The organism is Clostridium guangxiense (assembly GCF_021043395.1).
GTDB lineage: Bacteria > Bacillota > Clostridia > Clostridiales > Clostridiaceae > Clostridium_S > Clostridium_S guangxiense.
The window spans coordinates 1-57,671 of record NZ_JAJNKE010000007.1 but is presented as its reverse complement, the minus strand read 5'-3'; the positions used below and the strand labels follow the sequence as shown (position 1 = coordinate 57,671).

Here is a 57,671-nt window from a genome sequence, read left to right as displayed (position 1 = left end):
AGTTGAAGTTACTCCTGAAAAATTGGTTATAAGTGATAGAGCACATCTTATAATGCCTTATCATAGAGCATTAGATGGTGCAAGTGAAAAGTTAAGAGGAAAAAAAGATATTGGAACTACAGGAAAGGGAATAGGACCTTGTTATACAGATAAGGCAGAGAGATCTGGTTTGAGAGTTTGTGATCTTATGCATCCTGAAGTATTCAAAGAAAAGTTAAAATCAAATCTGGAAATAAAAAATGCTATATTAACAAAAGTATATGGTATTGAAGGATTTGACTATGAAAAAATGTGTGAAGAGTATCTTGCTTATGGAGAAAGAATGAAATCATATGTTAAAGATACTTCTGTTATTGTTTATGATGAAATTAAAAAAGGTAAGAGTGTGCTTTTTGAAGGAGCACAAGGTAACCTTTTAGATATAGATTATGGAACTTATCCTTATGTTACATCATCAAATACTATAGGTGGAGGCGTATGTCCTGGAACTGGAATAGGACCTGGAATGATAGATAGTGCTGTTGGTATTGCAAAGGCTTATACAACTAGAGTTGGAAAAGGACCTTTCCCTACTGAATTATTTGATAAAATGGGAGATCATATAAGAGAAGCTGGACACGAGTATGGGGTTACAACAGGAAGAGCAAGAAGATGTGGATGGCTTGATGCAGTTATATTAAAACAGGCAGCAAGAGTTTCAGGTTTAACAAGTTTTGCTATAACTAAGATAGATACTTTGGCTGGAATTGATAAAGTAAAAGTATGCGTAGGATATGATTTCAATGGAGAAGTTATAGATTATATACCAGCAAGCTTAGAAGATTTAGCACTTTGCAAACCTGTATATGAAGAATTTGATGGCTGGGGCGAAGAAGTTGCAGAAGCTAGAAGTTATGATAAACTGCCTGAAAATGCAAAGAAATACTTAAAGAGAATAGAAGAACTTACTAAAACTAAAATATCAATTGTTTCCGTTGGAGCAAAAAGAGACCAGACAATAAAAATAAGTGATATATAAAAAGATAGCTAAACGTAGTAAAGGAAGCTTTGCTTTAAATAACTGTAAAAATTAACACTTATTTAAAGCAAAGCCATAAAATAAATTTTGACAACTTAAAAAACTTGGGTATAATATAATCATCAATAAAAGAAAAGAGGTAGATGTATCATGAAGTTAACTAAGGATATGACAATTGGCGAAGCTTTAAGAATATATCCAGATGCAGCTCGTATATTGATGAGTTTTGGAATGGGTTGTATTGCTTGTCCATCAGCTCAAGGAGAAACTATAGAAGAAGCTGCTATGGTTCATGGACTAGATGTAAATGAAATAATGCAAGAATTAAATAAAGAAACCGTATAGTAAATAAGCATTATCAATGCTATAATTAAAGATAAACTATATGAAACTTAAAGTTTATTTGTACCAAAATGTTATCTTTTGAATATTTTGGTGCAAATAAACTTTGCTGGTTGAAGTAATTTATCTAGAAGGCATTGATAATGCTTATTTTTTTATATTGGAGTGGTTGTATGGATAAAATTATTAGTAAAAAAGATTATAATATTCATTTTTATGAGGTCAATTATGATAAAAAAGCCGATATTACTTCTATAATGAGTTATTTGGGAGATTTGGCTACATATCAGAGCGAAGAACTTGGCGTAGGAATAGATTACTTAATGAGGAATAAAATGGCATGGGTAGTATACAAGTGGAATGTACATATGGACAAATATCCTGAATATAATGACACTATAACTGTAACAACAATTCCATATTCTATAAGAAAGTTTTATGCATATAGAAAGTTTGAGATTTTCAATAAAGGTGAGAAAATAGGGGAAGCTACTTCACTGTGGTTTCTAATCAATACGGAGAGAAGAAGGCCTTGTAGGGTGCCAGAGGACATCTATAGAGCTTATGGACTTAGGGTAGAAGATGACCAGCAGCTTGAATTTGAAAAGCTCTTATTACCTTCAGAAATAAGCAGTGAGAAAAGCTTTGATGTAAGATACAGTGATATAGATACCAATAAACATGTTAACAATGTAAAGTATGTGTCATGGGCGCTTGAAAACATACCACTTGATGTTGTTAAAAATTGCTCTGTTTCCAGCATAAGGGTTATTTATGAGAAAGAAACTTCTTATGGAGAAACTATAACTGTACAAACTCAAATGAAGGAAATAGAAGATAAATATATTTTTGATCATGTTATTAAAAATAGTGAAGGTGAAAAGCTTACTTTAATAAAGACCGAATTTTTAAAGGCCTAAAGGAGTAATAAGGATGAACAACCTAGAATCTAAAAATTCTAAATTCCAAGTTTATCCTAACAAACTGGAATTTGTCGAGCTGAGTGAAGGGTTTTAATTCGCCCTGCTCATTAAAAAACTAAATTTTTCACTTATGTGAAAAGTGAAGGGTTTGACATAGCTTTGCTTGTCAAAGGTGAAGGTTTTTGCCACGGCAAAAGGTTAAGGAATATTTTTCTCCGTTTCTCTACGAAAAATAAATAATTTAAATACGTTAAAGATTTTCCGTAGGGAAACGGAGGAAAATCAACCTTAGCTTTTTATTGAAGATAAAAAAGTTCATCTTTTACGTGCACAGCACCGTAAAACCCTTCACTATAGTGCTCGACAAATTCCAATTTAACTGGATGAATTTGATGGTACTAATTTTAAGCTTTCAGCTTGTTCATCTATAGCATATCGCAAAATACTGTCACTTCACTTGTCCTGCTAAAAATCCAGAACTCCATGCCCATTGAAGGTTAAATCCACCGCAATCTCCATCAACATCTAGTATTTCTCCGCAGAAGTATAAACCAGAAACAAGTTTTGATTGAAGAGTTTTTTCGTCGACTTCCCTAGTATTTATGCCTCCTGCGGTAACCTGTGAATTTTCAAATGAATTCGTTCCACTAACAACAAAATTCCATTTTTTAAGAAGGCTTACTATATTTGATTTTTCTTCCCACGTTAAATCACAGCACTGTTTGTGAATATTTGATATGTTGGCTTCTTTAAGAAGTATAGGTATAAGTTTTTTATGTATAACTCCTACAAGAGAGTCAAATACACTTCTATAGTAGAACATTCCCCAATGATTCTCAAAGAATTCCTGAATTTTATTTTCTTCTATGTTAGGTAAAATATCCACTTGTAAAACAACATTGTTGTTCTTTTCAATTCCGATAGATGCTATTCTGCTGAGCTGAAGTATAGCAGGACCAGATATTCCATAATCAGTGAATAGAATTTCACCAAATTCTGTTCTTTCTAATTCGTCGCTGACGAAAATTTTAGTGTTAGCATCAAATCTTATTCCAGATAAAGCTCTAAGACTATTATGCACTAATTTTAGTTGTACTATGGCAGGAAGAGGAGTTACTATGCTGTGACCCATATTTGTACCTAGTTTAAAGCCAAAGCCATCAGAACCGGTTTTAGGCGCAGATTTGCCACCACATGCAAGTATAACTTTATCACATTCATAAAGTTTATCGTTTGAATCGTATATTTTAAAAGTGTTCTTTGATTTCTCTATTTTAATTACTTTTGAATTCGTATGTACAGGGATATCCCTATCTTCAAGTGCAAGCCTTAGTATATCAAGAACAGATGAGGCTTGGAGAGACATTGGATACATCTTACCACTTTCTAAAGTTGTAAGTGGAAGCCCAAGCATACTGAAAAAATCTATAGTACTGTCTTTATTGAATTTATCTAGGGCATATTTAAAAAAGCCATTGTTTTGACTATGATATCTAGCTTCATTTATATTTTCGTTTGTTATGTTGCACCTGCCATTGCCTGTAATCAATATTTTTTTGCCTATTCTATCATTTCTTTCAATTATTGAAACATCATAGCCAGAATCCTTAGCAGAAATTGCTGCCGTTATTCCAGCTGCACCGCCGCCAATTACAATTACCTTCATTAAAATCTCTCCTCAAGATAAATTTAAATATATTAAAACTTCAATATATTTTACATCAGAATTAATATTAAAGCTAGATTATTTGTAAATTTTTATTGTTATGTATTTCACCTTTGAATTTAACAAATCAAAAACAAGATCCAGTTATAAATGTATTACTGCTTATTAGGATAATATTTTTGACAGAAACCAATGGATATTTCATTCATTATAACAGGATGTTGTGGCAATATAAACAGAAAGAAAGACAAATTGGTTACTTTATAGCAATATAGTTTATTGACTTTAAGTATTTATATATGGAAAAATGATATTGTAAATAAAAACAGAACATTATATAAAATTTAATAAATATTAAATGAATTTAAGAAAGGAGAAATTATGAAGAAAGAAGATTTTTTTAATCGTGATAATTCATGTTATTTTTTTGACGATGGGGATGCTATTGCAGAATATTGTATGGAGAATTGTAAAGAAGATATAAAACATATTATTCGAGTAGCTGATGAAGTTTGTAAGCACTATTTTGTTTTTGATCTTAAATGGGATATGGAGAGAACGTATGACCCAGTTACATTTGAAGGAACAATAGATTGGAGTTATATACCATATGGTGATCCGGAATTTGTATACCAATTTAATCGACATCGCTTTTTCATATGTCTTGGACAGGCATATTTGCTTACAGGTGATGAAAAATATGCAAAGGCATATGTAGAATTGACAGAAGATTGGATTGATAATGTTCCACTTACAGATGAATACAAAGCTGGTCCATGGCGTACTTTAGAGGTTGGATTACGTGGAGAAACATGGAATAAGGCATTACGCTACTTCAAAGATAGTCCTTATGTAACTGAAGAATTTTTAGATAAATTTTATAATTGTATGATACAGCATGCAGAATATTTAATTGAGAGTCATTCTAATTATTGTTATATAAGCAACTGGGGAGTTTTACAAAATCATGGTTTGTTTGAAATTGCAATATGTCTTCCACCACATAAACGAACAAATGAATATATAAAGATAGCATTAAAAAATTTAGAAATTGAAGCAAGAATGCAAATAATGAATGATGGTGTTCAGTGGGAACAATCACCAATGTATCATAATGAAGTATTCCATTGTTATCTTGATGTATTAATTCTAGCTTCAAGAAATAATGTTACAATCCCTGATAGTATTTATGAGAGGGTAAAAAAGATGGCATTGGCAAATGTTGCTTGGATGAAGCCAAATCATAATCAATTTATGATGGGGGACAGTGATGATACTGATATAAGAGATTTAGTAAGCACTGCAGCATATATTTATAATGATCCAGTACTTAAATTTGGAGGATATGAAAAATTTGATTTTGAAAGTATTTGGGACCTTGGCATAAAAGCGGAAAAAGAATATGAAAATATTCAGTCAAAAGAACCAGAGGTTACATCAATAATGCTAGGTGATAGTGGCAACACATATTTACGTTCAGACTGGTCGGAGAGGGCTAATCTTTTACATTTTCATGCAGGGACTTTAGGAGCAGGTCATGGACATTCTGATCAACTACACATAGATTTAGTAGTTAATGGTGAAGATGTGCTTATGGATAGTGGACGATATACATATGTGTATGGACCAAAAAGATTTGAATATAAAAATCCTGATGCACATAATACAATAACTGTTGATAATAAATATTTTACAGTATGCAAGGATTCATGGTTATGCTCTAAATTATCACAGCCAGTAAAACAGGGATATTCAAAAACGCAAAATTGTGAGTTTGTACAGGCTGGACATTTAGGATACATGGATATTCCTGGTGGAGTATATGTTAATAGAAAAATAATTAATATTGGTAAAGATATTTATATAATCGTTGATGAAATGTATACGAGTGAAAAGCATGAATATGAACAATTTTTTCATTTTAGTAATTATGGTAAAGTAAAATATACAAAAGACGAGAATAATAAAATCAATTATACAGGAAAAAATGCATGTGTAGATTTTTATTTTATGTCAGCAGATATTAAGGTAAATTTACAAGAGGGACATATTTCTAGAAATTATAATCAAGAAGAAAATAATATGATATGTAAAATTGTTAGACAGAATATAGGATTTACAAGTCTTATTACAGTTATCAATGCTGATGCAAAGCAAAAATTTACAGTTGATAAGATTGGAGTGAAATCAGCATTAAAGGGAAGTTATTATGACGATACTATGGCAGAAGGTCTTAAAATAATATGCAATGAAAAAACATATGTTATTATAATATGCCATCAAGAAGTGAATTCACCTACAGATTTGGTAGAAGCAGATGGTTGTATGGGATATGGCAATGTGATTGTATTTGATAAAGATAGAGATTACCTTGTAGGTGAAGTATTAAATTGGTGAATACTAATTACCTTGTCGCATACTACGATATGCTAATGGTGTCATTCCTGTTTTTTTGTGGAACTGACGATAGAAATGTACTTCATTTGAATAACTACAATGCTGAGAAATTTGTTCTATGGATAAATTTGTTGTTGTGATTAATTCCTTTGCATATTCGATTCGCATATTTATTAAGTCGGTCTGGAATGATATGCCGAAAAAATCTTTATATAAATGCTGAAAATAAGAAATGCTTATGCCTAAAGAATCAGCAGCTGCTGCTGGAGTACTTTTTTTATATGGTGCAGATAATAAAGACAGACGAAGTTTTTGCAGTTTTGTATGATAAGGATTGTATTGACGGACTCGGTCTTTTTCTTCGTATGCCAAGATTAGCTTGTTCATTAATATATGAAGAAGCATATCAATGTTAGCAGCTTTAAATCTAGGGGAGGTATAGTTTTGTTCCCACATAATCTGTTGTAGGTATGATGTTAAAATTGAAGGATTACTAATTGGATAAGCCTCATTAAATGCAATTCCAGAAGAACGAAACTCATACTCACATGTTGTGTCAAAATGAATCCAGTCATCAATGTAATAACCATTTGGATTTGAATATTCATATGGTGTATTACGATCAATTATAATTGCACTGTTTGGATTTACTGCAAAAGTTCTATTATCAACAGTAAATTGAGCGTTGACTTTTACAAGCAAAAAAAGATAGTGGTTTAATCCTCTTGGTCGTGACATAAAAAATGATGGAGGATGTTTTGCATTAGAACCACCCATTAGAACATAAAACATATTATAATATACCTCCTAAGAAAAAGTAACAGAAAAGGTTAGTAAATCACATTATAGGATATTAAAATTTATATGTCAAATGTTTATAATACAGAAAAAAGAAATGGATTGGAGAATTTCGTATGGATGAAAATGAATGGATAAAAAGTATTGCAAAAAAGATACAGAAGAAAATAGAAGTTGTAGCAAAAAGAAATCGTGATAAAATACCATATACAACGAACAATGGTGAATTTGATGATTTATCAGAAAGTGATATTTTCTGGTGGACAAATGGATTTTGGGGAGGCATTATGTGGCAGATGTATCATGCAACAGGTGATGATATTTACTGTGAAATAGCCAGATATAATGAAAGAAAACTTAAAAGGAACCTTATCGATTATAGAGGCATTGATCATGACAATGGGTTTAGATGGCTACTAACAGCAGTTGCAGATTATCGTTTAACCGGAAGCAAAGAGGCATTTAATCTTGCAATTGTTGCAGCTGGAAATTTAGCAGGTCGCCTAAATCCAGCAGGAAACTATCTTCGAGCTTGGAATGATAATGGAGATGGATGTAACGCAGGAATTGCAATCATCGACTGTATGATGAATTTACCACTATTATATTGGGCATACGAGGAAATTAACGATCCTAGATTTTTGCATATAGCAACAATACATGCTGATATGGCACAAAAGAAATTCGTAAGAGAAGATGGGTCTGTAAATCATATTGTTGTATTTAATCCATTAACAGGTGAGGTTATCCGCACAGATGGAGGTCAGGGATATAAAGAAGGATCATCATGGACAAGAGGACAGTCATGGGCACTTTATGGATTTATACTTAGTTATATTCATACAAAAAATAAAGAATATTTGGATACTGCAAAGAAAGTCGCAAATTACTTTATTTCGAATATACCAGAAGATGGTTTCATACCAGTGGATTTTCGTCAACCAAAGGACTGTGTGTGGGAAGATTCGTCAGTAGCTGCCATTGCAGCATGTGGTATGTTAGAAATAGAAAAATATATGGAGGAAAATGAAAAACATATATATCATAATGCAGCATTGAAGCTGCTGATGGCATTAAGTACTTATAGGTGCAACTGGAATGAAAATACAGACAATATTGTTGAAAAGTGTACTGTAACTTACCATGATAAAAGTCATGAGAATTCGCTTATTTATGGAGATTATTATTTCATAGAAGCAATTTGGAAATTAACAGGTCAAGAATCATTTATGTGGTAATAAGTAAAAAAGTCACGCATATTTATTATAATAGCATTTATCTGGAGTATAAAATATATGGTGAAAAGGGTGAAATCACCGCAGTCTCCATCTTGTGAGATAAAAAAAGCTTCCGCACAACTAAATTGTGCAGAAGCTTTTTTATCAGTACAGGTTATTATTAAGCTGCTTCTTCAGCAGTTTTCTTAGAAGCAAATTTTTCTGAAAGCTTTGTTCTAAGAGTTTGTATTAAGAAACCACCTATGAGGAATGTAAACATAAATGTTAAAAGTATTGAAATGTTTTGCATAAGTCCAGAGTGATCTATTCCACTAAGTATCATTCTCACTACTTTAACAGTATAAGTCATAGGTATGAACTTACTAACAACTCTATAGAATAATGGTGCTGTTTCTATAGGAAATGTACCTGCACAGGAAGATAATTGCAATATGAGTAACACAAAGGATATTGGTGTTGACATGATCCCGAATGCTGCTGATAGCCCGTACATTACGCTAAAGAAAACTAATGAAGTAAATATGTTATTTAAATATAAGTAAGTTGTATTTACGGCATCTAAGCCCAAACCAGCATTTAATGATAATGCTAATATTATAGCTTGTACAGATACTAAAGCTACTCCAGCTATAAACTTACCTATGAAACTATTAAGAAATTTATTCTCAGTTAATTTAAACTTATCTACCAAGGTTAAGATGATGTTTACAAACATAGCGCCAAGCCATAAGGAAAGTGAAATGAAGTATGGTGCAAGTCCTTCACCGTATTTTTTTACATCATTTATAGATTGATCACTTAACTTAACTGGGTCAGAAACAAACTTTGACATATCATTAGAAGTAAATTTTAAGTTGTCATTGAGTTTGCTATATCCATCATTTAATCCAGTTTTTAATTTAGTAGTTCCATCATTTAAAGTTCCTAAGCCTGAATTTAAAGTTTTTGCTCCATCGCTTAACTGACCTAAACCGCTTGCTAAGGTACCAGTACTTGAAGTTGCCGTATTTAATCCACTTGTAAGTTGACCTGCTCCGTTACTTGCAGCTCCAAGACCTGTCATAAGATTCTTTGAACCATTGCTTAATTGTGATAAACCATTTGTAAAATCACTTGTCTTTGAAGCTGCAGCGTTTAAATTAGTATAAATAGTTGAGCTTCCATCTTGAAGAGGTTTAATTCCGCCTATAAATTTGTCTATAGTGCCAGAGGTTTTAGCTTGGGCTTTTAAAGTACCGGCATATATTCCTGCGTTGTATTGCTTTAAGCCAGCTGCAGCAGTTGAAAGATTGTCACTAACAACATTTTTACTAGCTCTTAGGCGCTCAGAGATTTGAGGAGTGATTTGTTTAAGAGCAGCTGTAGTATTTTTTGCTTTTTCCATGTCTTCCTTTGCTTGTGATGGATCTGTTGAAAGCTCATCCATTGCTCTTTGCAAAAGCTGATCAACTGAATCTATATTTTGATTGACATTATCAACTCCACTAGCAGCATCTTCGAGATTGGTTGAAACTGCGTCATTAAGATTTTTTACTCCAGTATTAAGCCCATCAGCTATATTGCTTGCTGATTTAGAACTGTTAATTAAAGTATCCATGTCTCCGCCAGGTACATTAATGGTTGTTTTAAATTGAGTTAAGTTATTACTTAAATCATTTAAGCCACCAACTACTCTTTTTTGACCTTCGGCAAGTGCGCTTAATCCGCTGAGAGCCGTCGAACCACTATAAGCAGAATTTAAACCATTGTTAAGAGTTATACTTCCGTTGAATAGTTGGTCTAATCCGCTTTTTAAAGTACTTGAAGCAGTTACTGCACTGTCTAACCCTGTTTTAAGTTTATTTGATCCATCAAAAGCAGTAACTAAGTTTGTGGCAAGAGTACCACTTCCGTCAAGTAACTTTTGTGTTCCATCTTGAATCTTATTTTGTGCATCACTAGCATCTTTTAATGAAGCTTTAACCTCATATAATTTATCAACTAAAACTTTAGAGGTTTCTTTTGAAATATTACTTGATATTTGATTTTGAATGCTCTCCGCACCTTTTAATGAAAGTTGAGAGAATATAAAGTTTCTTCCTTTATTAGCTCTATATATTATTTGCGGCTTTTGAAAATCACCACTTGTTGAATTTGCTAATTTTTTAGAAAAGTCTTTAGGAACTACTATCATAGCATAATAAGATGCACCATCTACACCTTTCTTAGCTTTATTGTAGCTTATAAATTCCCATTTAAAGGAATCATTATCTTTAAGCTTTTTTTCTAAATCTTTTCCATAAGTATAATCTTTGCCATCTTTCATATAAGGTTCATCAAGATTAACAAATGCTACAGGAACGTCTTTTAAACTTCCGTAAGGGTCCCAAAATGCACCTAAATAAAAAAGTGAATACATCATAGGAATAAACATAATTGCGAAAGTAACTATGGCTATAATTTTCCACAAGAAACTTTTATTGAATTTTGATTGTTTTGACTCCATAATTTTCCTCCTCTCTTGTTTTTGTACTTACTGGTCAGTATAAAAATAGCATAACTTTTTGATTTTTGCACTAGGCGGCAATTTCCAGGAAAACGTTTATAAATCTTAAAAGTTAGTATTTAAGCCATTAAGTTTATTTTTAAAATTTTTGTATACTTTTTGATTCAGAGTACAGAGTAGAGTGAATGTGGATTTACCTTTCGTTTTACTCAGGTGAATATTGGAAATTATATAATGTCAGCTGCACTGAACACCATATGTGGTGAGATTGCGTAAGCATTAAGTTTTCAGATTTTTCTCATCCTCCTATAGATGTGACATAGCATTTTACTGAAAAGAAATAGAGAAGTGATGGAATATATAAAAATCTATCTTTAAAATAAAGTTTTGATGAGATTAAATTAATAATGTAGAATTAAATGGGTGTATAATACTATCATGGGAATATAAGTATTAGTTTCTACCGTATTTTAGTTCAAAAATAGCTTTTTATAAATTTAAATAAAAAAATTTAAAAAATATGTTGACACATGATGATTTTTTTTGTATTATATTACTTGTCGGGTCGCGAGGCCGGATTAAATGAATAACATATGGCCCGTTGGTCAAGCGGTTAAGACACCACCCTTTCACGGTGGTATCATGGGTTCGAATCCCGTACGGGTCACCATTTTAAAATATTGTGGGCGCTTAGCTCAGCTGGGAGAGCATCTGCCTTACAAGCAGAGGGTCACAGGTTCGAGCCCTGTAGTGCCCACCACAATATTGCGGCTTGGTAGCTCAGCTGGTTAGAGTGCTGGCCTGTCACGCCAGAGGTCGAGGGTTCGATCCCCTTCCAAGTCGCCAATTTAAAATGAAATAATGTATAAGCTGGCATAGCTCAATTGGTAGAGCAACTGACTTGTAATCAGTAGGTTGAGGGTTCAATTCCTTCTGCCAGCACCAAGTATATGGCCCGTTGGTCAAGCGGTTAAGACACCACCCTTTCACGGTGGTATCATGGGTTCGAATCCCGTACGGGTCACCATTTAAAAAATATTGTGGGCGCTTAGCTCAGCTGGGAGAGCATCTGCCTTACAAGCAGAGGGTCACAGGTTCGAGCCCTGTAGTGCCCACCACAATATTGCGGCTTGGTAGCTCAGCTGGTTAGAGTGCTGGCCTGTCACGCCAGAGGTCGAGGGTTCGATCCCCTTCCAAGTCGCCAATTTAAAATGAAATAGTACATAAGCTGGCATAGCTCAATTGGTAGAGCAACTGACTTGTAATCAGTAGGTTGAGGGTTCAATTCCTTCTGCCAGCACCAAAACTCTAGAAAGTAATTTCTAGAGTTTTTTGTTTTATACGTAAGTTTCAAATTGCTTAAATATTGCTGCAATCCACATTGAATTATTGATATTCTTAAATTTTTCTTGATTTTTCGGTCAAGTGAACGAATGGTATTTTGGGACGATTTAAATAAAAGCCAATAAATCCTAGAATTTTAATATTTTTATTCTTAGATTTATGGCTTTTATTTAATGTCTTGAAATACTATTCGTTTACTCTTTCATCCTATTTAGATTTTTTTTCACTCTTATATCGTCTCCGTAAAATTTACAAAGAGTAAAATCACCAAATAACCTTGAGGTAATTCTTTCGGAATATATTCTAGATAATCCTTCTAAAGTATGGTTAGAAGATATAACCATTTTCTTTCCAGCTAGAAGCTTTCTATTTATTAAATTAAAAACTTCCGTTTTGGAAAAGTCATTTATTTGCTCTGTACCAAGGTCATCTATAATAAGAAGATCACAGTTTACAATTAAATCTTCTAGCTCAGAGTTGTTTTCGAATCTTATTTTCTTTAGAATATTAAGCAAATCATCAGAGGTTTTGTATATTACAAGATGTCCTTTATCGAGTAAGTCCTTTGCAATACACTGACATAAGAAAGTTTTACCTGTGCCAGAATTCCCATAAAAAAGCAGGTTTTCTTTAGAAGTATCAAAAGTGTTTACAAAGTTCAGTGCTCTAGTAAATATTTTTTCTATATTTTTTCTTGGACTCTCTAACTCATTTTGGGTTTTTCGTGTAGAATAAAAATTTATATCAAAGTTATCAAAATTATTTATAGATAATAATGAGTTTAATTCAGAATCTTTATAGTACAATTTTACGAGGTATTTTTTATAGCAGGAACATTTTTTAGTTTCTATATAGCCTGTATCTTTACATTTTGGACATCTATATTTAATATTTAAATAATCTATAGGATATCCATGTGAGGAAAGTATCTCAGATTTTTTTATTCTTAAGTCTGTAATTTCATCTTTTAAATTTTTGATATAGGTATTTCTATCGACTTTTAAATCCTTAAACATGCTTACTGATAATTGTATAAAAAGTTTTCCTATCTTATTATCTATGTTAATAACTTCAGGAAGTTTTAATGCTATTTCTTCTTTTCTTTTTTTTAGTTCAAATGCTTCTTTCTCACGTATTTTAGAATATATTTTTTCTATTTCTTCAGCATAGCCCTTAATCATTGTTATCCCATCCTAATAATTTTTTCTCTAAATCATCAAAATCGTAATTTCTCTGTTCATAATTATTAAAGTTTCCTTTTGAAGTACTGCTAGGCTTAGACTGTTTAAAGGAACCTTTTTTTGAATCTTTAAGGTCTACATCGGAAACAGTTTTGATTCCTGATTTAAACCAGTTGGTTAAAATTGCATCTATGTATTTAAAATCGGCTTTGTTTATTCTTTCAAAACAAATATCACAGGCTCTTAGTATAACATCTGTAGAAAAGTTATAGGTGGTTATCCATTTATCAAGGATTTTTTCCTGTGGTTTCATTACTTCAGGATCTTTTATTCCAAGATAATTCAATATTTTGCGTATTTTAATCCATTTGTCCTCATGCTTTTTTATATATGTTTGGGCATCTTCTACGGATTTTATATTAGAATCATGCCAAGATATAGCTAGTTTTTCTATATATCTATAATCTGTTTTGCCTTTTGAAACACAGTATTGTATAAGCAGCAATATTAACTCTGGAGAAAAATTAAAGTCATTTTGCCATCCTATATAAACCGTCATTTCCTTTGGCGAAAGAGTTCTTCCAAGCAATTTTTCTATATCTTGAAGCATACCTTTTATGGAGTCCTTATTAAGTTCACTCAGCAAATTGACATTTTCGTCTTTTTCTTCAAAATTGTCTACTAAATTTAAAAACTGAATATTAAAGTTACCCTTATTATCTAAAGGAATTAATTTGATTACATTTTCGTCATTCCAATAATTCCATGCATTTATTACATCTGTTTCAAGCAAATGAAGAATTGAAGCCATCATTGATGAATTAATACCTGGCTCACCACAAACGCAATACTTAAGCCCTAACAGATATACTTTAACATACTCTCCACGTGCATTTGGCATATATTTTTCTATAAATATATTGCTTACAGGTGTGATATTATTGGAATTAGCCTTAAACATGAAAGTGCTCATAGTATCGCAACCTTTCTTAAAAAATATTCTACATATATTATAATATAAAAAGTAAATATAACAACTATAAGTATTTAAATGTATAATTATAGTTAGATAACTTGGAAGATTGAGATGACTAATACAAAATTCATTCAGGCAAACTGGAATTTAACAAGGTGATATTGATTTGGGATATTAAATAAAGCTAATAAATCTAAGACGATAAATCCTAAAAATCTAAGAGAATTTAATAACTCGCATACGCTCAAACAGATTAAATTCTCTAAGACTTTTACGATTTATCATCTAAGATTTATAAAGCTTTATTTAAACCATCCCAAGTCAACATCACTTCACTTAGATCGAAAAAGCAAGGAATATACACATATACGAGGTTTGGGCTTTGCCCATTATCCTTCTTAAACGAAATATTATGTACATTCTATAATCCGATTCTCTACGAAAAATACACTGTTAGCAAAATTTAACAATGAAAATGATTATAAATTGCTTAAATAACGTATTACAAAGATTTATGCTAAAATTCCGTAGGTACGGAGGAATTTTTTCCTTGTACTACTGTGGGAGTGAAGTAACAATGCTGAAGGAATGATTTAAAAAAATTCTAATAAATCTTGGTTTAAAAATTGTAAAATACTTAGATATTTCAATCTGTCTGAGCAATAGCGAGTTATTGAAATATATTAGTATTTTATGATTTTTGAACCTTAGATTTATAGGATTTTTTTAACGAGACGAAGCATTGCTACTTCACAGATTCCAGTTTAACAGGATAAATTTGGTGCTAGGGATTTCAACATTTAATGTTATTTATCTATATAGGAGGCGAATTAAAAGTGAAAGCTGAAATATTATGTGTAGGAACGGAAATTTTACTTGGAGATATTTTAAATACAAATGCTCAATTTTTGTCTAAGGAATTAGCTAACATGGGTTTTTCAATTTATCATCAAGCAGTTGTAGGAGATAATGTTGATAGGCTTAAAAAAGAGTTTGAATTTGCCATTCAAAGAGCTGATATAGTCATAACTACAGGAGGGCTTGGACCTACTAAGGACGATTTAACAAAGGAAACTGCAGCTGAGTACTTTGGAAAAAAACTTATTTTTGATGAAGAATCATATGATTTGATTGCTAAATATTTTAATAAATTAGGGGTAGAGATAAGCGAAAATAATAAAAAGCAGGCTTATTTCCCAGAGGGATGTACAATACTTAAGAATGATTATGGTACTGCTCCTGGATGTATAATCAATGAAAATAATAAAATTGTAATACTGCTTCCTGGTCCACCAAGAGAAGTTGAGCCTATGTTTAAAAACTATGTTGTCCCATATCTTAAAAGGTATCAGGAATCCATAATTGTTTCAAAGGTTTTAAGAGTAACTGGAATAGGAGAGGGAAATGCAGCTGAAAGAATTCAAGATATAATGGATAAACAAACTAATCCTACAATAGCTCCTTATGCAAAAGACAATGAAGTTACTTTTAGAATAACAGCTAGTGCTAAAACTGAGAAGGAAGCATTAAGGCTAATAGAGCCTATGGAAAGAGAGGTTCGTGATAGACTAGCAGATAATGTATATGGAGTTGATAATACCTCCCTTGAAGAGGTGGTCGGAAAGCTCCTAATAGAAAATAAAATTACAATATCAACAGCAGAATCATGTACGGGAGGATTTCTTGCTGGAAGATTTGTAAATTACCCGGGTATTTCAGAGGTTTTTATGGAAGGTGCTGTAACATATAGTAATGAAGCAAAGATGAATAGGCTTGGAGTAAAGAAGGAGACTTTAGATAAGTTTGGAGCGGTAAGTAGTGAAACAGCAGCAGAAATGGCAGAAGGTATAGCTAAAACCTCACATACAAATATAGGTGTGTCGACTACGGGAATAGCAGGCCCTGGCGGTGGAACTGAAGAAAAGCCTGTAGGACTTGTATATATTGGATTATATATAAATGGAAAAGTTAAAACTAGAAAGCTTAATATTCCTGGAGATAGGCAAAAGGTTAGAAATAGAGTCGTAAATATTGTACTTGATTGGATCAGGAGGGAACTAATTCAGAGTAAAGAGTAAGAGGGTGTCGCATTAGCATAAAAAAATATGCTAATGCAGCACCATCTTTTTTTATTTCTATTGACAATAACAATGTATCAGTGTACTATATTAATAGTACACTACTTTTTTATTATTACAAAAGTGTAATGTAAATGTAATATAAAACAATATGTAATGGTATTATAATTAATTAAAATAATAGGTGAAACATAAGCGTTAAGGAGATGATAACATATGAGGAAAATATGTATTTTTTTAATAACTCTTTTGTTTTTAAATACGTCAATTCATTACATGTATGAAAAGAATAATTCTAAGTATGTTATGAATGATAATTTAATAAATCAAATTTCAGCAAGAGTACCAAACTACACAACTATAGACAATATGCCAAATAATTTAAAAAATGCAGTTGTGGCCGTTGAAGATAGAAGGTTTTATGAACACGATGGGTTTGATTTCATATCAATTGGACGAGCTTTGTATATGGATATAAGAGAAGGTAAGTTTAAAGAAGGCGGAAGTACAATTAGTCAGCAATTAGCCAAAAATTTATTTTTGTCCAATGATAAGACGATAAAAAGAAAATTTAAAGAGATATTTTTTACTATTGAACTGGAAAGTAGATATACGAAAAAGCAAATATTAGAAATGTATCTAAATGTAATATACTATGGGTCAAACACTTATGGTATAGAGAATGCAAGTAAAAAGTATTTTAATAAAGATTTAAAAAAATTATCACTAGCAGAGTGTGCAATGCTTGCAGGAATACCTCAATCCCCCAATAATTATAATCCTGAAAAGCATATAGATGTAGCTAAAAAAAGACAGAAAATGGTACTAAATGCAATGGTTGCAAGAGGTTTTGTTAATAAAAAAACTCGAGAAATGGCTTGGAATGAACTGCTAATTATAAATTAAGCTTATTTATCTAATAAATATTTTTAAGTATTGACATATTCAATATTCTAGTGTACTATATGTATAGTACACTAGAATATTGGTTTTAGGAGGGATAGGGTGAATATAAAATTTAGTAATGAGATACCAATATACATTCAAATAATGGACTATTTAAAGAAGGAGATTATTCTAGGAAAAATAAATAAGGGATCAAAGCTTCCTTCTATAAGGGAACTCTCAAACCAGTTTAAAGTTAATCCTAATACCATACAAAGGGTTTATAAAGAAATGGAAAGAGAAGGCATAGTATATGTTCAAAGAGGTATGGGAACTTTTATTGAAAATGATGCAGCTATTATAATGAGTTTAAAAAGAGAAACAGCAGAAAAAATAATAGATGAATTTATAGATAAGATGAAAAATATAGGATTTAATAATGATGAAATAATAACTAAGATTAATAAGAAAATAGACAGTATTTAAAACAAAGTCTAAAAATAAATTGTGGAGGGTTAATTATGATAGAAGTAAAAAACGTATCAAAAGTTTATAAAATGGGAAAGGAAAGGGTTACCGCATTAAATAATGTAAGTTTAAAAATAAATGATGGTGAATTTGTAGCCATAGTTGGCCCTTCTGGTTCGGGAAAATCAACACTTATGCATCTTGTAGGAGGATTAGATACTCCAACCTCTGGAAGCATTTATATTGATAATAAGGATATAAGTAAATTAAAAGATAAAGAAATGTCTAAGTATAGAAATGAGACTATAGGCTTTGTATTTCAAGCTTTTAATCTTGAAAATACTCAAACAGCACTTGAAAATGTAATGATGCCGCTTATATTTGCAGGAATAGGTGGGAAAGAAAGAAAAGAAAAGGCAAAGAATGCACTTGAAGCAGTTGGACTTGGAGATAAGATAAAGCATAAGCCAACTGAAATGTCAGGAGGACAAAGACAAAGAGTTAGCATTGCAAGAGCGCTTGTAAATGAACCTCAAATAATATTTGCAGATGAACCTACAGGAAATCTTGATTCTAAAAACGGAGAACTTATAATGAAGCTTTTGAATGATTTAAATTCAAGAGGATATACAATAATAATGGTAACACACAATATGGAAGAAGCTAAAAAATCAAAAAGAGTAATAAAAATAAAAGATGGAGAGGTTCAGGAGGTGTCAAAGGATGAAATTTAGAGATGGAATAAAGTTGGCATCAAGAGACCTAGGTAGAAGAAAAGGACGAACCTTCTTGACAGCTTTAGCCGTTGCAGTTGGTACTATGCTTATAGTTACGCTAGTTAGCCTTGGAACCTCAGGGGAAAGTCTTATTTTGGATAAAGTACAAGATAGTCCATCCTTAAAGGAAATCCAAGTAATGAATATGAAATATTTTGACATTAATAATACGGATTATAGGGATATAGATCCAAGTGAGATGTTCAAAAAAATAGATGATAAAGCTATGAAGAAATTTTCAAATATAAAAGGTGTAAATGATGTTCAAGCTAATATTTCAGTTAATGTAAATAGCATTAAAATAGATGATAAAGAAAATAAAAATGAAACCCCAATCTTAGCATTATACAATAATAACAGTGCATTTAGTAAAGATAGCCTTGCATCAGTAAGAAAAAACAACAAAAACGATAAGCTTCAACCAATAGCTTTTGGAAGAAATTTAACTAGCGCAGATAAAGATGGTGTGCTTATATCTGAAGATTATCTTAAGGCTATGGGAATAAAGAATTATAAAAGTGTAATAGGGAAAGAAGTAACTATTACAGAAACTAAAACAGAAAATCAAAATATTACATTGCAGCCATATTCCATAAAAGGAAAAGTGGTTGGAGTAATAAATAATAAGTTCGTAAATGGAAATCATGTGATAGTAGCTATAAATATTGCAGATAAATTAAAAAGCTACTATTCTCTTCAAGATAATTATTTAAAAAATCAAGGCTATGATGGTGTAATCATACATGCTAAAAGTATTGATGATGTCTCAAGCATAACTAATTCAATAAAAAGAATTAATTATGCTAGCAGTAGCTACTATGAAGCTGTGCAGCAGGTGAAAAATGCGTTTAAAATTATAAAAGTTATACTTGCAGTACTTGGATTAATAGTATTATTTGTTGCAGCTGTTGGTACAGTAAATACTATGACAATGGTTATATATGAAAGAACTAAATCAATAGGAATAATGAAATCTATTGGAGCAAATAGAAGTAATATTCACGGTGTATTTTTAGCCCAAGCAGGGATAATTGGCCTTATTGGTGGAATAATGGGACTAATATTTAGCAGTGCAAACGTAGGTATAATTAACTTTGCGCTTAAAGTATATCTTAAAAGTAAGAAAATAACTCAAACTGTTAATATTACAATGCCCTTATGGTTAATACTTGGAACTTTGGCATTTTCAATTGTAATTTGCATAATTGCAGGAATATATCCATCAAGAAAAGCATCAAAAATGGATCCTGTAGAAGCATTAAATTCATAGGGGGCGAATTAGATGAAATTAAATGATAATGTTAAAATGGCTTTTAGCGATCTTAATAAAAGAAAGCTGCGTACAGCATTAACCTCTTTTGGTATAGCAATAGGAGCAACGCTTGTAATAGTAATGGCTGGACTTGGACAAGGAATTCAAACAATAACAAATAATCAGATGAAGAACATGGACAGATTTAGAGAAATAACTGTAAAACCTCAGCAAGATTTAGGAAAAGGTAATACGAAGGATAAGAAGATTGATCAAGATATGCTTAATAAATTCAAAGCTATAAACGGTGTATCAGGTGTTTCAGCATCAATTGATACTACAGCTACTGAAGTTAAAATAGACAATAAAGTAGGCAAAAAAGTTAATATCCAGGGTAATAATTTGAATTTTAACATAGTTATGGATGCAGAAAAAAATCAGCTTAAAGGAAATAAGGATAAGGTTAAAAAATATGGCGATAAATTTGTAATTGCAGGAAATAGCTTAAAGCAGGGATATAATGATTTTGTTCTTGTAGGACAAGGATACCTAAATAAAATAGGATTAAAAGACTATAAGAGTGCAGTAGGAAAAGATATAGAAATAAAGGTTTCATTTCCTAAAATGCAAGGAATGCCAGAAAAACAGCCGCTTGTAATAAAAGCAAAAGTAGCTGGAGCAGTAAACAGAGCATACAATTCTGGTAGAAATGTAATTATTACATCAGATGAAACATCAGCAAAAATTCAAGAATATTACATGGAAACAAAGAATTACTTACAAACTAAGGGGTATGATAGTGTAACTGTTGAAGCAAAGACAATGGAAGATGTTTCGAAGGTAAATAGTAAAATAAAGAAGTTAGGATATGTGACAATAGCATCAGAAAGTTATGCAACTCAAATGAATTCTATGCTTGTAATATTTAAAGTGCTTTTAACAGCAGCAGGAATTATAGTACTTTTAGTTGCATCAATAGGAGTTATAAATACAATGTCTATGGCAGTGCATGAAAAGACAAAATCTATAGGAATAATGAAGGCACAGGGAGCTTCAAGAAAAAATATAAGATCTATGTTTGTGGTTCAATCTGGCAGTCTCGGACTTGTTGGATCAGTAGCAGGAACTGTAATTGCATTAGTTGGTTCAGCAATTGCAAATAAGATTATAGTTGCGAATAAAATAGGTGGGATTGAAGAAGGAATGACTTTAATTGACATTAGAGTTTCTACAGTAATATTTACAATAATATTTACAGTTGTTGTAGCTATGGTAGCAGGACTCGTTCCAGCAGGAAAAGCTGCAAAATTAAATCCTGTTGAATCTTTAAGATTTGAATAAAGAATTACCAAGGTAAAACTTAGTTTATGCATGTTTGAAAATGGCAATCTTCAAGGTATTATGGTATATGTATAAATTAATAGTTGAACTGGTAATTCTATAAAATAACTTTTAATAAGGACAGTAGATAGTTTTGTTTTGTACAAGGCTATCTGCTGTTTTTTTGTAAACTTTTTAAAGCATTATTTTTTGTGTATTTAGTTAAAACTATATATAGTTTCAGAAACAATAGTACAAGGAATGGTTATATTTAAATAATTAATTATGTAGACTATTAATCAATCTTCGTATATCATAAAGATAGTGCAACATCACGTTCTAGAAGCATAAGATATGGAGTGGAATATTTATGGGATATAATATTATAGATATAGTAGATAAGGCTATAGAAATTTTAACTAAAAGAATAAAAGAATATGAAAAAATAGAAAAAGAAAATGAAAATGTACCATATGTAAAAGTAATATCTAAAGTTGTTATAAAAGCAGCACATAAAACTATGAGGCATTATGAACAATCAAAAGAAATAATAAAAAACAAGGATGCTGAGGAAATTGATGTTAGAACGTATGATAAAATATCGTTTTTGGTGAATCAGTTTAATCAAAGAATTTATTCTTTAGAATTTACCAATGCTAAGGATTACTTTAGAAATTTACTTGATTTTCAGAGAGATGTTCGCACATTATTTATAGATATTCAAGGTAGGCTTGTGAAAAGTGAAGATGATGTTAATAAAATAACATATGAAGTATTAGCAAATATGATTAACTATAAAACAGAACAAATTAGAAAGCTTGAAGAGGTGTTAAAAAGCAAATGGTAGATTTTAACTTGCTGCTAATTCAAGCATAAACGGAAATTAATTCGTGCAAATTTTCGTAAAATGTAGTATAAAAGGATTAGGGGTTTTTATAGATAGACAACGTGAAGCTTGAAAATCCCAAGTTTATCCTTTCAAGTTGTTCGTCTATAAGAATAAAAAAACAATTACTGGAGGCTATTTTAATGAACTTAAAATTTGAAAAGAAACTACCAAATCCACAAGAGGTGAGGGAAAGTATTCCGCTCTCTAAAGAAGCAGCAGAAATTAGAAAAGTTAAGATTGATGAACTAAAAAGCGTTTTTGAAGGAAAAAATGATAAATTTGTATTGATTATAGGACCTTGTTCTGCAGATAATGAGGATTCTGTTTGTGAATATATAGGAAGATTAGCAAAAGTTCAAGAAAAGGTTAATGATAAAATTATAATTGTACCAAGAATTTATACAAATAAACCAAGAACTACAGGTGAAGGGTATAAAGGCATGATGTCACAACCTGATCCAAATAAAGCGCCGGATTTATCAGAAGGAATTACAGCTATAAGAAATCTGCATATAAAAGCACTTACAGATTTTCATATGCCAGCAGCAGATGAAATGTTGTACCCTGAAAATCATGCATATTTATCTGATGTGTTAGGTTATGTGGCAGTAGGTGCCCGTTCTGTGGAAAATCAGCAGCATAGACTTACAGCTAGTGGGGTTGATATACCCGTTGGAATGAAAAATCCAACTTGTGGAGATATTTCGGTAATGCTTAATTCAATTAAAGCAGCCCAATTAAGCCATGATTTTATATATAACAACTGGGAAGTTAAAAGTACTGGAAATCCACTTGCACATGCAATATTAAGAGGAGCAGTGGATTCTGATGGGGGGAGCATTCCAAATTATCATTATGAGAATTTAGTGCAGCTTGCAAATAGCTATCAGGAAATGAAGCTTACTAATCCAGCAATAATTGTAGATTGTAACCATGCAAATTCTATGAAGAAACATATGGAGCAGCCTAGAATTGCTAGGGAAGTTTTGATGAGTAGAAAATACAACCCTACTTTAAAAAACATGGTTAAAGGCCTTATGATTGAAAGCTATATCGAGAGTGGAAGACAGGAAATAGGAGAAAATGTATTTGGAAAATCAATAACAGATCCATGTATTGGCTGGGAAGACAGCGAAAAGCTAATATATTTCATTGCAGAAAACTTATAGTAAAATAGAGTACAAAGTACAGAGAACAGAGTACAGTGAAGGTTAACTTTCTGTTTTTACAGAAAATTTTAGAACTTAAAGTGTGACGCCTAATTTGTTCAGTTTAGCTGAACATCATTATATTTTATAAGTTTAAAAATTTATCTGACGTGAGGAGAATAAATCATCCTTCATTGTACTTTGTACTCTGTCATCTATACTCTGGAATGGGGATGGTTAGATTGATTAAAAACATAATTTTTGATATTGGAAATGTTCTTTTGAAATTTACACCAATGGAATTTCTTAAAAACAATTTTAAAGATGAAAAATTAGTAAATTCTTTATATAAAAATATTTTTCTAAGTAAAGAATGGATTGAACTTGATAGGGGAACAATTACGGATGAAGAGGCAATTGATAGATTTTGCAGCAGAGATCCTAAACACGAAAATGAGATAAAAGAAGTTATGGCAACTTGGTGTGAGATGCACTTACCTGTTGAAGGAACTTCAGAATTTTTAAAAAGCATGAAGAAAAAAGGATATAAGATATATTTACTTTCTAATTATCATTTAAAGGCATTTGAACTTATAAGCAGCAAATATGATTTTATAAGAAATGTAGATGGAGAGATTATATCTTATAGAGTTAAGCTATTAAAACCAGAACCTGCAATATATAAGGCTTTAATGGATAAGTATAATTTAAAGCCAGATGAAAGTGTATTTATAGATGATACGCTGCAAAATATTGAGGCGGCAAAAAAACTTGGACTTCATGGAGTTGTGTTTAAAGGGTTTGAAACTATGGAGAGAGAGTTAGAAGAAATAGGAGTGGTGGTCTAGGAATTAAAGTGACTTGGTTAAAAGTTACATATTATTAATATATTTTGAAAAGGATATTAGTTGACACTAATATTCTTTTTGTATATACTTTGATTATCAAAATATCTGAATATCAATATAAAATATAGAGTTGCCGACTCAACTTTTAATTTATACATGTCTCATAATGCCTTGGATATATCATTTTGAAACATGTATAAATTAAGTTTCAATACAGTGACTCTTTAAAAGGGAGAGATTAGAATGAAATTACCTCCTTTACTAATTGGAGAATTAAAAGCCGAGGTGCCAATAGTGCAGGGCGGAATGGGAGTTGGTATATCACGTTCAGGACTAGCAGGAGCAGTAGCAAACTGCGGAGGAGTAGGAACTATATCAGGAGTTCAAATTGGATTTGATGAGCCTGATTTTGAGGTGAATACATTAGATGCAAATATAAGAGCATTAAAAAAACATATAAAAAAAGCAAGAGAAATTAGTCCAAAAGGAATAATTGCTGTAAATCTTATGGTGGCTTTAAATCATTATGATGACCTTGTAAAGGCCGCTGTAGATGCAGGTATAGATATGATTGTATCTGGAGCAGGACTTCCAACCAGCTTACCTAAACTTGTCGAAGGAAGTAATGTGAAAATAGCTCCTATAGCATCATCTGGTAAAGCAGCATCAGTAATATGCAAACTTTGGGATAAGCATCATAAAAGAATACCAGACTTGGTTGTAGTTGAAGGACCGGAAGCAGGTGGACATCTAGGATTTAAGCCAGAGGAACTTGAAGATGGCAAAAAAAGAAAACTTTCAGATATACTTGTGGAAGTTATTGAGGCGGTAAAGCCTTTTGGAGAAAAGTATGGGAGAAAGATTCCTGTCATATGTGGCGGAGGAATTTCAGAAGGAAAGGAAATTGCTGAGTATATAAAACTTGGTGCAGCAGGGGTACAAGTGGCAACTAGATTTATAGCAACAGAAGAATGTGATGCCGATATAAAATATAAAATGGCTATTGTTAATGCTAAGGAAAGTGATATAAAAATAGTTAAAAGTCCTGTTGGTATGCCGGGAAGAGCATTGAATAATAATTTTATAAAAAATGTTCATGGTGATGGTGTTGCAATCAAGAAATGTTACAATTGTTTAAAACCATGTAATCCTAAAAATACTCCATATTGTATATCAAAAGCACTTATAAATGCTGTTAATGGAGATATTGATGATGCACTTGTGTTTACAGGAGCAAAATCTTATAAAATCAATAAAATTGTAAAAGTTTCGGAGCTTATGAAGGAACTTGTAGAAGATGCTGAAAAAAATTTATAATGTAACAGCATTGACATAATTTTCTAATTAATATATACTTTGATTATCAAAATATTCGATTATCAAAATGAAATGGTGATAAATGTGAATAAAACAATTAGTGTTATTAATGAGGTTTTAGTTGAGCTTTTTAATGATATTTTAACTATAGAACAAACAGCACTTAAAGAAGGAGCATTCAGTGATATTTCTATTACAGAAATGCACACGATAGAAGCTATAGGTATGTATGTGCCTAGAACTATGTCTGAAGTAGCAAGCGATCTAGGGATAACGGTTGGTACACTTACAATTGCCATAGGTAATCTTGTGAAAAAGGGATATGTTGAAAGACAGAGATGGGATAAGGATAGGAGAGTCGTAAAGATAGCACTTACAAGAAAAGGAAAGCTGGCTTATAGAATCCATAAAAAATTTCATTCTGATATGGTTAAGTCTACTATCGAAGGACTTAGTGAAGAGGAAGAAAATGTGCTTACTTCTGCACTTGAAAAATTAAATGAGTTTTTCAGATCAAAATACAATATAAAAAAGGGCTGATAAAGTGAAAAATGTTGAAATTATAGGGACAGGAAGTTATGTTCCACAAAGAATAGTTACAAATGATGAATTATCTACTATAGTTGAAACTAGTGATGAATGGATATCAACAAGAACAGGTATAAGTGAAAGAAGAATTTCCTTAGGTGAGAATACATCTGATTTAGCTGCAAAAGCAGCATTAGAGGCATTAAAAAGTGCCAAATTGGATGCTAAAGACATAGATCTTATAATAATTGCAACTACTAGTCCAGATTCTTATGTACCATCTACAGCTTGCATTGTCCAAGAATTAATAGGGGCAACTAATGCTGTGTGTTTTGACGTGAGTGCAGCTTGTACGGGATTTATATTTGCTCTTAATACAGCTGTTCAATATATAAAAACGGGTGAGTATAAAAACGCACTTGTAGTAGGAGCAGAGGTTTTGTCTAAGATAATGGATTGGAAGGATAGAAATACCTGTGTTCTTTTTGGAGATGGTTCAGGGGCTATGGTTTTAAGGGCTGGAGAAGAGGGAATAATAAAAACCTATATGGCTTCGGATGGTGTAAAAGGAAGAGAATTTTTACACTGTTTTGCTGCTCAAAATAAAAATCCATTTATGTATAATAGCTTGGATGTAAAAGATAAAATTACTATGAGTGGCAAGGATGTTTTTAAGTTTGCAGTAAAAGTAATGGCTAGCTCAATTGAAAAAGTACTTGAAACAACTCAAAACAGCATTGAAGATATTGATTATATTGTTCCTCATCAGGCAAATATAAGAATAATAGAATTTGTAGCTAAAAAATTAAAAATAGATATGAATAAATTCTTTGTGAATTTGAACAAGTATGGAAACACATCAGGGGCAAGTATTCCTCTTGCATTAGATGAAATGAATAAACAAGGTCTCTTAAAAAAAGGAAACAAAGTTATATTTGTAGGCTTTGGAGGAGGACTTACTTGGGGATCTGTATTAGTTAAATGGACAATTTAAAAATCGTGCTTTGTTTTAAAGAAATTTAGAAATTAACACTTATTTAAAACAAAGTTCCAAATTAATATATTAGGAGGCAAATTATGATATTTGAAAAAATAAAATCAATAACGGCAGAACAACTAGGGGTAGATACATCGACACTTACAATGGAAACATCTTTTCAAGGGGATTTAAATGCGGATTCATTGGATTTATTTCAGATAATTATGGAACTTGAAGATGAGTTTAATATTCAAATAGAAGATACAGATGATATAAATACGATTGGTGATGCAGTAAAATTTATTCAAGAAAAAACTGGCGAGGAATAATACTTTTTTATATATATGAAATATTTGAATTTTGATTATTAAGATTTTACAAGTAATCGTAGAAAAACAAGAGCGCAAAGTATAGAAAACAAAGTACAGTGAAGGTTGATTTATCTTCCTTATGTCGGATAAATCTTTAATTAAATTATGTGAATAAATTTCCTGTTTTTGGCAGAAAAATTTTCCTTAACTGTACTTTATACTCTGTCAACTGTACTCTGATTAAGTGGGAGGAAGTTAATTTGAAATCATTATTTTGTGATATGGTTGGTATAGAGTACCCTATAATTCAAGGGGGTATGGCTTGGGTAGCAGATAGTTCTCTTGCCTCAGCAGTATCAAATGCAGGAGGACTTGGAATTATAGCGGCTGCCAATGCACCTACGGAATATGTAAGAGAGCAAATAAGAAGGACAAAAGAATTGACAGATAAGCCTTTTGGTGTAAATATAATGCTTTTAAGTGATAATGCTGAAGAAGTTGCAAAAATGGTTTGTGAGGAAGGCGTAAAAGTTGTAACTACAGGAGCAGGTAATCCAGGTAAATATATAGAAATGTGGAAAGAAAACAATATAAAGGTGATTCCTGTTGTAGCATCAGTAGCACTTGCTAGAAGAATGGAAAGATGCGGTGTAGATGCAGTAATTGCTGAAGGATGTGAATCCGGAGGACACGTTGGAGAATTAACTACCATGGCTCTTGTTCCACAAGTTGTTGACGCTGTAAATATACCTGTTATTGCAGCAGGAGGTATAGGAGATGGAAGAGGTGTAGTTGCGGCATTGGCATTAGGAGCAGTTGGTGTTCAAGTTGGAACTAGATTTTTGGTTGCAAAGGAATGTACTGTTCATCAAAATTATAAAGATAAGGTTTTGAAGGCAAAGGATATAGACACACAGGTTACAGGAAGACCAACAGGACATCCAGTAAGAGTTTTAAGAAATAAGCTTGTAAGACAATTTCAACTTTTAGAGAAGAATGGTGGCTTGCCAGAGGAATTTGAGAATTTGGGAAGAGGAGCACTCCCAAGAGCTGTAAGAGATGGAGATGTTGACAATGGTTCTGTTATGGCAGGACAAATTGCAGGTCTTGTAAATAGGGAACAAACTTGCAGCGAGATAATTAAAGAAATGTTTTCCGAGGCAAAAAAAGTCGAAGCTGGAATTAGCAAAAGGATGTGAATAAGCGTGAGTAAGATAGCATTTGTTTTTGCAGGTCAAGGTGCACAGTATGTTGGAATGGGGAAAAAGCTTTATGACGAATTTGATTGTTGTAAGGATATATTTAAAAGAGCGGATGAAGCACTTGGCTTTAAAATAAGCGATTTATGTTTTGAAGGAAGTAAGGAAGAACTCGATAAAACTGAAAATACCCAACCAGCAATATTGGCAGTAAGTACAGCGGCTATGGCAGTTGTTATGGAAAAGGGAATACGTCCTGATGTTGTTGCTGGTTTAAGCTTGGGTGAGTATACAGCTCATATTTGCAGTGGAACCTTTGATTTTGAAAAGGCGATTAAACTTGTTAAAAAAAGGGGAAAATATATGCAGGAGGCTGTTCCAGAGGGTAAAGGAACTATGGCAGCAGTTTTAGGGCTTGATAGAGAGGTAATAAAAGAAGTCTTAGAGGAATGCAAAAGCTTTGGAATAGTTGAAATAGCAAATTATAATTGTCCAGGACAAATAGTAATAGCAGGAGAAGTGAAAGCTGTGGAGATAGCAGCAGAAAAGTTAAAAGAAAAAGGTGCTAGAAAGGTTGTTATGCTTTCTGTAAGTGGGCCTTTTCATACATCTATGCTAAATTCAGCAGCAAAAAAGTTAACTTGTGAGCTTGAAGAGATATCAATAGGAAAAATGAATATACCTATAATAACTAATGTTACAGGTGATTATATAAAAAGTGAAAGTGAAGTAAAAGACCTTTTAAGAAGGCAAGTTATGAGTTCGGTATTATGGGAAGATTCCATAAGAAGAATGATAAATGACGGTGTTGATACGTTTATTGAACTCGGGCCAGGAAAGACCTTAACAATGTTTATAAAGAAAATAGATAGAAGCGTAAAGGTATTTAACGTTGAGGATGTAGAAGGCTTGAATAAGTTAAACTGTGATTTAAAAGAACGCCTATAAAAATTTATGGCGTTAGAGGGAGGATATTATGGAAAAGTTACTTTCGGGAAAAGTTGCAGTAGTAACTGGTGCAGGAAGGGGAATTGGAAGAGCAATAGCGCTAAAATTAGCAGATGCGGGAGCTAATTTAGTCTTAAATTATAGAAGTAGTGAAAGTGAAACAGAAGAACTTATAAAAGAAATAGAAGCTAAAGGAGTAAAAGCTGTTTCAGTAAAAGCAGATATAAGTAAGTTTGACGAAGCTGAAGAAGTAATAAAAAAGGCAAAATCTGAGTTTGGAAAAGTTGATATCCTTGTTAATAATGCAGGAATAACAAGAGATGGTCTAGTAATGAGAATGAAAGAACAAGATTTTGATGACGTTATAAATGTAAATCTTAAAGGAACTTTTAACTGCATAAGACATGTGAGTCCGCTAATGGTAAAAAACAAAGGTGGAAGAATAATAAACATCTCCTCTGTTGTGGGGATAGTTGGAAATCCAGGGCAAATTAATTACTGCGCAGCGAAAGCAGGAATTTTAGGAATGACAAAGTCTTTGGCAAAAGAACTTGGAAGCAGAGGAATTACAGTTAATGCTGTAGCACCAGGTTTTATAAAAAGTGATATGACAGATGAGCTTTCAGATAAACAAAAGGAAAGCATTCTAAGCACTATACCATTGAAAAAGCCAGGAGAAGCTGAGGACGTTGCAAATATGGTCGTATTTTTAGCTTCAGATATGGCTTCATATATAACCGGTCAAGTTATGCAGGTTGATGGCGGAATGGTAATGTAAAGACAGTTTACAGTTCACAATGCACAATTCATAGTGAAGGATGATTTTCTGCATTTGCAGAAAATCTTACAACTTATTATTTTTAAGATTTTTCTCCGTTTACGGAGAAAAATCAACCATCATTGTGAATTGTGAACTGTGAATTGTGCACTGATATAGGTTACTTGTAAGAATAAGAACCATGCGATTTTAATATTTCAGCATACGTTAAAATATAGTAGGAAAAGTGGGTGTAAATATGAATAGAAGAGTTGTAATAACAGGTCTTGGGGCTATAACACCTGTTGGTAATGATGTAGATACATTTTGGAATTCAATAAAAGAAGGAAAATGTGGAATTGATGTTATAAAAGCTTTTGATGTTACAGATTTTAAAGCAAAGCTTGCAGCAGAGGTTAAAGACTTTAATCCGGAAGATTACATGGAAAAGAAAGAAACAAAAAGAACTGATAGATTTTGTCAATTTGCTTTGGCAGCAGCAAGTCAGGCTATGGAAGATTCAAAATTAGATGTAGAAACTTTAGATAAAGAAAGACTTGGTGTTATTTTAGGCTCTGGTATAGGTGGAATAAGTACTATAGAAGAACAGCATACAAAGCTTATGGAAAAGGGACCTAACAGAGTTTCTCCAATGGTAATACCTATGATTATAGCAAACATGGCAGCTGGCAATGTTGCAATAAAGTATGGAGCTAAGGGTATTTGCACAACTATAGTTACAGCCTGCGCTTCTGGTAATAATGCTATAGGAGAATCGTATAGAAACATAAAATATGGTTATGCAGATGTAATGATTTCAGGGGGAAGCGAAGCTGGAATAACACCTCTATCCGTAGCAGGTTTTATTGCATCTACAACTTTAAATAAAAGTACAGATCCATTAAGAGCATCTATTCCTTTTGATAAGGAAAGAAACGGATTTATAATGGGAGAAGGTTCAGCAGTAGTAATTCTAGAAGAACTTGAGCATGCTCTAAAAAGAGGAGCTAAGATTTATGCTGAAGTAGTAGGCTATGGAGCAACTGGAGATGCTTATCATATAACTTCGCCAGCACCAGGCGGTGAAGGAGCAGCTAGAGCTATGAAGCTTGCATTAGAGGAAGCAAATATAGACAAAACAGAAGTATCATATATAAATGCACATGGAACAGGAACACAATATAATGATAAATGTGAAACAGCTGCAATAAAAGCTGCCTTTGGAGAATATGCATACAACATTCCTATAAGCTCAACAAAATCAATGACAGGCCATTTACTTGGAGCGGCAGGAGCAATTGAAGCTGTAATATGTGTAAAGGCGATTCAAGATAACTTTATACCACCTACAATAGGGTATAAGGAAAAAGATGAAGAATGCGATCTTGATTATGTACCAAACAAAGGTAGAGAGGCAGAAGTAAAGTATACTCTTTCTAATTCTATGGGTTTTGGTGGTCATAATGCTATGCTTCTTTTTAAGAAGTATAATGATTAATTTAAGCAGATATAAGGGAAGTGTTAAATAATATGGATTATAAGGCTATAGAGCAGATTATTAAGACAGCCGGTGAGTCTGGGCTTACATTCCTTGAAATAGAGACTGAAGGAATGAGAATAACAATGAAAAAGGGAAATGACAATGATGAGCCTAAAGTAAAAAACGAAGAATGCGTTCTATCTGAAGCTGAAAATAAGCAGGATGAAGCTGTAATAGAAACAGTAGAAAAGAAAGAGGATCAAAGTAAAAAGGTTCAGGATGAAAACATAGTTTCAGTTGTTTCACCTATAGTCGGTACTTTCTATGCTTCATCAAGCCCTGATACAGAAGCTTTTGTTAAAGTTGGATCTAAGGTTAAAAAGGGTGATGCTCTTTGTATAATAGAAGCAATGAAACTTATGAATGAAATAGAAGCAGAAGTAGATGGTGAGATAGTAGAAATATTAGTAGAAGATGAACAGATGGTGGAATATGGTCAGGAACTATTTAAAATAGCTTTGAAGTAAATTGGAGGCAGGTGTTTTTAATGAGTTTAAATATAGAACAGATTATGGAAATTATTCCTCATAGATATCCAATGCTTTTAATAGATAGAGTTGAGGAAATTGAACCTGGAAAAAGAGCAGTTGGATATAAAAATGTTACTATGAATGAACAGATTTTTCAGGGACACTATCCAGGAAAACCAATAATGCCAGGAGTTCTTATGGTTGAGGCTCTAGCACAACTTGGAGGAGTTGCAATTTTAAGCTTAGATAAGTATAAGGGGAAAAAGCCTATACTTGGAGGGATAAAAAATGCTAAATTTAGAAGAATGGTGGTTCCTGGTGACGTTTTAAAATTAGAAATTGAAATTGTTAAAGTTAAAGGACCAGCTGGAATTGGCAAAGGAGTAGCAACTGTTAATGGAGAGAAGGCAGTAGAAGCCGAAATTACATTTATGATAGTGTAAGGAAATGGAGCGAGTAATATGATTAATAAAGTTTTAATTGCTAATAGAGGTGAAATAGCAGTTAGAATAATAAGAGCATGTAGAGAACTTGGAATAGAAACAGTGGCAGTGTATTCAGAGGCTGATAAAGAATCAATGCATGTTTACTTAGCGGATCAAGCGGTTTGTATTGGACCTGCTAAGTCAAAAGATAGTTATCTTAACATGGAAAATATAATAAGTGCTACAGTTCTTACTGGTGCTCAAGCTATTCATCCAGGCTTCGGATTCTTATCCGAAAATGGAAAGTTTGCAAGAATGTGCAGTGAATGTAATATAGTTTTCATAGGACCCGATGCTGAAACAATTGAAAACGCAGGCAATAAGGCTAAAGCTAGAGAAATGATGATAAATGCAGGAGTACCAGTTATTCCTGGAGTAAATGGAACAGTAGATACTGAAGAGCAAGTTGTAGCTGAGGCGAAGAAAATAGGATATCCTGTTATGCTGAAGGCGTCTGCTGGAGGTGGAGGAAAAGGCATAAGAATAGTAAAAGAAGAAAGTGAAATTATAAAAGCCTTTAGAACAGCTAAAGCTGAAGCAAAAGCAGCCTTCGGTGATGATACTATGTACATGGAAAAGTTTATAGAAGAGCCAAGACATATTGAGTTTCAAATACTTGGAGACTTACATGGAAATGTAGTTTATCTTGGAGAAAGAGACTGCTCAATGCAAAGAAGAAATCAAAAAGTACTTGAAGAAGCACCATCTCCTATTATGACTGAAGAACTTAGATGTGAAATGGGAGAAGTTGCAGTTAAAGCTGCAAAGGCTGTTAACTATAAAAATGCTGGTACTATAGAATTTTTGCTGGATAAACATAATAACTACTATTTTATGGAAATGAATACCAGAATACAAGTTGAACATGGCATTACAGAGCTTGTTACAGGAATTGATCTTGTTAAAGAACAGATAAAAATTGCCAGCGAAGAGGAATTATCATTTAAACAAGAAGATATAAAGATACAAGGGCATGCTATTGAGTGTCGTATAAATGCAGAAAATCCAAAGAAAGGCTTCATGCCTTCTCCAGGGAAAATAAAATATTTTAATGTTCCAGGTGGACCAGGTGTAAGACTTGATACAGCTGTTTATCAGGGATATGATATACCACCGAATTATGACTCTATGATTGGTAAGTTAATGGTTTATGGCAAAGATAGATATGAGGCTATAAACAAGATGGAGAGAGCTCTTGGAGAATTTATAATAGATGGTGTTGATACAAATATAGATTTTCAATATGATCTTATAAATAATCCAAAATTCGTATCAGGTAAGTATGATACAAGTTTCATAGAGAAGGAGGTATAAAATGTCTCTGTTTAAAAAGAAAAAATATATAACTGTAAGCAGCGAGAGGCTTAATGAGCTTCAAAATACAGAAAATAATTTGCCGGTTATACCTAATGGCATGTGGGTTAAATGCCCAAAGTGTGGGAGTATTCTGTATAAAAATGATGTACAAGATAATTTTAAGGTTTGCCCTAAATGTAATGGGCACTTTAGAGTGAATGCTAGAGAAAGAATAGACATGATAGTTGATGAGGGTACTTTTGAAGAATTTGATGCTAATATGTCAGCCGTTAATCCACTTGATTTTGATAAATACGAAGATAAAATAAAAAACATGCAGGAAAAGACTGGATTAAAGGATGCTGTGGTTACAGGCAGAGGGGATATATATGGGCAGAAAGCGGTTATAGCTGTTATGGATAGCAATTTTATGATGGGAAGTATGGGCTCTGTTGTGGGAGAAAAAATAACGAGAGCAATAGAAAAATCCACCGAAGAAAAGCTTCCGGTAATAATTTTTACGACATCTGGTGGAGCGAGAATGCAAGAGGGTATGTTTTCACTAATGCAAATGGCAAAAACAAGTGCTGCACTTGCAAAACATGATGAAAATGGACTCTTGTATATATCCATTTTGACAGATCCAACAACAGGTGGTGTAACGGCAAGTTTTGCAATGCTTGGAGATATCATAATTGCAGAACCTAAAACACTTGTTGGTTTTGCAGGAAGAAGAGTAATCGAGCAGACTATAAATCAAAAGCTTCCAGAGGATTTTCAAACCTCAGAATTTCTTTTTAAACATGGTTTTGTAGATAAAATTGTGGAAAGAAAAAAATTAAAAGAAGTCTTAGGAAAAATTTTAGAGATGCATGCTAGGAGGTGATAGGATGAATATAAAGAAGAGTTTGACACCATGGGAGAAACTTACTATTTCAAGGGCGATAGAAAGACCTACGTCTTTAGATTATATAAGTGAAATATTTGATTCGTTTATTGAACTTCACGGGGATAGAGGATATAGAGATGATCCAGCTATTGTTGGTGGAATAGCAAAACTTGCAGGTAGAAGTGTGACAGTAATTGGTCAGCAGAAGGGTAGAAATACCAAGGAGAATGTTGAAAGAAACTTTGGTATGCCATATCCAGAAGGCTATAGAAAGGCTTTAAGACTTATGAAGCAAGCTGAGAAATTTAATAGACCTGTTATATGTTTTGTAGATACATCAGGAGCATATTGTGGAATTGGTGCCGAAGAGAGAGGACAGGGTGAAGCTATAGCTAAAAACCTTATAACCATGGCAAATCTAAAAACACCTATAATTTCAATTGTAATAGGTGAAGGAGGAAGTGGTGGAGCTCTGGCAATGGCAGTAGCAGATGAAGTATGGATGCTTGAAAACTCTGTATATTCGCTTCTATCTCCAGAAGGCTTTGCAAGTATATTATGGAAAGATGCTACAAAAGCTAGAGAGGCTGCCGAGGTTATGAAAATAACTGCTCAGGATTTAATGCACTATGAAATAATAGATAAGGTTATAGATGAGCCTAAAGGCGGAGCACAGAGTGATGTTCTTAGTGTCGCAGAAACGTTAAAAAGAAACTTAATTGAAGATATAAATGAATTATGCTGCGAAGGTACAGATGAACTTATAGAAAAGAGATATGATAAATTTAGAAAAATTGGGAAATATATGGAGTAATTAATTATTAATAATAATAAAGTTATATGCCTAAAATTAGCTATATATGATAAACATAATGGCTAATTTTTTTGTAATTTTTTACAAAAAAGCGTGTATTATATTGACTATTGTAAATCAATAGCCTATGCTTATAATAAAGCTAGCAAACGTTTTCATAAAAATATATGTTGGGGGATAAGTTATGGTTTTTAAGAATGTAGTAATAAAGAACAAATTAGGACTTCATGCAAGAGTTGTTACCCTTGTAGTAAAAAAGGCATCTGGGTTTAAATCTGACATATTTATAGAGTTTAATGGCAAAAAGGCAGATAGTAAAAGTATAATTAATGTACTTGCTTTAGGAGCAAATTGTGGGGCACAAATAAAAATCACGGCATCTGGACCAGATGAAGCACTAGCACTTGATGAGATGGCAGCAGTGTTTGATAAGGAATAATGGTACACTAAAGTTGAATATTCGTGCTTAAAAATATATAATTAAGTATGATTGTAATTTTAAATTGTGCCCATAATTAAAGCGGGTACAATTTTTAGAAATGAGTGATTTCATGGAAAAAGTTTTGGTGGTTTCTGAAAAACCATCTGTTGGAAGAGATATAGCACGGGTATTAAATTGTAGAACCAAAGGGGAAGGATGTCTTATAGGGAACAAATATATTGTGACCTGGGCAGTGGGACATTTGGTGACCTTGTGGGAGCCAGAAGAGTATAATCCTATTTATAAAAAGTGGAGATTCGATACTTTGCCAATAATACCCGAAGTGATGAAGATAAAACCCATAGAGGATACAAAAAAACAGTTTGATATACTTAAAACCTTGATGAATAGAGCAGATATATCATCTCTTATATGTGCAACAGATGCGGGAAGAGAAGGAGAACTTATCTTTAGATATACTTATGAAGCGGCGGGATGTATTAAGCCATTTAATAGATTATGGATATCTAGTATGACGGATGAAGCTATAAAGGAAGGTTTTGAAAGCATAAAGCCTGGAAGTGAATATGATAATCTTTATTATTCAGCAAAATGCAGATCTGAAGCTGATTGGCTTGTTGGAATGAATGCAAGCCGTGCATATACATTAAAGTATAACGTGCTTTTGAGCGTTGGAAGAGTTCAAACTCCAACACTTGCAATAATGACGGAGAGACAAAAAGAAATAAACAATTTTGTCCCAAAGGATTATTGGGAAGTAAATGCTGAATTTGATGGATTTAAAGGAACCTGGTTTGATAAAGAGACAAAAGAAACAAAAATAGTCGATATTAAAAAAGCTCAGGAAATTTCAAATAAGGTTAAGGGAAACGACGGTAAGGTAATAAGCGTAGAAAATAATAAGAAAAAGCAAGTGCCACCACTTTTATATGACTTAACTGAACTTCAAAGAGATTGTAATAAAAAATTTGGATTTTCTGCTCAGAAAACTTTAGATATCATTCAAAATTTATATGAAAAAAGAAAAATGGTTACATATCCCAGAACAGATAGTAGATATTTAAGCCATGACATGGTTAATAAAGTTAAAAATACTATAGCAAAACTCAATATTGAGCCTTATAAGGAGTTTTCAGCAAATCTTCTAAGCATGAAAAAGCTTCCTTTTACGAAGAGGATTATAGACGACTCTAAGGTCACAGACCATCATGCCATAATACCTACTGATGTGAAGCCGAATATTCAAAGTCTTAGTAAGGATGAGTTTAAAGCCTATGATCTCATAGTAAAAAGGTTTATGTGCGTATTTTATCCTAACTATGAATATACCATAACTAAAATAACCACTGAGGTTTGTAATGAAGACTTTCTAACAAGAGGAAAAACAATATTAAAGCTGGGATGGATGGAATTTTATAAAGATGATGGTAAGTCTAAAAAGGGCGAAGAAGATGATGAACTTCCAAAGGTTAAGAAGAACGATAAAGTGGAGGTTAAAGAAACTGAAATTCAACAGAAAAAAACTAAACCTCCAAGCGCATATAATGAGGCCTCTCTTCTTTCAGCTATGGAGAATGCAGGCCGTTTTGTTGAGGATGAAGAACTTAGAGAACAACTTAAAGAAGGCGGAATAGGTACACCAGCAACAAGAGCAGCTATAATCGAAAGGCTCATAAGCGTTGGATATATAAAAAGAAAAGGAAAGGCATTGCAGCCAACAGATAAAGGCATGAAGCTTATAGAAATTGTTCCGCCAGAATTAAAATCTCCAGAAACTACAGGAAGATGGGAAAAAGGTCTTACTTCTATTGCAAGAGGAAAGATGGCGTCTGAAAGATTTATGCAGAGTATTCAAAGATATGTGAGATACATAATACAGGAATCTGCTAAGATGAATAGATCAATCGTATTTGAGGACAGTAGTAAAAATAAGCTGCCTGCTAACAAAAAGCCTGCGGAGGTTTTAGGTAAGTGCCCTTTATGCGAAGGGGGAGATATTCTAGAGAATTCAAAAGCATTTTATTGCAGTAATTGGAAATCTGGATGTAAATTTACTTCATGGAAAAATGCTTTAGCTGCCTATGGAATAGAAATCAGTAAGGAGCTTATGAAGACTCTGCTTAAAGAAAAAGTTTTAAATAATGTGTTTGGGATAAAGCCAAATACTAAAGAAAAAACTGTATATACTCTTAAAATGAATAATTATGGTGCAGTTATCATTAAAGAGCAGTAATTTTATAGAAAATAAAAAGTTTTAAATTTGTTAATAATTTGTATTTCTTATTGTAACAATAATAGGTTACCATATAAGTATAGCAAGTGAATATATAAATCCCTCATGATTGCATTTTATATGAAAACAGTTGGCTAGTCCCCCTATCCAACTGTTTTTATTTTTAGGCTTTGTTTTAAAACATAGTCTATTTTTATAACAATTTTATAAGGACAACGATTAAAAATCTTGACTTGAAGCTTATTTAAAATTAATATTATATGTATGAAAATATTTACATTATTTATATAGAAAGGAATAATTATGGGAAGAAGTGAGAATTCAAGGAGTAAAAAAAGAAAAAATAAAATTAGAAATTTAATTGTATTTATTTTGTTTGAATTTATATTTACTGCTGTGACTGCTTTACCGGTTGCTCTTTACGGACCATTTAAAAATGTAAGAAATGCTATAGTTAGTACTATTATGGCTACAGGTTCGCATCAATACATAGCAAAATGGTTTTTTAGTGATGCTAAAATAAACGCAATAATAAAAGAAGAAAATAAAGCTGAAAATGCCATTGACAATAAAAAAGTTGAGCGTGTAAAAGTGAGTTATAACAATGATGGAGTTATAAGATATGATCCTACAGTTAGTGATTACAATGCCATTGTTTATGTAATTAAAAATCCTAAAAGAGTTAAAATAGGGTACGCAAATAAAATAGGATATGTAGGAGATACAACACATGATATAGCTAAAAGATACAATGCGCTTATTGCAATGAATGGAGGATATTATGTGGATACATCTGGAAATGGAACAGGGGCAATTCCAACGGGGTTTGTTATTTCTGATGGAAGAATAGTTTATCCTAAGAATAAAAGTAAGTGGGATGAAAAAATGGATGATGTAATGAGTATTGATGCATACGGTAATCTTTCTGTTGGAAAAAAATACTCTCCCAATGAGCTTATTAAAGATAACATAAAGAATGCCTTTGTAACAGGACCATATATTATAAAAGATGGTAAGGATCATATACAGGATGATGGAATGGATGGATTTAGTCCAAGAACGGTTATAGGGCAGGCAGAAGACAAAAGTATTATATTTTTAACTGTTGATGGAAGGCAGGGACTAAAATTAGGAGCGAATCTCAAGGATGTACAAAGAATAATGAGAAGTTTTGGTGCAGTTAATGCGGTGTGTCTTGATGGAGGAGGTTCTACAACAATGTATTATAATGGCGAAGTTATAAATAATCCTTCTAGTGCTACTGGCGAAAGAGCTGTGCCAGATATATTGTATGTAGAACGTTAGTGAGGTGAAGACAATATGAAAAAAGTAACGAAGGTAATTATTTGGGTACTTATTTCCTTGGCAATTCAATCTGTAGTACTTCTTTATTTTAATAACTTTTACACAAGAGATAAAAAGATTACTTACAAAAGAATTGATGTGCCAAGTGAAAAAAAGACAAATGTTAAAGCCGATATTCCATATGATGCACGTAATATTGAGGCGTCTTCTACTGGAAAATTTGTATCGTATTATTTAAAAAATTCAATTCATGTTATAACAATGAAGGATAATAAGGATAATGTTATTAAATTAAATGTGCCCATAGAAAATGTAAGTATAAACTGGATGTCAAGTGATGATAAACTTATGGTTATAGAAAGAAAGAATGCTGATATAAAGGTTTCAACATATGATCCAAAGGAAACAAAGGAAAATAAATTAATTAAAAATTTGGATGTTAATAATGAATGGAAATCTTATCCTATTAACAGCAATTATAAGATTACTGGGATTCAGCAAAACAATAAAAACACATTAATATACTTAAAAATTACTGAAAATGGTTCTAAAAACTACAGTTTTTTAAAAAAATTGGATATATCAACTGGGATAAAAAAAATGGATTTGCCAATACATAACATAGGCAATTATTATATTTTTAAAGCTGAAAATGTAGTTGTATTTGAAGATGAGGTTGATAAAAAAATTTATGCAGCACATGAAGTTAAAAAAGATGTATGGCGTACTCAGCCGCTTCAAATACAAGGAGTGACTGGTTTAAAGCTTCTTTACGTAGATGACAATGGAATAGTTTATGTAGGTAAGTTTGTGAATGGTAAGATTAATGCAATTTATACATGTGATATTTCTACAGGAAAGGCAGAAGGCAGCTCTAATAAAATAACAGCGGTTAAAGGCAATTGGAACAAAATTACATTAAAGACCAAAGTTGATTCAAAACACATATATGTTTCAGATCTTGGAGATATATATACAGTAGATAATGAAAAAGGAATAATACTAAATATAAAAACAGGAAAAAGATTTTCTTTTAAAGGTACCTATGTTTGTATGTTTGGAGATAGTACTGGCGGTGGAATAATAAGTTTAAGTGATGGTAAGATTATAGAAACTGTGATTTAATAAAAATTCATGAAATTATAATTTTATCATTGACACTAATTATAAGAAGTAATATAATCTATTTTAAATACGAAGAAGAGAAGAGTAATTTTAATGAAATTTTAGGGATAAAACATCTCTGAAAACTTGAAATTTATTTGTACTAAAATGATATCTTCTGGGCGTTATGGTGCAAATAAATTTCATTAGTTGAAGTGGTTTATCCATGTAAGCGAATCGGGTTTGGTGCGAGCCGAGAAAAGTTATTAAAATGAAGGACATCTCGGAGTAGATTATTTGAAATTTAAGGCATCTGAAAAAAATAACAAGTCCATATTGTGAGATGATTTTGTGTAATACGAGAAAACTGGTTCCGTTAATACTAGGCAGTCTTAGCGGGTTCAGTTGACGAAATATTACACAAAATTAGCCACTAGATGGACTGATTATTTTCTTGAAGATGCCTAAGTAGGATAATCCGGTTTCTACCGTTAAAAGGTTAAAGTGAATCAGCTTATTGATTAAGTAAGGATGGTACCGTGGGAATATGCTCTCACTCCTAATTGGAGTGGGAGCTTTTTTTATTAGAGTACAGACTACAATGAATGTGAATTTACCTTCCTTACGTAAGATAAATCTTAAAACTTATGTATTACCAGCTTTGCTGAGTATGATTGTATAAGTATTAAATTTTAAGATTTTCAGCTTCAGCAGAAAATCACCTTTCATTGTGAATTGTGAACTGTGAATTGATTTAAGTTGGTTAATCAGGGTGGCACCGCGAATGATTCGTCCCTTTTATATAATTTTAATTAGTAAATCGCTATTTGAATTTGTAAAATCTCGATGTTTCTACGAATTTTACGAAAATCAAATAGCAGAGTTACTTTAAAATTTGTATCAGGGACGTTTTTTATACAAAATTTTATAGGAGGAATCAGACTATGGAAAGATGTTTAGTAAATGAGGTTCAAAGTAATTTAGAGAAAACAGTAAAACTTCAAGGATGGGTTCACAGAATAAGAAAACTTGGAAAGATTGCATTTATGCTTTTGAGAGATAGAACAGGAATAGTGCAATGTGTAGTAAGCACAAAGCAGGTAGATATAAAAGATTTAAAACTAGAAAGTGTGATTGAAGTTAATGGAGTTGTTAAAAGGAACAAGGATGATTTTGAACTTCAAGTAGATAATTTGAAAATAATGTCTTTGGTAAAAGAAGATCTGCCTATAGAAATAAATAGTGAAAGCATTGAGGCAAATATAGACACTATTCTAAATCATAGAGTTTTGAGTATGAGAAATGAAAAGATAAATGCGGTATTTAAGGTTGAAGCAGAAATTGCACATGGTTTTTCTAAATTTTTAGAGCAGGAAGATTTCACAGAGATATTTACACCAAAGATAACTGCTGAAGGAGCAGAGGGTGGAACAGAGCTTTTTGAATTAAAGTATTTTGATAGGAAAGCATATCTTGCACAAAGTCCTCAATTTTATAAGCAAATGATGGTTGCAGCGGGATATGAAAGAGTGTTTGAAATAGGTCATGTCTATAGAGCAGAAAGTCATGATACTAAAAGGCATTTAAATGAATACGTGAGTATGGATTTAGAAATGGGATTTATTAATGATGAGATGGATTTGATAAAGCTTGAAGTTAAACTTTTAAAGAATATATTTAAGCATATAAAAGAAAAATGCCAAAAGGAAATTGAACTTCTTAAAGTTGAAATCCCAGAAATACAAGATGAACTTCCAGTTATGACGCTTCAGGAAGCAATAAAAATATTAAGAGATAAGTACAATAAAACAGAGCTCACAACGGATATAGATCATGAGGGAGAGGAACTTATAGGGGCCTTTATAAAGGAAAAATATAATTCTGATTTTGTATTTTTAACACACTATACTAGAGAAAAAAGGCCAATGTATACAATGCCTTGCGGAAAAAATTTAACACACAGCTTTGATCTTATTTTTAGAGGAATGGAAATAACAACAGGAGGTCAAAGAATACATGACTATGAAATGCTTAAAAAGGGCATGATAGAAAAAGGATTAAATCCAGATGATTTTAAAAATTATTTGGATACCTTTAAATTTGGAATGCCTCCTCATGGCGGTCTTGCAATAGGGCTTGAAAGACTTACAATGAAACTTCTAAAACTAGATAATATAAGGGAGGCAGAAGCGTTTGTAAGAGATAAAAAAAGACTGCTACCTTAGCAGTTGATAGATGGCACTAGAAGCATATAAACTGGAATTTAACTCAGAGCACAGAGTACAAAGTACAGGGTACAGTGAAGGATGATTTTTCTCCGCTATGCTTCGAAAAATCTTAAAACTTAATACGCCCAAAGCGCTTAAAATATAGTGTTCAGCGCAGCTGACACTATCAAGTTATAAGATTTACCTAAGCGAAGCAAAAGGTAAATCCACCTTCATTGTACTCTGTACTCTGTACTTTGTACTCTGCTTTACAACTTCCAGTTTGTCGGGATAAAATTGAAACTTATAACTTCTAAGTTACTTGAGTATAAATTAATATATTATACTTATAATTGTAATATGATTGTCACAATTATAAGTTATTATATAATCATAGCAAATGAATCATTCCCCTATAAAATATCATAGAAATAGAGACAGCTGGACAGTCCCCCTATCCAGCTGTCTTTCGTTATAATTTACAGTCCATTTAAATGTAAATTGACAGCTATTTTAAGCTAGTGTATTATTTAAGGCAATAATATGTGTAGGAGGAAAAATAATGAATGAAGATAATATTAGTATGTCATGTAGTGCACTAAGTTTTTTTGCACTTGTTGGGGCATTTATATTTGGTGGCATAGCTGGAAATACTAAAAACCCTTATTATTTACTAGGAGTACTAGCTGCAATTATATTAATCATTATAATTACATATGTAAAGGCAAGATTAATAAATATAGTTAATTATAGAAATTTTAAGGAGCATTGGGGTAATTTTCAAAAGAGAAAAAGAAATTTTAAATCCACTCAAAAGTTTTTTACGCTTGCAAGAAAAAAAGATAGCAATTTTAGTATTGACGATCAAACCTGGGCTGATCTTAATATGGATGAATTATTTCAGCTTATTGACAGAACAGTAACTTCCCCTGGTGAAGAAATGCTTTATAAAATTTTGAGAGAACCAGAGCTTAAAGAAGAAAAACTATTAGAGAGAAATAGAGTTATAAAGTTATTTAAGAATAATGCTGAAATAAGAAACAAAATTGGAATAGAACTTGTTAGACTAGGGAGAATGAGCGACAATGGAGTCTATTCTATAATAACTAAGGATTTTGATGTGAATTATAAATATAAATATTTATTCGATTTCTTAGCATTAGCCTTCCTAGTAGCTGTTATCACAATACCTATTTTCAAGCTTAAATTTATCATAATAGCTGGTGCTTTGTTTGTTATAAATAATTTGCAGCATGGTAAATTTAAAAGGGATGTTGAATCATATATAAATTCTCTTGGATATCTGAATGGCATAATACATGGAGCGGAGAGTATATCTAAAATTAATAATGATGAAATAAAACACTATACTGAAATTTTAAAAAGAACTTCTAAAAGCGTATCGGTAATAGTTAAGCAAACAGCTGGACTTCAAGCATCAAATGGGCTTAGAGATCCTGTTGTTGACATGTTATATTCTGTATTTTTAATAGAAGAAAGAAAGTTTTTTTCATCAATTAATGATATAAAAAAGTATAGAGCTGATTTAAAAGAACTTTACAAGACTTTAGGCGAACTGGATGCATTAATGTCTGTAGCTTCGTTTAGAGAATGGATAGGAGCAGCTTGTACAGAGCCTGAATTTGTAAGTGATGAAAATACTATAGAAGCTGAGAAAGTTTATCATCCTTTAGTAGAAAAGGCAGTGGCAAATTCAATAACTTTAGAAAACAAGGGCATAATACTTACAGGAACCAATATGTCTGGAAAATCGACATTTCTTAGAACAATTGGCGTAAATGCACTTTTAGCTCAAACTATATATACGTGCACTGCAGAATCCTACAAGACAAGCTTTTTCAAGATAATGACATCTATAAGTCCAGAAGATAATATATCTTCAGGAAAGAGTTATTATTTTAGAGAGGCAGAAGCTCTTAAAAGAATAATAAACGAGTGCGGAGACGAACCTGTTTTATGTATTGTAGATGAGATATTTAGAGGAACTAATCCTGTTGAGAGGGTTAATGCAGCGGCTGAAATATTAAATTACATAAGTAGACATAATACCCTTACGCTGGTAGCAACTCATGACCTTGAGCTTACAGAAATTCTTAAGGATAAATATTTATGCTATTACTTTACAGAGGATATAAATGAAGAAGGTCTTAAATTTGACTACAAAATAAAAGAAGGTGTATGTAAAAATAGAAATGCAATAAAACTTTTAAAATATCTTGAATATCCTGAGGAGATAATACAAAAAACTAATGAGAGACTCTTAAAAATATAGGAGGTTATTTCATGGAGGATATTAATAAAATTTTTGGGGAAATAGATTATCACCTTATGAATGATTCAAAACCATCTGAGTATTTAAATACATTACTTAAGGAAAATAAACTTAATAAGTATCCATTTAACATGCTGGGTGACCTTGAAAAAGTAGAACAGGAACCTAAACATCATCCAGAAGGCAATGTATGGAAACATACAATGCTTGTAGTTGACAATGCAGCTCAAAGTAAAGATAAAAGTTCAGATAAAAGAGCTTTTATGTGGGGGGCACTTCTTCACGACATAGGTAAAGCAAAGGCAACTAAGGTAAGAAAAGGAAGAATAACTGCCTATGATCATGACAAAATGGGAGAGGAACTTGCAGAAGAATTTTTTAAATGCTTTAATGAACCGCAGGATTTTGTGAATAAGGTTGTTAAGCTTGTAAGATGGCACATGCAGACATTTTTTATTGCCAAAAACATGTCGTTTGCAGAGCCGGAAAAAATGAAAAGCGAAACTTCTACTTCTGAAATAGCACTTTTATCATTATGTGATAGACTTGGTAGAAAACCCATTTCAAAGGAAAGAGAAAAAGAAGAAAGAGAAAGCATTAACACTTTTCTTAGGAAAATGAAAAAGATTTAAACTTAAATAGAGTAGAGAGTAAAGAGTAGAGAGTAGAGTGAAGGATGATTTACCTTTCGTTTCTCTTAGGTAAATCTTAGAACTTATTAGCATCAGCTGTGATGAACACTATATTTTATGCAATGCGTAAGCATTAAGTTTTAGATTTTACGCAGCGATAGCGGAGAAAAATCTACCTCCACTCTACTCTTTACTCCCTACACTCTGCTCTGAATTTTTAAGCTTACTTGTATAACCTTAGTTAAATAAAATCTAAAACTTTCATGTATTTCTAATATTGGGGTTGGTGTTTTAATGAAAATAATAATAAAATTTATACTTACAAATATAAAAGAAAAGAAGTTAAGAGCTTTTTTAATTATGTTTTCAATAATGGCTTCTACAGCCTTATTCTTTGCCTCCAGTGGAACTGCCTCAACTATTAAAAAGACCTTTACAGAAGTGACAAAACAGTACCTTGGCAATGCAGATATACAGATATATGCAAATGGAAAATCGCCATCTCCTTTTATAAGTGTATCCAAAGCAAATAAATTTAAAAATAAAATAGACTATGCTATTGGTGAGATTGATGCTAGTGGTGTATATACAAAGGAAAACAAAGATAGAAATATAACACTTAGAGGTTTCAATTATGAGGATATAAATATAATGAACCCTCTTAATTTTTATAAATCTTCTTCTGTAAAGCCTTTTAATGGAAATAAGATAATAATAAGTAAGAAATCTGCTGATAGGTATTCACTTAATGTGGGAGACAAGATAAAAATAAAAATTGGTGATAGTACCATGACTTTTAATGTGGCTGGAATAGCTGAAAATACAGGATTTTTTGCAATAGAAAGCGATAAAAATATGATGGCAATAGTTCCTTTAAAGGCAGCTCAGCAAATAAACAATGCCGGAAATCAAGTGTGGAGTATATATGTAAAAGCTAAAAATAAAGGTGATATGGATAATCTAATAAAAGATTTATCAATAGTTTATAAAAATTATACTGTTGAAAAAGCAATAGACGATAAATCAGTTGAAGAACAAACAGGGCAAATTGTATTGGCTTTTAGAGCTATGATGATGGTAGTTCTTATAATGAGTATGTTTATAATATATACTGTATTTAAGGTCGTTGTAACAGAAAGGATGCCTGTAATAGGCACATTCAGAAGTATAGGGGCAACAAGAATGACTACAAGCACTGTCCTTATAGTGGAGAGTGTTTGCTATGGAATATTAGGTGGTATAATAGGTGATTTCGCAGGTATAGGAATACTTAAACTGTTGGCGAGAATTATGAGTAGGCAGTTATCTGATGACTTTACAATAAATATATCAATTGAATATGACTTAAAACAGTTAATTGTAGCTTTCCTATTTGCAATTGCAGTTTCATTTATAAGTTCTATTGTACCTATAGTTAAGGCCGCTAGACTTTCTGTAAAAGATGTTGTTTTAAATACAATAGATACAGTAGAAAAGGAAAAATTCTGGAAGTTTATCCTGGGAATAGCGATTATCATTTTATCAACTATAGTTCCAAGGCTTGTAGCTAAAAATTCAATGGGTAAGTTTTTAGATATGGTGTTTGATATCATAAGCATGATTGCAGCAGTTATTGGAATTATTGTTATTGTTCCATACGTAACTGAGATTTTTGTTAAAGTATTTGAAGTAATATATGGTATTATTTTTGGAAATGAAGGGTTGTTAGCAGCTAAAAATTTGAGAAAAAATAAAAATCTCATGAATAACATTTCTCTTTTAACTATAGGAATTTCAACTTTATTTATGTTAAACGTTGCAAGTTATAGTGTGGGAAAAGAAATAGTTAAAGCCTATGGCATATTTAAATATAATGTGTGGATGGATAATGATGATGGAAAATCTGTTGATAGAACAGTATTGAATAGAATTAAAAGTAACTATGGAGTAAGCGATGTTGAACCAGTATATTTCTCCTGGGATGTGGAAATTGAAAATAGTGACAACAAAATTTCTGGGATATATTTTTTAAGCAAATATGATATTGAAAATTATTTGGACATAAAGTTGTTTCAAGATAAAAGTGCAGTTATTAGAAGTTTTGAAAACGGAAGAAATATAATTATGACAACTACTGATCTAAAAAAGCTAAATAAAAAAGTAGGAAATTATATAGGTATTAAAACTTTTAGAGGAAATAGAGAGTATAAAATAGTTGGATCTTTTAATACTCTTATGAACAATGGGAGTAGTGCAATAATTCCTGAAAAATACGCTAAGGGTGATTTCAATTTATTTCAGCCAAGCTTTGTATATATAAAAACTTATGTAGATGCGGCTCATGTAAAAAATGATTTAGTTAAAAAATTTAAAGATAAGGCACTTACTATAAAAACTATCACAGAAAGAGAAAAAGAGAACACAGATTATATAAATAAGACACTTTTTCTTATAAAGGCTTTCCCAATATTGGCCCTTATAATAGGAGCAGTGGGGGTTTTAAATAACTTTGTTATAAGTTTTATGGAGAGAAAAAGAGCTCTTGCAATTTACGCTTCTGTTGGCATGAGTAAGTTCCAAACTAGAAAAATGCTTTTTATAGAATCTATATCAATTGGTATCATTGGCAGCATATGCGGAATTATAGGCGGCGTTTTAATGACAGAGACAATGCCTTTTATACTTATGCTTGCGGATTTCCCGATGGATATGCATTATTCAAAGGGTGTCTTCATAATGAGCTTTGTACTTGGAATTTTAATAACTGTTCTTGCATCTTTTGTGCCAGCACTTAAGTCTTCTAAAATGAATATAATAGAAGCTATTAAGTATGAATGACGGGAAGTAATGGTGGTTCGGAACATTAAAAAAAGTACATAAATCTAAGGAGAATATTTTCAAAATCCTAAGAGCTTTCAATAACTCGCTGACGCTCAGACAGATTGAAAGCTCTAAGTATTTTTAAAATATTCTTCTAAGATTTATTGTACTTTTTTTAAACTGTTCTTTCACCACCATTACTTCCCTCGAGCCGAAAAGAATGAGTAGGGCATGTTTTATTTAGAATACTGATAAATTTTATTAGCAAGGAAGTATTTGGAGACAAGATTATTTCCAACTTTCGTAATGTACTTTGCTTTGGTTGTATCTATCTATAAATTTATTTTCTTGACCATCTGGATATCCAACAGAAATTAAAGCAAAAGGCTTGATATTTTCTGGCAAGTTAAAGAAATTTGTTATAAACTTAGAGACTTCTTCTGACGTTGCAACTCCAAGCCATACAGCTCCAAGATCTAATGCTACTGCTTCTAATAAAAGATTTTCTGCTGCGGCTCCCATATCTTGCTGCCAACCTGTTTGGATTCTAAACGCTTCAGTATTTGCAACAAGTATAATTGCAGCACCACAACTTGCTACCATCTTTGAATATGGACTCATATTTGAAAGTTTACTTAATGTATCTTTATTTTGTACGACGATAAACTCCCATGGTTGTTCATTGATTGCTGATGGAGCTTGCATTGCTGCCCTTAAAAGTTTTTCTATTTTTTCCTTTTCAATTGGTTTATCCTTATATTTTCTTACACTTCTCCTGTTAAAAATTGCATTCATTTTTATTACCTCCATTTTAGTTTTTATATATTTAAAACATAGTATATAAGACTATACTTAGTTGTACATACAATCTATTATTAGAGAAAAGCTAATATAAAAATTTTTATTAATATAAAACTTCTCACTTAAAATTCCGTAGGAACGGAGGAATTTTTTCCTTGCACCACCGTGAGAGTGAAGTAACAATGCTGAAGGAACGATTTAAAAAAATTCTAATAAATCTTGGTTTAAAAATTGTAAAATACTTAGATATTTCAATCTGTTTGAGCGTATGCGAGTATAAACATACGCGGGGTTTGGGCTTTGCCCATTATTCTTCTTGAACCCAAAGCAACCACTTTTTTTAAATAACCACTTAGATTTATAGGATTTTTTTAACGCGACGAAGCATTATTACTTCACAACTTCCAGTTTATCTAAATAATACATTCCATTACTTTGAAAGAGAAGATTGTTACTTCTCGTAGGAGTCTATTTTGTTGCATGTATTGTTAATTATTTTGGTGAGGCTTTTATATTCATTTTCACCTAAGGCATTTAAACATCTTAAATGAAGATTTTCCCATGCTTTATTAATTTGAGCTTGAAGTTCTAGTCCTTTATCTGTTAAATATATAAACGAGTTTTTACCCTCACTTTTTCTGTTTAAGAGACCTTTATTTTCGAGCTTATCAATGAATCTAGTTGTTGTAGATGGTGTAATATGAAGAATTTGCCCTATTTCTTTTTGGCCTATACCTTCATTTTCATGTACGATACTAATTAAAAATGCATAAGTAGAAGATAATCCAGTAATTCTAAACTCCTCATCTGCCATTTTTCCTAATGTTCTAGATAACTTATTACATGAGAAATATAAGCAATCACATAATACTTCATTTATATTTGACATTATTTTTTCTCTCCACACAGTTTTATTTTAAAAATAGTATTGTTTGTACATACAACTATATATTATAAAATTAAATATGTCAATTGAAGTTTTTAAACAAAGTCTAAAATTTTATAAATGAATAATATATAACCATGATGCAAATAATATAAAAAAATAAGTGAGGTGTTAGCATGAGTGATAAATCTAAGGTTATAAAAGTAAAGAAAAACCCTCAGGGAGATATAACTGACGTAATGCTTGATAATGGAAATGTATATTCAATAGACGAAGCAATAACAATGGCAAAGGATGATTTAATAGAGGGTGTAAACGTTGGTAAGGCAAAGAATGGTAGAGAGTATTTGAGAAGTAACCCTAATGGTAATGAGGGAGATAATCTAGATAATAAGCCAATTTTTTAAGCATAAAGGGAAAGGATATGCAGATACAGCATATCCTTTTTTTATATTTTGTGACATTAGTCATAAATTTTTATTACTTAAGTCAGTATGAAAGTACAATCTTTTTTAATATAATAAAGACATTGTATTGATTCTATTTATAGCATAGTATACTATTAAAGTATTACATGTATTTAAAACAAATTATAAAATAGGAATGGGGTGAATCAATGGGAATAATTCTTAAATTTATGCTAAGAAATATAAAAGAAAAGAAATTAAGAACTTTTCTTGTGGTTTTTTCAATAATGGCATCAACAGCGTTGTTTTTTGCATCAAGTGGAATGAGCACTAGTATAAAACAGACTTATGTAGATATTATAAGACAGTATTATGGAAATGCGGATATAGAAATACATTCAAATAGTAAATCTCCAACACCATATTTAAGCATGGAAAGAACTGATACAGTAAAAAGTAAAACTGATTATGCAATTGGAGAAATGGATGCAAATGGAGTATACACTCATGGTGATAAGGACAGAAATATAATGTTAAGAGGTTTTAATTATGATGACATAAAACTTATGGACTTATTTGATTTTAATAGTAAGGGTTCTGTTACGCCATTTAGCGGGGAAAAAGTAATAATAAGCAAAAAATCTGCTGATGAATATGGATTTTCTGTAGGAGATAAAATTCCTATAAAAGTAGGTAAAGACTCCATAAGTCACAAATATACCATAGTTGGCATAGCGGATAATAAGGGCATGTTTGGAATGGAAAGCGATGAAAATATGATGGCTATAATTCCAAGGCAGCAAGCTGAGAATATAAATAACATAAAGGGAGAAGTCTCATTAATATATATAAAAGCATCAAACTCCAATGATATAAAGCAAATTGTAGATGAACTTACACCTGCATATAACCACTATACTGTAAGAAAAATAATCGATGAGAAACAGATAGATGAATCACTTGGACAAATAACTATGGCATTTAGAATGATGATGATTGTGGTTTTAATGATGAGTGCATTTATAATATATACGGTGTTTAAGGTAATAGTTACAGAAAGGCTTCCAGTAATAGGAACCTTCAGAAGTATTGGTGCCACAAAGATATCTACTAGTTTGGTTCTTGTAGGAGAGAGCATAATATACGGCATAATAGGCGGAATATTAGGAAATCTTGCTGGAATTGGCATACTAAAGGTACTCATGAAACTTATTGCATCTCAAATGGCACAAGGAATAACTATAGCTCCTTCTGTTAGCTATAATTTTGGACAATTATTAAGTGCATTTATATTTTCGATAATTATTTCATTTTTAAGTTCTATTGTTCCTATAGCCAAATCATCAAGATTGTCAGTTAAGGATGTTGTACTTAATACTATAGATAATGCTGAAAAAGAAAAACTATGGAAGTTAATTTTAGGATTGGTGTTTGTAGCAGGTGCATTTAGTACTCCAAATGCTATAAAAGGAAGTTCATTAAATAGCAGCACATCTTTAATGATACTTGTAGTATGCATGGTGCTTTCGGTTATAGGTATTGTAATAATTATCCCATATGTCACTGAACTTTTGGTAATAATACTAAGTAAATTATACAATATTATATTTGGAAATGAGGGCAGTTTGGCTGCAAAAAATCTAAGAAAGAATAAAAGCTTGATAAATAATATTTCACTTCTAGCAATAGGCATATCAACATTGTTTATGATTAATGTTGTTAGCTCTAGTGCAGGAACGGTACTTGTTAAGGCTTATGACTTTTTTAACTATGATCTATATGTAAATAATGATGATGGCAACTCACTAGACAATTCAACCATCAGTGATGTAAAAAATACAGTGGGAATAAAGGAAGTTGATGAAGATTATTCATCTCAAAATATTGAGGTTATTGGAAATAAAGAACCTATTACTCAAATTAGATTTATGAATACTTATGAAATAGATAATTTTGCAAAAGTTAAAATGCTTCAAGATAAGAATGAGGTATTTAAAAATTACAATGATGGCAGAACTATAATACTTACTAAAAGCAATATGAAAAGATATAACAAGCAAATTGGAAATTATATTACCATAAAGACAACCAGAGGAAATAAGGATTACAAAATAGTTGGTTCCTTTGATACAATGATGGAAGATGGAAATATGGCGTTGGTACCTAAAAAGTATGCTAAAGGAGATTTCAAACTATATCAATGTTCTTCTTTAGATATTAAGACATATAAAGATCCCGAAGAAATGAAAAATGTTCTTTCTAAAAGGTTTAAAACTAGGCGGTTGACAATTGAGACTGTAGCACATCAAGAAGAAGAAAATAAAAAGCAAAATGACGGAATGCTTCTAATAATTAAGGCATTTCCTATAATGGCACTTATAATAGGAGCTTTTGGCGTAATAAATAACTTTGTTATAAGTTTCATAGAAAGAAAAAGATCACTTGCTGTTTATGCTTCTGTTGGCATGAGTAGACATCAGACGAGAAAAATGTTATTTGTAGAGTCACTTTTAATAGGGCTTATAGGGAGCTTATGTGGAATTGCTGGTGGAATGCTTATGATTTATATAATGCCATTTATGTTTGATTTGGCAAACTTTCCTATGGAATTGAATTATTCAAGTAGTGTTTTTGGAACAAGCATTTTACTTGGAGTTTTAATAACTGTTGTAGCTGCAATTGTTCCATCACTTAAGTCATCTAAATTGAACATTATAGAAGCTATAAAATATGAATAAAGATATAGGAGGCATAGAATGGAAGTTTTAGAAGAAAAAGTTCAACCTAAACTTGGTAAGCCAGTTATAGAAACCACTAATTTAAATAAATCCTTTAAACTTGGTAATGAGAATGTAGAAATTCTAAAAGATATTAATCTTGTTATAAAAGAAGGCGAATTTGTATCTATAATGGGTCCTTCTGGTTCTGGCAAAAGTACTCTTTTGTACCTTCTTGGAGGACTTGATAAACCAACTACAGGAAGTGTTAAGATAGCCGGTAAGGAACTTTCAAGTATGAATGATAAAAAGCAGAGCATAATGAGAAGAAGAGATGTTGGTTTTGTATTTCAATTTTATAATCTAATACCTAATCTTAATGTTGAGGAAAATGTAATGCTTCCAATATTACTAGACGGAAAAAAACTTAAAAGTTATAGGGATAAGCTTGATGATATACTAAAAATAGTTGGTCTAGAGGATAGAAGAAAGCACACCCCAAGAGAACTTTCAGGTGGGCAGCAGCAGAGGGTTGCCATTGCAAGGGCACTTATAAATGATCCGGATGTAATACTTGCAGATGAACCTATTGGAAACCTTGATAGTAAAACTGGAACGGGAGTAATGGAACTTTTAAGAGAGATAAACCTTGAAAAGGGGAAAACCATAGTTCAAGTTACTCACTCTGAGGAAGCGGCAAAGTATGGTCAAAGGATAATATATGTGAGAGATGGAAAGGTGGTAGAAAGTAGATGAAAAAATCAAAGATAATACTCACGGCGATAATTATAGGAACACTTGTTACAGCTGTTGGATGTGGAAGTTCAAAATCTAACACACAAGGTACAAAGGAAACTACAAAAAAGGTTGCCAATAATTATGTAGAAGCATCAGGTGTTATAAAATCCCACAATACTGAAAATATAGTTATAGATGGTGGTGCCCAAGCTGTTATAAAGGTGAATTCCATTAATGTCAAAGAGGGACAAAAAGTTAAAAAGGGGGATAAACTTTTAGAGTTAGATTTATCTCAACTTAATTATCAAATAACGGCTAAAGAGAAGGCCGTAGAAGCAGACAAGGACTTAAAAAATGATGCCCAAAATCAAACGAATAATCAAAAAAATGCACAGGATGCAAAAATAGCTGCTGAACAAGCAGAAGTTGATGCACTTAAGTCCCTTTTAAATAAAGGTTATTTGAATGGAAGTAATGTAGTTTCTGATATGGATAATGCTGTTGTTACTGACCTTGGATATAAAAAAGGTGATGTGGTTTCAGCACAACAAAAAATACTTAGCCTTCAAGATTTAGGCAGCTTATATATAGATGCAAAGGTTGGAGAAGAATTTATAAAGGATGTTCAGGCAGGAAAAGCAGTTACTATAATTCCTACTTCAAATCCTTCAGCAAAGTATACAGGAAAAGTAGTTAGCATATCAAATGCAGCAGTTACAGAACAAAATGGAGAAACAAATATACCTGTAGAAATATCTATAGATAACAGCGATGGCAAACTTTTACCAAATTACAATGTAGACGTACAGATACAGAAATAAAATTTTTTATTTACCCTATAAAGAAATTTTAGATTTTACGATACTTATCTTACAGAAATAATTTTATCTATATTAAAAATGTACTTGGGAATGTTATTTGTGTTCCCAATCTCCCCTAAAATCCCGATATTGCCCAATCGGGATTTTTTTAAAAATATCTTTTTAAGGAGTAAATGAATTATGGAGAGAAAAGTATTAGAAGTAATAAGTTTGAAAAAATACTATAAAGGAAACAAAGCGGTGGATGGTATATCTTTTCATCTTAATGCAGGAGAAATAGTTGGACTTACGGGACCTAATGGAGCGGGAAAAACTACAACTATAAAATGCATACTTGGACTTCTTAGAAAAACGAAGGGAAAAGTTCTTGTAGATGGTATAGATAGCACAAAACAGGAATCAAAATATAAACTTGCTTATATACCAGAAACACCTGATATATATCCTATGCTTACTGTGTGGGAACATTTGAAATTTATTGCACTTGCTTATTATATAGATGATTGGCAGGAATATGGAAATGAAATATTAAAGAGATTTGATCTTTACGATAAGAAAAATATCCTTGGAAGAGATCTATCTAAAGGAATGAAACAAAAACTTTCAATTTGCTGTGCTCTTTTGCATAAACCGGATGTGTTTTTAGTAGACGAGCCTTTAATAGGACTTGACCCTAAAGCTATAAGAGAGCTTAAAGATGCTTTTAAGGCATTAAGGGCTGAAGGCAAATCACTTCTTATTAGTACCCATATGCTTGATACTGCTGAAGGACTTTGCGATAGAATAGTTGTCTTAAAGAAGGGAACTCTTATTTTGGAGGGGACTATAGAGGATTTGAGGCTTAAAGTTAATGCCGGAGAGGATTCTTCCTTAGAGGATTTATTTTTGGAGGTAACTGAGGATGAAGAGAAATAATCCTGTACGTGATTGTATAAATTTATCATATATAGAATTTTTAAAATTAAAAAACTATATAAAAGTTACTATGACAAATCCTCTTACAGCAATAAAATCTGCTTGGGCTTATATATTTCCAATAATAATATTTGCGATGCCCTTGTTTACGAATAAGAAATCAGTTAAAAGAAAAATTATTGATATTTCAATTAAAAATAATTTCACGCTCAACATAATTTTATTAATTGTAACTTTGATACTTTTAATTGTCTTGCTTTATTGTATATATTCTGCAGCAAATCAATATAGACCAAGTCAGTTTAGTATATCTGATGCAAATTATCTTTTCTCGTCTCCAATTGAACCAAGAACAATATACTTATGGACTATGTTAAGGAGTATTATTAATAGTTTTGGAACGATTTTGTTTTTTATGCTTGTATATTTTTTGTATGGATACAGATATTTTAAACTAAATTTACCCAACTTTGGTTATGTTGCTTTTGGATTATTATTTTTAGTGCTGTTTCTAAAGTCACTTTCGTTTTTTATATATTCCATGTGCATGAAATTTAAAATAGGTAAATTAATTAAAATTTTTGTGTATTTATGTATGGCGGCATCAGGAATATATGTGATTGGGTCAATCATATATAAACGTGACATTTTAAAAGGATTATTTTTCAGCATTAATAGCAATGTAATCAGTAATGTTCCAATACTGGGGTGGACAAAAGATGCTTTGATTTCACCATTTTTCCCACAATATAATCCATTATACAAAGTCATAGCTTTATTTATTGTTGCCTCTGTCTTTTTCTTTTTAGCTGTTTATTTTGCTACAGATTATTATGAAGAAGCGGTTGGAACCATTGAAATTATGGAGCGAAATAAGAAAGCAATAAAATCACAAAACGCTGATGATATTCAAGATATGGCAAGTAAAAAAGAGAAAAATAAAGAAGTAAAGGCGGTAAAAGATAAATTTGAATATAAGGGCGCCTGGGCATTTGTATGGAAAGCACGTATTGTGAATCATAGAACTTCTAGTAATGTAATTATGTATATATTTTGGGTTTTAGCATTTGTAGTTTCTATGATTGTAGCATATTTTGAAAGAAGCTTAAGCTCAGATAAAATTTTAAGTGAATATCTTATAGTTGCATTTAGCATGGTAGCTTCAGGAGGAATGGGTATATCTCCATTAAAATATGAAAGAACAAAGCAGTATTTATTTATAATACCAGGTAAGGCATGGGAAAAGATGATCGCACTTCATTTCTTTGATTTTATAAGGAATTTTGTGTTAAACCTTTGTATTGTACTTCCTATTGTAATTATGAATAGAAAGGCTAATTTATTTGGAGTGTTATTCTTACTTCTTGGATTATGGGGAACCTATATAGTTACAGTATTTAATAAACTTTTGATAAATTTAATTATGCCTTCCTTTGATGATGGAAAAAATGGCTTTTTAATGATAGTATTTGATGTACTCGTTTTTGCACCAGCTGGTGGAGCTGCAGCACTTGCAGGATATTTCCTATTTCACAGTATAGTTTGGGGATTGCTTGTATATTGCATTGGAATAATTGCCACTGGAGCAGTTTATTGCGTTTTTATGCAAAGCCTATTTGGTGCAATAGAAATGAGGTAAGCTGCTACAATAAAGTATTATGTTGAAATGGATTGTTTCACTAAAAATTAATTCAATCGTGATTTATAAATATTGCGAAGTAACAGCATTTTGGAATATTAAATAAAATTAATAAATCTAAGCAGCAAATTGTTAAAATCTTAAGAGCTTTCAATAACTCACTAATC

The 57,671-nt window shown here is 31.9% G+C and carries 48 protein-coding genes and 8 tRNA genes (1 of these 56 running past the window's edge); 49 read left to right on the top strand and 7 right to left on the bottom strand.

Annotation, left to right across the window (positions count from 1 at the left end; all coding sequences use genetic code 11):
- The 3 genes from LQK79_RS06875 to LQK79_RS06865 form a co-directional block, all read left to right on the top strand.
- Positions 1-1,018, top strand: the 3' portion of a protein-coding gene (locus LQK79_RS06875; protein ID WP_053243454.1) for an adenylosuccinate synthase. 269 nt of this gene lie to the left of the window's left edge; 1,018 of the gene's 1,287 nt are visible here — the last part of the coding sequence; the start codon falls outside the window, past its left edge; its stop codon occupies positions 1,016-1,018.
- A 150-nt stretch (positions 1,019-1,168) separates the two neighbouring features.
- On the top strand, positions 1,169-1,363 hold the full coding sequence (locus LQK79_RS06870) for a DUF1858 domain-containing protein (RefSeq protein WP_053243453.1): 195 nt from the start codon (positions 1,169-1,171) through the stop codon (positions 1,361-1,363).
- A gap of 170 nt (positions 1,364-1,533) precedes the next feature.
- A complete protein-coding gene (locus tag LQK79_RS06865) occupies positions 1,534-2,280 on the top strand; it encodes an acyl-[acyl-carrier-protein] thioesterase (protein ID WP_053243452.1) in 747 nt (248 codons plus the stop codon).
- Between the two features lie 451 nt (positions 2,281-2,731).
- On the opposite strand, the gene LQK79_RS06860 is transcribed toward LQK79_RS06865, so the two are convergent.
- Positions 2,732-3,949, bottom strand: coding sequence for a BaiN/RdsA family NAD(P)/FAD-dependent oxidoreductase (locus LQK79_RS06860; RefSeq protein ID WP_231016034.1), 1,218 nt, complete (start codon positions 3,947-3,949; stop codon positions 2,732-2,734).
- Positions 3,950-4,330: 381 nt separating this feature from the next.
- Between LQK79_RS06860 and LQK79_RS06855 the strand changes: the two genes are divergently transcribed.
- Positions 4,331-6,346, top strand: coding sequence for a heparinase II/III family protein (locus LQK79_RS06855; protein WP_231016033.1), 2,016 nt, complete (start codon positions 4,331-4,333; stop codon positions 6,344-6,346).
- Between the two features lie 3 nt (positions 6,347-6,349).
- Here the strand turns inward: LQK79_RS06855 and LQK79_RS06850 are convergent, their stop codons facing one another.
- Complete coding sequence (locus tag LQK79_RS06850) at positions 6,350-7,138, bottom strand: helix-turn-helix domain-containing protein (RefSeq protein WP_231016032.1); 789 nt, start codon at positions 7,136-7,138, stop codon at positions 6,350-6,352.
- A 122-nt stretch (positions 7,139-7,260) separates the two neighbouring features.
- Between LQK79_RS06850 and LQK79_RS06845 the strand changes: the two genes are divergently transcribed.
- Complete coding sequence (locus LQK79_RS06845) at positions 7,261-8,382, top strand: glycoside hydrolase family 88 protein (RefSeq protein ID WP_231016031.1); 1,122 nt, start codon at positions 7,261-7,263, stop codon at positions 8,380-8,382.
- A 160-nt stretch (positions 8,383-8,542) separates the two neighbouring features.
- On the opposite strand, the gene LQK79_RS06840 is transcribed toward LQK79_RS06845, so the two are convergent.
- Positions 8,543-10,867, bottom strand: coding sequence for a YhgE/Pip domain-containing protein (locus LQK79_RS06840; RefSeq protein ID WP_231016030.1), 2,325 nt, complete (start codon positions 10,865-10,867; stop codon positions 8,543-8,545).
- 595 nt (positions 10,868-11,462) lie between these two features.
- Between LQK79_RS06840 and LQK79_RS06835 the strand changes: the two genes are divergently transcribed.
- From LQK79_RS06835 to LQK79_RS06800, 8 genes are all read left to right on the top strand, one after another.
- Positions 11,463-11,537 (top strand) — tRNA-Glu (locus LQK79_RS06835).
- Positions 11,538-11,551: 14 nt separating this feature from the next.
- Positions 11,552-11,627: transfer RNA gene (locus tag LQK79_RS06830), tRNA-Val, on the top strand.
- 9 nt (positions 11,628-11,636) lie between these two features.
- Positions 11,637-11,713, top strand: a tRNA-Asp gene (locus tag LQK79_RS06825).
- A 23-nt stretch (positions 11,714-11,736) separates the two neighbouring features.
- A tRNA-Thr gene (locus LQK79_RS06820) sits at positions 11,737-11,812 on the top strand.
- A 7-nt stretch (positions 11,813-11,819) separates the two neighbouring features.
- Positions 11,820-11,894 (top strand) — tRNA-Glu (locus LQK79_RS06815).
- A gap of 15 nt (positions 11,895-11,909) precedes the next feature.
- Positions 11,910-11,985, top strand: a tRNA-Val gene (locus LQK79_RS06810).
- A 9-nt stretch (positions 11,986-11,994) separates the two neighbouring features.
- A tRNA-Asp gene (locus tag LQK79_RS06805) sits at positions 11,995-12,071 on the top strand.
- A 23-nt stretch (positions 12,072-12,094) separates the two neighbouring features.
- Positions 12,095-12,170 (top strand) — tRNA-Thr (locus LQK79_RS06800).
- A gap of 235 nt (positions 12,171-12,405) precedes the next feature.
- Here LQK79_RS06800 and LQK79_RS06795 read toward each other — a convergent pair.
- Positions 12,406-13,392, bottom strand: coding sequence for an ATP-binding protein (locus LQK79_RS06795; protein WP_231016029.1), 987 nt, complete (start codon positions 13,390-13,392; stop codon positions 12,406-12,408).
- Entirely contained in the window at positions 13,385-14,365 is a 981-nt protein-coding gene (locus LQK79_RS06790; protein ID WP_231016028.1) for a DnaD domain protein, read from the bottom strand. Before LQK79_RS06790 ends, LQK79_RS06795 begins: the two co-directional genes overlap by 8 nt.
- Before the next feature lie 839 nt (positions 14,366-15,204).
- On the opposite strand from LQK79_RS06790, the gene LQK79_RS06785 reads away from it, so the two are divergent.
- From LQK79_RS06785 to LQK79_RS06640, 30 genes are all read left to right on the top strand, one after another.
- Entirely contained in the window at positions 15,205-16,446 is a 1,242-nt protein-coding gene (locus tag LQK79_RS06785) for a competence/damage-inducible protein A (RefSeq protein WP_231016027.1), read from the top strand.
- A 216-nt stretch (positions 16,447-16,662) separates the two neighbouring features.
- Positions 16,663-17,352: a transglycosylase domain-containing protein gene (locus tag LQK79_RS06780; RefSeq protein ID WP_231016026.1), complete on the top strand. Its 690-nt coding sequence runs from the start codon at positions 16,663-16,665 to the stop codon at positions 17,350-17,352.
- Positions 17,353-17,451: 99 nt separating this feature from the next.
- Positions 17,452-17,817, top strand: a complete 366-nt coding sequence (locus tag LQK79_RS06775; RefSeq protein ID WP_231016025.1) for a GntR family transcriptional regulator — start codon at positions 17,452-17,454, stop codon at positions 17,815-17,817.
- Positions 17,818-17,852: 35 nt separating this feature from the next.
- The gene (locus LQK79_RS06770; RefSeq protein ID WP_231016024.1) at positions 17,853-18,533 is read left to right on the top strand and encodes an ABC transporter ATP-binding protein; all 681 of its coding nucleotides are present in this window, start codon (positions 17,853-17,855) and stop codon (positions 18,531-18,533) included.
- A complete protein-coding gene (locus tag LQK79_RS06765; RefSeq protein ID WP_231016023.1) occupies positions 18,523-19,845 on the top strand; it encodes an ABC transporter permease in 1,323 nt (440 codons plus the stop codon). Before LQK79_RS06770 ends, LQK79_RS06765 begins: the two co-directional genes overlap by 11 nt.
- A gap of 12 nt (positions 19,846-19,857) precedes the next feature.
- Positions 19,858-21,168, top strand: a complete 1,311-nt coding sequence (locus LQK79_RS06760) for an ABC transporter permease (RefSeq protein WP_231016022.1) — start codon at positions 19,858-19,860, stop codon at positions 21,166-21,168.
- 349 nt (positions 21,169-21,517) lie between these two features.
- On the top strand, positions 21,518-21,994 hold the full coding sequence (locus tag LQK79_RS06755) for a hypothetical protein (RefSeq protein WP_231016021.1): 477 nt from the start codon (positions 21,518-21,520) through the stop codon (positions 21,992-21,994).
- Between the two features lie 182 nt (positions 21,995-22,176).
- Positions 22,177-23,205 (top strand): 3-deoxy-7-phosphoheptulonate synthase, encoded by a 1,029-nt coding sequence (locus tag LQK79_RS06750; RefSeq protein ID WP_231016020.1) that lies wholly within the window; start codon positions 22,177-22,179, stop codon positions 23,203-23,205.
- A 221-nt stretch (positions 23,206-23,426) separates the two neighbouring features.
- Positions 23,427-24,032: an HAD family hydrolase gene (locus tag LQK79_RS06745; protein WP_231016019.1), complete on the top strand. Its 606-nt coding sequence runs from the start codon at positions 23,427-23,429 to the stop codon at positions 24,030-24,032.
- 243 nt (positions 24,033-24,275) lie between these two features.
- Positions 24,276-25,349 carry an NAD(P)H-dependent flavin oxidoreductase gene (locus tag LQK79_RS06740; protein WP_231016018.1) on the top strand — a complete coding sequence of 358 codons (1,074 nt, stop codon included), beginning with the start codon at positions 24,276-24,278 and terminating at the stop codon, positions 25,347-25,349.
- A gap of 84 nt (positions 25,350-25,433) precedes the next feature.
- The gene (locus LQK79_RS06735) at positions 25,434-25,889 is read left to right on the top strand and encodes a MarR family winged helix-turn-helix transcriptional regulator (protein WP_231016017.1); all 456 of its coding nucleotides are present in this window, start codon (positions 25,434-25,436) and stop codon (positions 25,887-25,889) included.
- A gap of 4 nt (positions 25,890-25,893) precedes the next feature.
- A complete protein-coding gene (locus tag LQK79_RS06730) occupies positions 25,894-26,871 on the top strand; it encodes a beta-ketoacyl-ACP synthase III (protein ID WP_231016016.1) in 978 nt (325 codons plus the stop codon).
- An 83-nt stretch (positions 26,872-26,954) separates the two neighbouring features.
- Positions 26,955-27,185, top strand: coding sequence for an acyl carrier protein (gene acpP / locus LQK79_RS06725; protein ID WP_231016015.1), 231 nt, complete (start codon positions 26,955-26,957; stop codon positions 27,183-27,185).
- Between the two features lie 221 nt (positions 27,186-27,406).
- Entirely contained in the window at positions 27,407-28,366 is a 960-nt protein-coding gene (gene fabK, locus LQK79_RS06720; RefSeq protein ID WP_331000648.1) for an enoyl-[acyl-carrier-protein] reductase FabK, read from the top strand.
- Positions 28,367-28,372: 6 nt separating this feature from the next.
- On the top strand, positions 28,373-29,314 hold the full coding sequence (gene fabD, locus LQK79_RS06715; protein ID WP_231016014.1) for an ACP S-malonyltransferase: 942 nt from the start codon (positions 28,373-28,375) through the stop codon (positions 29,312-29,314).
- Between the two features lie 28 nt (positions 29,315-29,342).
- Positions 29,343-30,092 carry a 3-oxoacyl-[acyl-carrier-protein] reductase gene (gene fabG / locus LQK79_RS06710; RefSeq protein WP_231016013.1) on the top strand — a complete coding sequence of 250 codons (750 nt, stop codon included), beginning with the start codon at positions 29,343-29,345 and terminating at the stop codon, positions 30,090-30,092.
- 238 nt (positions 30,093-30,330) lie between these two features.
- Positions 30,331-31,569 carry a beta-ketoacyl-ACP synthase II gene (gene fabF / locus LQK79_RS06705; protein WP_231016012.1) on the top strand — a complete coding sequence of 413 codons (1,239 nt, stop codon included), beginning with the start codon at positions 30,331-30,333 and terminating at the stop codon, positions 31,567-31,569.
- Positions 31,570-31,601: 32 nt separating this feature from the next.
- Complete coding sequence (accB, locus tag LQK79_RS06700; protein WP_053240694.1) at positions 31,602-32,078, top strand: acetyl-CoA carboxylase biotin carboxyl carrier protein; 477 nt, start codon at positions 31,602-31,604, stop codon at positions 32,076-32,078.
- A gap of 20 nt (positions 32,079-32,098) precedes the next feature.
- Positions 32,099-32,524: a 3-hydroxyacyl-ACP dehydratase FabZ gene (gene fabZ / locus LQK79_RS06695; RefSeq protein WP_053240695.1), complete on the top strand. Its 426-nt coding sequence runs from the start codon at positions 32,099-32,101 to the stop codon at positions 32,522-32,524.
- An 18-nt stretch (positions 32,525-32,542) separates the two neighbouring features.
- Positions 32,543-33,880, top strand: coding sequence for an acetyl-CoA carboxylase biotin carboxylase subunit (locus LQK79_RS06690; RefSeq protein WP_231016011.1), 1,338 nt, complete (start codon positions 32,543-32,545; stop codon positions 33,878-33,880).
- A gap of 1 nt (position 33,881) precedes the next feature.
- Positions 33,882-34,748 (top strand): acetyl-CoA carboxylase, carboxyltransferase subunit beta, encoded by an 867-nt coding sequence (accD, locus tag LQK79_RS06685; protein WP_053240697.1) that lies wholly within the window; start codon positions 33,882-33,884, stop codon positions 34,746-34,748.
- 4 nt (positions 34,749-34,752) lie between these two features.
- Positions 34,753-35,565: an acetyl-CoA carboxylase carboxyltransferase subunit alpha gene (locus tag LQK79_RS06680; RefSeq protein WP_053240698.1), complete on the top strand. Its 813-nt coding sequence runs from the start codon at positions 34,753-34,755 to the stop codon at positions 35,563-35,565.
- Positions 35,566-35,749: 184 nt separating this feature from the next.
- Positions 35,750-36,004, top strand: coding sequence for an HPr family phosphocarrier protein (locus tag LQK79_RS06675; RefSeq protein ID WP_053240699.1), 255 nt, complete (start codon positions 35,750-35,752; stop codon positions 36,002-36,004).
- Positions 36,005-36,116: 112 nt separating this feature from the next.
- Positions 36,117-38,240, top strand: a complete 2,124-nt coding sequence (locus LQK79_RS06670) for a DNA topoisomerase III (RefSeq protein WP_231016010.1) — start codon at positions 36,117-36,119, stop codon at positions 38,238-38,240.
- Positions 38,241-38,543: 303 nt separating this feature from the next.
- The gene (locus tag LQK79_RS06665) at positions 38,544-39,545 is read left to right on the top strand and encodes a phosphodiester glycosidase family protein (protein ID WP_053240701.1); all 1,002 of its coding nucleotides are present in this window, start codon (positions 38,544-38,546) and stop codon (positions 39,543-39,545) included.
- Between the two features lie 15 nt (positions 39,546-39,560).
- Positions 39,561-40,670, top strand: a complete 1,110-nt coding sequence (locus LQK79_RS06660; protein WP_231016009.1) for a hypothetical protein — start codon at positions 39,561-39,563, stop codon at positions 40,668-40,670.
- 923 nt (positions 40,671-41,593) lie between these two features.
- Positions 41,594-42,874 carry an aspartate--tRNA(Asn) ligase gene (gene aspS, locus LQK79_RS06655; RefSeq protein ID WP_231016008.1) on the top strand — a complete coding sequence of 427 codons (1,281 nt, stop codon included), beginning with the start codon at positions 41,594-41,596 and terminating at the stop codon, positions 42,872-42,874.
- A 544-nt stretch (positions 42,875-43,418) separates the two neighbouring features.
- On the top strand, positions 43,419-45,149 hold the full coding sequence (locus LQK79_RS06650) for a MutS-related protein (protein ID WP_231016007.1): 1,731 nt from the start codon (positions 43,419-43,421) through the stop codon (positions 45,147-45,149).
- Positions 45,150-45,160: 11 nt separating this feature from the next.
- Positions 45,161-45,781 carry an HD domain-containing protein gene (locus LQK79_RS06645; RefSeq protein ID WP_053240703.1) on the top strand — a complete coding sequence of 207 codons (621 nt, stop codon included), beginning with the start codon at positions 45,161-45,163 and terminating at the stop codon, positions 45,779-45,781.
- A gap of 294 nt (positions 45,782-46,075) precedes the next feature.
- Entirely contained in the window at positions 46,076-48,598 is a 2,523-nt protein-coding gene (locus LQK79_RS06640) for an ABC transporter permease (protein WP_053240704.1), read from the top strand.
- A 270-nt stretch (positions 48,599-48,868) separates the two neighbouring features.
- Here LQK79_RS06640 and LQK79_RS06635 read toward each other — a convergent pair whose 3' ends face one another.
- Positions 48,869-49,375 (bottom strand): nitroreductase family protein, encoded by a 507-nt coding sequence (locus LQK79_RS06635; protein WP_053240705.1) that lies wholly within the window; start codon positions 49,373-49,375, stop codon positions 48,869-48,871.
- Between the two features lie 457 nt (positions 49,376-49,832).
- Positions 49,833-50,270, bottom strand: a complete 438-nt coding sequence (locus tag LQK79_RS06630) for a MarR family winged helix-turn-helix transcriptional regulator (RefSeq protein ID WP_053243408.1) — start codon at positions 50,268-50,270, stop codon at positions 49,833-49,835.
- A gap of 173 nt (positions 50,271-50,443) precedes the next feature.
- Between LQK79_RS06630 and LQK79_RS06625 the strand changes: the two genes are divergently transcribed.
- The 6 genes from LQK79_RS06625 to LQK79_RS06600 all read left to right on the top strand — a co-directional run bounded on the left by LQK79_RS06625 (position 50,444) and on the right by LQK79_RS06600 (position 57,504).
- Positions 50,444-50,674: a DUF3892 domain-containing protein gene (locus tag LQK79_RS06625; RefSeq protein ID WP_053243407.1), complete on the top strand. Its 231-nt coding sequence runs from the start codon at positions 50,444-50,446 to the stop codon at positions 50,672-50,674.
- Between the two features lie 209 nt (positions 50,675-50,883).
- Positions 50,884-53,412 (top strand): ABC transporter permease, encoded by a 2,529-nt coding sequence (locus tag LQK79_RS06620; RefSeq protein WP_231016006.1) that lies wholly within the window; start codon positions 50,884-50,886, stop codon positions 53,410-53,412.
- 18 nt (positions 53,413-53,430) lie between these two features.
- A complete protein-coding gene (locus LQK79_RS06615; RefSeq protein WP_053243406.1) occupies positions 53,431-54,147 on the top strand; it encodes an ABC transporter ATP-binding protein in 717 nt (238 codons plus the stop codon).
- Complete coding sequence (locus tag LQK79_RS06610) at positions 54,144-54,950, top strand: efflux RND transporter periplasmic adaptor subunit (protein ID WP_231016005.1); 807 nt, start codon at positions 54,144-54,146, stop codon at positions 54,948-54,950. The genes LQK79_RS06615 and LQK79_RS06610 overlap by 4 nt, the downstream gene beginning before the upstream one ends.
- 180 nt (positions 54,951-55,130) lie before the next feature.
- A complete protein-coding gene (locus tag LQK79_RS06605; RefSeq protein ID WP_231016004.1) occupies positions 55,131-55,865 on the top strand; it encodes an ABC transporter ATP-binding protein in 735 nt (244 codons plus the stop codon).
- Entirely contained in the window at positions 55,852-57,504 is a 1,653-nt protein-coding gene (locus tag LQK79_RS06600; RefSeq protein WP_053243404.1) for a putative ABC exporter domain-containing protein, read from the top strand. The genes LQK79_RS06605 and LQK79_RS06600 overlap by 14 nt, the downstream gene beginning before the upstream one ends.
- Positions 57,505-57,671 lie beyond the last annotated feature (167 nt).

Bases quoted from the DNA above. Each gene is read 5' to 3' on its own strand.
- aspS (WP_231016008.1), top strand. From the start codon at position 41,594: ATGGAAAGATGTTTAGTAAATGAGGTTCAAAGTAATTTAGAGAAAACA.
- LQK79_RS06860 (WP_231016034.1), bottom strand. From the start codon at position 3,949: ATGAAGGTAATTGTAATTGGCGGCGGTGCAGCTGGAATAACGGCAGCA.
- LQK79_RS06740 (WP_231016018.1), top strand. From the start codon at position 24,276: ATGAAATTACCTCCTTTACTAATTGGAGAATTAAAAGCCGAGGTGCCA.
- LQK79_RS06865 (WP_053243452.1), top strand. From the start codon at position 1,534: ATGGATAAAATTATTAGTAAAAAAGATTATAATATTCATTTTTATGAG.
- LQK79_RS06670 (WP_231016010.1), top strand. From the start codon at position 36,117: ATGGAAAAAGTTTTGGTGGTTTCTGAAAAACCATCTGTTGGAAGAGAT.
- LQK79_RS06660 (WP_231016009.1), top strand. From the start codon at position 39,561: ATGAAAAAAGTAACGAAGGTAATTATTTGGGTACTTATTTCCTTGGCA.
- LQK79_RS06640 (WP_053240704.1), top strand. From the start codon at position 46,076: ATGAAAATAATAATAAAATTTATACTTACAAATATAAAAGAAAAGAAG.
- LQK79_RS06645 (WP_053240703.1), top strand. From the start codon at position 45,161: ATGGAGGATATTAATAAAATTTTTGGGGAAATAGATTATCACCTTATG.
- LQK79_RS06845 (WP_231016031.1), top strand. From the start codon at position 7,261: ATGGATGAAAATGAATGGATAAAAAGTATTGCAAAAAAGATACAGAAG.
- LQK79_RS06615 (WP_053243406.1), top strand. From the start codon at position 53,431: ATGGAAGTTTTAGAAGAAAAAGTTCAACCTAAACTTGGTAAGCCAGTT.
- accB (WP_053240694.1), top strand. From the start codon at position 31,602: ATGGATTATAAGGCTATAGAGCAGATTATTAAGACAGCCGGTGAGTCT.
- LQK79_RS06790 (WP_231016028.1), bottom strand. From the start codon at position 14,365: ATGAGCACTTTCATGTTTAAGGCTAATTCCAATAATATCACACCTGTA.
- LQK79_RS06665 (WP_053240701.1), top strand. From the start codon at position 38,544: ATGGGAAGAAGTGAGAATTCAAGGAGTAAAAAAAGAAAAAATAAAATT.
- LQK79_RS06870 (WP_053243453.1), top strand. From the start codon at position 1,169: ATGAAGTTAACTAAGGATATGACAATTGGCGAAGCTTTAAGAATATAT.
- LQK79_RS06630 (WP_053243408.1), bottom strand. From the start codon at position 50,270: ATGTCAAATATAAATGAAGTATTATGTGATTGCTTATATTTCTCATGT.
- LQK79_RS06600 (WP_053243404.1), top strand. From the start codon at position 55,852: ATGAAGAGAAATAATCCTGTACGTGATTGTATAAATTTATCATATATA.
- accD (WP_053240697.1), top strand. From the start codon at position 33,882: ATGTCTCTGTTTAAAAAGAAAAAATATATAACTGTAAGCAGCGAGAGG.
- LQK79_RS06780 (WP_231016026.1), top strand. From the start codon at position 16,663: ATGAGGAAAATATGTATTTTTTTAATAACTCTTTTGTTTTTAAATACG.
- LQK79_RS06650 (WP_231016007.1), top strand. From the start codon at position 43,419: ATGAATGAAGATAATATTAGTATGTCATGTAGTGCACTAAGTTTTTTT.
- LQK79_RS06690 (WP_231016011.1), top strand. From the start codon at position 32,543: ATGATTAATAAAGTTTTAATTGCTAATAGAGGTGAAATAGCAGTTAGA.
- LQK79_RS06840 (WP_231016030.1), bottom strand. From the start codon at position 10,867: ATGGAGTCAAAACAATCAAAATTCAATAAAAGTTTCTTGTGGAAAATT.
- LQK79_RS06795 (WP_231016029.1), bottom strand. From the start codon at position 13,392: ATGATTAAGGGCTATGCTGAAGAAATAGAAAAAATATATTCTAAAATA.
- LQK79_RS06675 (WP_053240699.1), top strand. From the start codon at position 35,750: ATGGTTTTTAAGAATGTAGTAATAAAGAACAAATTAGGACTTCATGCA.
- LQK79_RS06610 (WP_231016005.1), top strand. From the start codon at position 54,144: ATGAAAAAATCAAAGATAATACTCACGGCGATAATTATAGGAACACTT.
- fabZ (WP_053240695.1), top strand. From the start codon at position 32,099: ATGAGTTTAAATATAGAACAGATTATGGAAATTATTCCTCATAGATAT.
- LQK79_RS06850 (WP_231016032.1), bottom strand. From the start codon at position 7,138: ATGTTTTATGTTCTAATGGGTGGTTCTAATGCAAAACATCCTCCATCA.
- fabG (WP_231016013.1), top strand. From the start codon at position 29,343: ATGGAAAAGTTACTTTCGGGAAAAGTTGCAGTAGTAACTGGTGCAGGA.
- LQK79_RS06625 (WP_053243407.1), top strand. From the start codon at position 50,444: ATGAGTGATAAATCTAAGGTTATAAAAGTAAAGAAAAACCCTCAGGGA.
- LQK79_RS06770 (WP_231016024.1), top strand. From the start codon at position 17,853: ATGATAGAAGTAAAAAACGTATCAAAAGTTTATAAAATGGGAAAGGAA.
- LQK79_RS06855 (WP_231016033.1), top strand. From the start codon at position 4,331: ATGAAGAAAGAAGATTTTTTTAATCGTGATAATTCATGTTATTTTTTT.
- LQK79_RS06760 (WP_231016022.1), top strand. From the start codon at position 19,858: ATGAAATTAAATGATAATGTTAAAATGGCTTTTAGCGATCTTAATAAA.
- LQK79_RS06750 (WP_231016020.1), top strand. From the start codon at position 22,177: ATGAACTTAAAATTTGAAAAGAAACTACCAAATCCACAAGAGGTGAGG.
- LQK79_RS06635 (WP_053240705.1), bottom strand. From the start codon at position 49,375: ATGAATGCAATTTTTAACAGGAGAAGTGTAAGAAAATATAAGGATAAA.
- LQK79_RS06605 (WP_231016004.1), top strand. From the start codon at position 55,131: ATGGAGAGAAAAGTATTAGAAGTAATAAGTTTGAAAAAATACTATAAA.
- LQK79_RS06680 (WP_053240698.1), top strand. From the start codon at position 34,753: ATGAATATAAAGAAGAGTTTGACACCATGGGAGAAACTTACTATTTCA.
- acpP (WP_231016015.1), top strand. From the start codon at position 26,955: ATGATATTTGAAAAAATAAAATCAATAACGGCAGAACAACTAGGGGTA.
- fabF (WP_231016012.1), top strand. From the start codon at position 30,331: ATGAATAGAAGAGTTGTAATAACAGGTCTTGGGGCTATAACACCTGTT.
- LQK79_RS06620 (WP_231016006.1), top strand. From the start codon at position 50,884: ATGGGAATAATTCTTAAATTTATGCTAAGAAATATAAAAGAAAAGAAA.
- LQK79_RS06755 (WP_231016021.1), top strand. From the start codon at position 21,518: ATGGGATATAATATTATAGATATAGTAGATAAGGCTATAGAAATTTTA.
- LQK79_RS06765 (WP_231016023.1), top strand. From the start codon at position 18,523: ATGAAATTTAGAGATGGAATAAAGTTGGCATCAAGAGACCTAGGTAGA.